Genomic DNA, 55541 nt, shown 5'->3' on the forward strand with positions numbered 1-55541 from the left:
GTCGCGCAGGCGAACGGCTGCGACTATTGCCTGTCGGCGCACACCTATCTCGGGCTCAACCTCGCCAAGATCGACGACACCGAAATCGCGCTCAATCGCAACGGCCATTCGGGCGACGCCAAGGCCGACGCCGCGCTCGTCTTCGCGCGGAAGGTGCTCGATACCCGCGGCCGGGTCAGCGACGCCGATCTCGCCGCGGTGCGCCTCGCCGGGTTCAGCGACGCGCAGGTGATCGAGATCGTCGTGTCGGTCGCGCTCAACGTGCTGACCAACTACGTCAACAATGTCGCCGAAACCGACATCGATTTCCCCGTCGTCCGGGCAGCGCAAGCCGCCTGACGTCCCGCCGTCGGCGGGTTTTCCCCCGCCCGTCGACGGCACCCTGGCAATTGGAGTCGGCACATGGGCAATGCCTTCCTTACCATCGCAACCACACCCTCGGTGCTTGCCGCGCAGGCCGCGAATGGCAGTGCCGGACTGTACGACAATGTGGGCGGCCATCGCCCGGCCAATCGCTTCGGTGCGGCGGAAGCCGAATTCATTGCCCAGCGCGACAGCTTTTACCTCGCCAGCGTGTCCGAAAGCGGCTGGCCCTATGTCCAGCATCGCGGCGGTCCGCCGGGCTTCCTCAAGGTGCTCGACGAGACGACGCTCGCTTTCCCCGATTTCCGCGGCAATCGCCAATATATCACGCTCGGCAACGTTGCCGCGGACGACCGCGTCGCCGTCTTCCTGATGGATTATCCGCGCCGGCGCAGGCTGAAGCTATTTGCGCATATCGAGGCGCGCGACCTCGCCGCCGATCCGGCGCTGGCGGCGGCGCTCGATCTTGCGGGCTATCGCGCCGCTCCCGAGCGCGCCTTTGTACTTCACCTCGAAGCGTTCGACTGGAATTGTCCGCAGCATATAGTGCCGCGCTTCACCGAAGCAGAAATCGCCGCCGCGTCGGCGCCGCTCAAGGCGCGCCTTGCCGAACTCGAACAGGAAAATGCCATGTTGCGCGCTACGCTCAGCCGAAAGGATAGTATCGCATGACCGAACTCGAAATTCCGCGGCCGCCCCTGCCGCCCTTCACGCACGAAACCGCCTTGCTCAAGGTGCGCGCGGCCGAGGATGCCTGGAACAGCCGCGATCCGGAACGTGTGGCGCTCGCCTATACGATCGACAGCGAATGGCGGAATCGCGACGTTTTTCTGCGCGGGCGAGAGGCGGTCATCGAACTGCTCACGCGGAAATGGGCGCGTGAGGAGGAATATCGGCTCGTCAAGGATCTGTGGGCCTTCACCGGCAACCGCATCGCGGTCCGGTTCCAGTATGAATGCCGAACCGAGGGGCAATGGTATCGCTGCTACGGAAACGAGCAATGGGAGTTTGCCGATAACGGCCTGATGCGCCGTCGCGAGGCGTCGGTGAACGACGTGGCGATCGCCGAATCCGAACGCAGGTTCCGCTGGGACGGTCCCGGTCCGCGGCCTCAGGACTATCCGGGCCTGATTGGCGTCGGGGGATGACCTGCGTCGCGTCGGAGCCAACACCGAACGATCGGACTCGGCGCCGAGCGGCCGAGGCGATCGCGGCAAACGTCTATCCCGCGCGTGTCCAGATCATGGTCTGACAGAATATCGCGATACAGCCCTGAACCTTCAGATTGGCGCCGTCGCGGCCGACGACCGCGCGGTACGTCTTGCCGCTCTTGGGGTCGTAGATCTTGCCTTTCCAGCCGTCACCCGACGCGGCCATCTCGGTCAGGATCGGCAGGCCGACCAGCGGGCGGGTCTTGAGCCTGGGATCGGGATTGAGCGCATCGACCCAGGGCTTGCCGGCCGGCGGACCCTTGATCACCTTGACGACGCGGCCGCAGATCGAGCCGCCGCAATCGCCGATCGCGACCACCGCGCCGCCGTCCGCGGTCAGCCAGCGGCCGGCGATCGGCGGCGCCGCAGCCGCCAGGGGAGCGGCCGCCGCCATGACGGCGAATCCAATAAAAAGACGAAGAATCATGGCTATGCCTATCCCAGATCATTGCGCGGCGGGCGCGCCCTCCCTAGCCTAATATGGGGCTGGGGGGCTGTACAAGTGACGCGTAACGCAGATGTCGCCGCACCGGCGGATAGCCAGATAGCGGTCCAGTTCATGCTGCCCGTCCCCGAGCTGCGACGGTTTATTTCCGGCTATCATTTCTACACTCTCTCCTACCCGCCGGGCCACGTCCATTACGACGTCTTTTATCCCGCTTGGGCCAACGTTCGGTTCTATGCGTCGGACATGAATTGGCGCATCGCGATCGGCGACCGCGCGTTCGATCCTGTGCCGCAAGCGGCGCTGTTCGGTCCGACCAGCCGGTCGAGCACCAGCGCGTCTGGCGCCGGAACGATGATCGGCGCGGGCCTGACACCGCTCGGCTGGACGCGATTGATCGGAGTGGACGCGGCGTCGCACGCCGACGGCGTCGTCGCGCTCGCCAACGTGCTCCCGGGTGCGGGCGAGCTGGCGGGCGACGTGATTGGCGCAACCGATGCAGCGTCCGCGGTAAGGGTGATGGATGGCTACTTTCTTGCCCGATTGGGCTCTGCGGGACGCAACGATGCGCGTATCGAAGCGATGCACCGCCTGCTCGTCCAGGCCCCGCCGATCACCGTCAACGAAGCGGCCGCCGCGGTGGGCATGCATCCGCGCGGGTTCCTGCGCCTCGCGCTCGCGTCGTTCGGGTTTCGGCCGAAGCTGCTGCTGCGCCGGGCACGGTTCCTGCGGACACTGACCCGGCTGGAGGAGCAGCCGAACGCCCATTGGGTCGATGTGCTCGATATCGGCTATCACGACCAATCGCATTTCATTCGCGACAGCCACGAATTCCTCGGCATGGCCCCCGGCGATTTCCTGCGCCTGCCGCGGCCGATCAACGCGGCGTCGACACGCCTCCGCCGCGCGATGCTCGGCGCGCCCGCGCAAGCGCTGCATCGTCCCGAGTGATGTCGCGGCGAGATGCTTCTTCTCCCCTCCCGCGAGCGGGAGGGGGATTTCCTCCACGCCGCCCCCGGTTCAATTCCCCCCGATCAAACCTTAAGGGAAGGCGGCGAATCGCACTTACAGGAGACCCTATGAGCGACGGTTGGACGATCGGGATCATCGGCGGATCGGGTCTTTATGCGATTGACGGGCTGGAAGATGCCGGGTGGCGTCGCGTCGATACGCCCTGGGGCTCTCCGTCGGACGAGTTGCTGTTCGGGCGTATCGGTAACGTCAACCTCGTCTTCCTGCCACGCCATGGTCGCGGACACGCCATCCCACCGTCCGAGCTTAATTTCCGCGCCAATATCGACGCGCTCAAGCGGTCGGGCGTGACCGACGTGCTGGCGATCTCGTCGATCGGCTCGCTCGAGGAGGATCTGCCGCCCGGGCATTTCGTCGTGGTCGAGCAGTTCATCGACCGCACCGTCCATCGCGCGTCCAGCTTCTTCGGCACCGGCATGGTCGCGCACGTCAGCATGGCCGATCCGGTGTGCGAACGCCTTTCGGGCTTCGCCGCCGCGGCGGTCGAGGCGGCGGGCGGCAAGGTGGCGACCGGCGCCACCTATCTGGCGATGGAGGGGCCGCAATTCTCGACCCGTGCCGAAAGCCTGCTCTATCGCGACTGGGGCGCCGACGTGATCGGCATGACCGCGATGCCCGAGGCCAAGCTGGCACGCGAAGCCGAGCTGCCTTATGCGCTGATCGGCATGGTCACCGATTACGATTGCTGGCGCGAGAGCGAGGCGCCGGTCGAGGTGGCCGAAGTGATCGCGCAGATGCACAAGAACGGCGAGGTCGCGCGCCGCACGGTCGAGGCCTTCGTCAAGGCACTGCCCAGCGAACGCACGCCGTCGCCGATCGACACATGTCTGGACGTTGCTTTGATCACCGATCCGGCCAAACGCGACCCGGCGTTGCTGGCTAAGCTCGACGCGGTGGCGGGCCGGGCATTGCGGCGCTAGGAACGATCGACGCTCGTGCGGCTTTGAAGGCGCGGACGCGAACGGGGACCGAATGACGCCACCGCCGAACAGCGACGCCATCCACGACGCCGCGCCTTTTGCGCGAGGGCGGCCGTCACTTGCCGAAAGCCATGCCAGCATCGCGGTGCCGGCGACTGGCGCGTGGCGGCGGTTCTTCGCCTTTGTCGGTCCGGGTTATCTCGTCGCGGTCGGTTATATGGACCCGGGCAATTGGGCGACCGACCTCGCCGGTGGATCGGCGTTCGGCTACACGTTGCTCGCCGTCGTCCTGCTGTCGAGCCTGATGGCGATCCTGCTCCAGACCTTGTCGGCGCGGCTCGGCATCGCGGCGAAACTCGATCTCGCCCAGGCGTGCCGCGCGCGATACGGGCGCAAGACCACGATCGGTCTATGGCTGTTGTGCGAGGTGGCGATCATCGCCTGCGACCTGGCCGAAGTGCTCGGCACCGCGGTCGCGCTCAAATTGCTGTTCGGGCTGCCCTTGCTCGCCGGCGTGGTGATCACCGCCTTCGACGTGCTGTTGTTGCTCTCGCTGCAGCGGTTCGGGTTCCGCAAGCTGGAGGCGTTCATCGCAACATTGCTGATCGTGATCGCCGGATGCTTCGCCTACGAATTATGGTTGGCGCGGCCCGATTGGGGGGCTGTGGCAGGGGGGCTGGTGCCGCGGCCGGACATCGTCACCAACCCGGCGATGCTCTATATCGCGATCGGCATCCTGGGTGCGACGGTGATGCCGCACAATCTCTATCTCCATTCGTCGGTGGTGCAGACGCGCAAGGTCGCGGCAAGCGACGAGCGCGGGGCGATCCGGCTGGCGACGATCGACACGATCGTATCGCTCGGCCTGGCGTTCCTGATCAACGCCGCGATCCTGATCCTGGCTGCATCGGTATTCCACATCTCGGGCCGCACCGACGTCGCCGATATCGAACAGGCGCATAGCCTGTTGTCGCCGATGCTGGGCGCGGGCGCGGCGAGCGTAGTATTCGCCTTGGCGTTGCTCGCCTCGGGGCAGAATTCGACCATCACCGGCACGCTGGCGGGCCAGATCGTGATGGAGGGGTTCCTCGATCTGCGCCTGCCGGTCTGGCTGCGCCGCATCGTGACGCGGTTGCTGGCGATCGTGCCGGCTGCGTTGGTGATCGCGATTGCGGGCGAGGGAGCGACTACCAGCTTGCTGGTGCTCAGCCAGGTCGTCCTGAGCCTTCAACTTCCCTTCGCCGTAGTTCCGCTGGTCGGCTTTACCAGCGACCGCCGGATGATGGGCGAGTTCGCCAGTCCCTGGCCGCTGCGGGTGGCGGCGTGGGCGGTCGCTCTTGCGATCATTGTGTTGAATGTGAAGCTGCTGGCGGGGGTAGTCGCCGGCTGATCGGTAGGAAGCCTTGTCCCTGTCTCGCAGCCTATCGAGCTGGTGCCGGCGAGAAGGATGCGGAACGTCTGGAGTCTGCTGGAGGCTTACTTGGCCATCGACTGCAATTGGCCGAGATTGACCGAGGCGACCGCGGATTTCAGCGTGTCGATGCTGGGGGCGGAGCCGCTCGCCTCGACGGCGAAGCGGCTGGCGACGAGCACCGAATAGCTGCCCGATTTCGACTGATTGTCCCACTTCTCCTCGACCCTGTTGCCGTCTTGCATCTCGGACTTTTCGTAGCCGGTGGCGGTCTGTTTGTTGGACGTCGCGTTGATTGCGCCGCCCAAGGTCGCGATGTTGCCGAGGACCCCGGTGTCGGTGACCGAGAGACTGAAGCTCTGGTCGCCCGACTGGAATTCGGCGCGGGCGTTGCTGCCGCCGATGCCTGCGGCAGAGCCGCCCTGATTCTCGACGCTGGTCCGATTCCAGCCCGAGATCGAGGCCGGCAACAGGTTCTGCAGCGCGCCAGGATCGACCGCCTTGACCGCACCGTTCCCACCCTTGACCGACGCTTCCATCGCGCTGGTGGCTGCCTGGAGCTTGGCCGCGCTATCGGTGAGCTTGCCGGTGTCGAGCGTCGTGCCGCCCACGGTGATCGTGCCGCCGCCTGCCGGGCCGAAGGCGTTCGGCGTCATCGCGAACATCGCACCGCCGATCGCGAGCGCGACCATGCCGGCGACGATCATCGCTACCGCGCCGACGATGATCGAAACGATGATGAAGCCGGGCGCCTTGTCCTGCGGCACCTTCATCAGGATGGGGCCGCCAACCCAGAACAGATAGATGCTGTACAGGCCCAGGATGGCGAGGATGCCAAGAAAGGGCAGGATCCCGAAGATGCCGCAGATCCACGCCGCGGTGCCCGAGAAGGCCGCCGCCTTGAGCGCCGAAATCTGGTTCTTGGTGCCGCCGAAGCTCGGGGCAAGTGCGTCGATGACCAGCGCCCAGACATAGGTGGAGGCGATCGCCAGCAACCAGGTCAGGATCGCGGTAACGATCGCGCCGAGCAATGGCGGACGCCACGTGACACCGAACACGCTCATCGGAAATAGCTGGCCCTGGATCAGCCGCGCCGCCGGACCGATGGCGGCGAGCGGCGCCACCCAGCCCATCAGGATGCCCTGCGCGGTCATCGGCTCGGCATCGATTGCGGGCCATTCGTCCTTGGGTTTCAATATCAGCCGCTGAATACGCCCTATCATGCCGCCCCCAACCGGAGGCTGTCCGATATCCTTGGGAAATTCGCTCGCCATGATGCTGAAACCCCTTTCTTTTTCGCGCCGAAGCGCGCCGCTACCATCACCTTCTGCCGCCTTTGGCGGCGCAATTATTGGATCGACCCGACATCGCTTGCCGTAGCGGCAGCGTGTCCTGGCCAAGGTATCACTCTTTGCCCGCTACGGGGAGGGTGATGTTGCGCCCGCGCAACCGATGCCTACATGGCGGGCATGAGTGACAAGATGACGTGGCACGGCACGACAATTCTCTCCGTGCGCAAGAACGGCAAGGTGATCGTCATCGGCGATGGCCAGGTGACCGCCGGCCAGACGGTGATGAAGCCCAATGCCAAGAAGGTACGCCGGTTGGGCGACGGCAGCGTGATCGCCGGGTTCGCCGGCGCGACCGCCGATGCCTTCACCCTGTTCGAGCGGCTCGAGGCGAAGCTCGAACGCGCCAACGGCCAGTTGATGCGCGCCGCGGTCGATCTCGCCAAGGACTGGCGGACCGATAAATATCTGCGCAACCTGGAGGCGATGATGATCGTCGCCGACAAGGATGTGACGCTGATCCTGACCGGAAATGGCGACGTGCTCGAACCGGAAGCTGGGGTCGCCGCGATCGGATCGGGCGGCAATTACGCGCTCGCCGCTGCGCGCGCGCTGGTCGAGTATGAGGACGATGCCGAGACGATCTGCCGCAAGGCGATGAAGATCGCCGCGGAAGTCTGCGTCTACACCAACGACCGCGTGACCGTGGAGAGTTTGGATAGCGCGAGTTAATCTAAGCCCCTCCCCTTCAGGGGAGGGGTTGGGGTGGGGCAGTCACAAGCGACCCACTCTACGAAATATCCCCCACCCCCTACCCCTCCCCTGAAGGGGAGGGGCTGAAGAAGAAGAATATGAACGACACACTGACTCCCAAGGCGATTGTGGCCGCACTCGATGCGCATATCATCGGACAGACTGACGCCAAGAAGGCGGTCGCCGTCGCGCTGCGCAATCGCTGGCGCCGGCAGCGCCTCTCGGCCGATCTGCGCGACGAGGTCACGCCGAAGAACATCCTGATGATCGGGCCGACCGGGTGCGGCAAGACCGAGATCTCGCGCCGCCTGGCCAAGCTGGCCGACGCTCCCTTCGTCAAGGTCGAGGCGACCAAGTTCACCGAGGTCGGCTATGTCGGCCGTGACGTCGAGCAGATCGCACGCGATCTGGTCGAGGAAGCGATCCGGCTGGAGAAGGAGCGCCGCCGCGTCGCCGTTAAGGACAAGGCCGAGGAGGCGGCGATGAACCGCCTGCTCGACGCACTCACCGGGCGCGACAGTTCGACCGCCACGCGCGAGGCGTTTCGCCAGCGCTTCAAGGACGGCCATCTGAACGAGACCGAGATCGAGATCGAGCTGGAGGCCGCGCCCCAGATGCCGTTCGAGATTCCCGGCGGCGGCCAGGTCGGGATGATCAATCTCGGCGAGATGATGGGCAAGGCATTCGGCCAGGGCCAGATGAAGCGCCGCAAGCTGACCGTGCCGTCGGCCTGGGACAAATTGGTCGAGGAAGAAGCCGACAAGCGGCTCGACCAGGAAGACGTCGCGCGGGTCGCGCTGGCCGACGCTGAGTCCAACGGCATCGTGTTCCTCGACGAGATCGACAAGATCGCGGTCAGCGACGTGCGCGGCGGATCGGTCAGCCGCGAGGGCGTCCAGCGCGACCTGCTGCCGCTGATCGAAGGAACCACGGTCGCGACCAAATACGGGCCGATGAAGACCGACCATATCCTGTTCATCGCGTCGGGCGCATTCCACGTCGCCAAGCCGTCGGACCTGCTGCCCGAACTCCAGGGCCGGTTGCCGATCCGGGTCGAGCTGAAGGGCCTGACCGAGGACGATTTCGTGGCGATCCTCAACGACACCAAGGCGTCGTTGCCCGAACAATATAAAGCGCTGATCGCGACCGAAGGCGTGACGATCGACTTTACCGACGACGGCATTCGCGCGGTCGCGAAGGTCGCGGCTGAAGTGAACGCCGCGGTCGAGAATATCGGCGCGCGGCGGCTGCAGACGGTGATGGAAAAGCTGATCGAGGAAGTGAGCTTCGACGCCGAGGATCGCTCGGGCAGCACGCTGACGATCGACGCCGCCTATGTCGACAAGCAACTCGCCTCGATCGCCCGCAACACCGACCTCAGCCGCTTCGTGTTGTGAACGGTGGTGCGGTGCGGGAGGCGAGTTCGCAGCACTGGGATCGACATTCGATGGAATTCGCCATGTCGGGCTCGTTCCGCCATCCACAAGCGACTAGAACACGGTGGAAACGGGTTACCCATCTTTGAACACCCTCACCCTTCCGGCGCTTCGCGCCTCCCTCCCTCTCCCAATGGGAGAGGGAAGGGGCCCGCCGGCGCAGCCGGTGGGAAGGGTGAGGGTGCCCAATATTTCCTGCTCAGGTCTGTGGGCATATTGTCCCGCACTTGCGGCCGGTGGGCCCGGCACGACGCCGGACGAAGGCCAGGAGTGAATCGAACCTTATTTCCCCTTGGCCGGTTTGTCGTAAGGCGTGAACTTGCCCAGCCGGCAGTACGGGCCGGGGATACTCAGACCCGGAGTCAGCGCGCGGAAGCGGTCGTTGCGGCATAATTGCGTGCCGAAGACGTCGACGATCAGCGTGTCCATCGGCTTGAGGCCGGGGCACACGCCGATCAAGTCGTTACGCCAGACACGGCGGCCCGATTCACGATAGATCAGCGTCTTGTCGTCGATGACTTGCGGGCCGTCGAGACGCGAGTGGTCGACGCAATCGACGGGCTTGCCCGCGACGCGCCCGGCAAGTGCGCTCTCGATGGTTTCCTGACGCGGGGCGGCGGGCGCGGCGGCGCCGAGCAGGCCGAGCGCGGCGATGGGGATCAGCACGATGCGCATGGCGCTACTTCGCGCGGTAGGTGACGAACGATCCCAGCGCGCAGCTGCCCGACGGGATGCGCGACCCTGGCATCACGGTCTGCGCGATATCGCCGCGGCACAGCCGCCCGCTGGGCGACTTGGTGACCAGAATGTCGCCGCGTTCGACCGCCTCACAACCACCACCGGTGTCGTTAACGTATTTCAGCTTCCTGCTGACGCTGTAGACTAGGGTCCCGCCATAGGCCTTGAGCGACGAGGACTGGTAATTGTCCATACAGTCCTTGGTCTCGGTCGGCGTCAGCCCGGCGAGTTCCTTGCCCAGCGCGGCCTGGGTCGCGGCCTTGGCATCGGCGGCGCGGGCGGTCTCGGCGGGAGTCATCGTGCACGACGACAGTGCTACTGCCGCGACGGACAGCGACGCGAGCGGAAAGATACGGTTACGCATAGCGGCTCCTTCGCATCCCCTCGGCTCGATCCTACACCGGTTCAGCCGCGGAATACATCCTTAGAGGCGCGCCGTTCGGCAAATTGTTCAATCGATTGCGCGCGCATGAACGGATTGGTGGCGCGTTCGAGCGCGATCGTCGTCGGCACGGTCGCCTCGCCACGCTCGCGCATCTTTTCCACCTCGCGCAGGCGTGCGGCGATCGCCTCGTTGTCCGGTTCGGCGACCCGCGCATAGCGCGCGTTCGACAGCGTATATTCGTGCGCGCAATAGACCGAGGTTTCCGGCGGCAGGGCCGCCAGCCGCTGCATATTGGCATACATTTGCGCCGCAGTGCCTTCGAACAAGCGGCCGCATCCCATTGCGAACAGGGTGTCGCCGGTAAAAGCCACCGCGTCATCGGCGAAATGATAGGTGACATGGCCGGCGGTATGCGCGGGCGTCTCCAGCACGGTCGCGATATGCTTGCCCAGCATGACGGTATCGCCTTCCATGACCAGCCTATCGGCGGTGGGGATCTTTGCCGCCTCGGCGGCAGGCGCGATCACCGGAGCGCCGGTCGCCTGCTTGATCGCCGCATTGCCGCCGGTGTGATCGGGATGCCAATGGGTGTTCCAGATCGCGCTGATCGTCCAGCCGCGCCGCTCCGCCTCGGCCAGCACGGGGTCGGCTTCGGCGGGGTCGACCACCATCGTCTCGCCGCTTTCCGGGTCGTGGACGAGCCAGATGTAATTGTCGCTGAGTGCGGCAATGCGGACGATGTCGAGCTTGCTCATCTGTTTCCTTCCAGCGCCGCGGCACCGAGTCTGGCTGTCAAATCTTCGGCAGGTTCGTCGCCCGACAGGCCGACGCCTTGCCCCGCCCATAACGGCGAATAGTCGCCGCGCCCGTCGGCTTCGGCCTTGGCGCGCAATTGCGCCAGTGCGGCGCTGGCATAGGGAAAGGGCGGGGCGGCATCGCTGACCGGCCCGAGAGCCTCGATCAGGCGGTTGCGCAACCCGCGCGCCAGCCCGCCGGAGAAGAGATTGGTGAAGACGCTATCCTCGGGCCCGGCCTGCGCCAGAAGCCGGCGGTGCACCGCGCTGGTGGTCGCTTCGGGCGTGCGGAGATAGGCGGTGCCGACCTGCACCGCTGCCGCGCCTGCGGCTATCGCTCCCTTGGCCGCGCCGGCGTCGGCGATTGCGCCTGCCGCGATCACCGGCAAGTCGATATTGTTCAGGATCTGGCGGACCAGCGCGAGCATGCCGATCGGGCGATGGCCGATCAGGAAATGGCCGGCATGGCCGCCCGCCTCGAATCCCTGGGCGATGATCGCGTCTACACTTGCATCGGCGAGGAAGCGCGCCTCCGCCAAGGTGGTGGCATTGCCGAAAATGCGTGCCCCGGTCGCCCGGACGCGGTCGAGCAGATCGCGCTCGGGCAGGCCGAAATGGAAACTGACGATCTCCGGCCGCACTGCCTCGATCACCTCGGCCATCGCGGCATCGAACGGCTTGCGTAACGCTGGCGGCTGGGTCGGCGGGGCGACGCCTTCCGCCTGGTAGAAGGGAGCGAGCGCCGCGTGCCAGGCACTTTCGTCGGGCTGCGGTCCGAGTCTATGGCAGAAGAAATTGACGTTGATCGGCCCGGTTGCCGCCGCCCGGATTGCGGCGACTTCGGCCGCGACCTGATCGGGCGACAGCACCGCACAGGCGAGCGATCCGACTGCGCCAGCCTTCAGCGCGGCGATCGCCAGCGCGCTACCGGCGAAATTGGCCATCGGCGCCTGAACCAGCGGCAGGCGCGCGCCGGTCAGCGCCAGGAAGCGATCGGTCGCGGCGCTCACCGGGTCACCATTCCCCCGTATTCGGCATCGACGCCCAGGGCTCGGCAGGTTCGAGTACGCCGTTCTGGAGCAATTCGATCGAGATGTTGTCGGGGGTGCGGACGAACGCCATGTGGCCGTCGCGCGGCGGGCGGTTGATCGTCACGCCGGCGTCCATCAGCCGCTGGCACGTCTCGTAGATATTGTCGACGCGATAGGCGAGGTGGCCGAAATTGCGTCCGCCCGAATATTGTTCGACGCTGCCGTCTTCCGCGGGCCAGTTGTAGGTGAGCTCGACCTCCGCGCGGCGATCGCCGATCTGCTGATCGTCCTCGGTCGCCAGGAAGATCAGCGTGAAGCGACCCTTCTCATTGTCGAAGCGGCGGACCTCCTTGAGGCCGAGCAGCTCGAAGAACCGCACCGTCGCGTCCGGATCGCTGACCCGGATCATGGTGTGGAGATAATTCATTCGTCTTCTCCCTGCTGGTTCAGGCGGGAGATAGGGGCGCGAGGGGAGTCGCGCCAGTGCTAGTACTCCCCTCCCTGCAAGGGAGGGGCCGGGGGTGGGTGCGCGCGTCTGCGCGCCCAAAAAGACCCAAAAAGCGACCCGCCAAAACAGCATCGGACGAGGCATCGAGCCTCGCCCGCTGCCCACCCACCCCTGATCCCCTCCCTTGCAGGAAGGGGGCGAAGCGATGCCCAGCGCTAAGGTTTCTTGGCGGGCGCCGGGCTTGTTACGGGGGAGGTGGTTGGCGCCGCAACAGCCGGCGCATCGAACTGCGCCAGCGCGGCCCGGGCATTGTCCGCGATCGCAGTGCCGGGCGCGAGCTTGGCCGCGGCCTGCCACGCCGTCCGCGCGCCATCGGCATCGCCCGACAGAGCGGCGATATTGCCGGCCTCGAGCTGGACCGAGGCATCGTCCGACGACAATTTCAGCGCCTCGGCAATGTCGGTCTGCGCGCGGGACAGATCGTTCATCCGCCGCGCCAGCGTCGCCGACAACAGCCAGGCGAGCGGATCCTTGGGCGTCGCTTCCTGCCCGGCATCGATGTCGCCCCGCGCCGAGGCAAGGCGGCCGGCGGCGACCTGCGCGCGGGCGCGATCGAGCAAAGCCTCGCCGCGGCCGAAATTGTCGAGCGTGCCGGCGGTGATAGCGGTTGTCAGCGCGGTCTGCGCCTTCACGGCATCGCCCGCCGCCAGCCAGGCATTGCCCGCTTGCGCCCAATAGCGCGCCGCTTCCGGATCATGGGCCGTATCGGCATCGCGCGCCGCCGCCTCGAAAGCCGTCGCGGCGTCGCCCCAGCGCGCTTCCTGCGCATAGGCCATGCCCTGGCATTGGTGCGCCCTGGCGCCGCCGCCGGCGCTGCGGAACTGGTCGGCCTCCGCCTCGGCCGCCTTGGGATCGCTCGTCGCCAGCGCGATGCAGGCGCGATAGCGCTGCTCATTGGGCGACAAAGCCGACGGCGTCGACCCGACCTGGAACATCAGCGGAAGCAGGATCATGGTCGCGTCGACAGTCCTTCGATCGTGCGGATCAGCAGCGCGATATCCTGGTCGCGCGACAGCCGGTGGTCGCCGTCCTTGATCAACGTCACCTGCACGTCGGCTGAACGGAGGATCCGCGCCAGATGGAGCGAGCGTTCGTGCGGCACGTCGCGATCGCCCTGGCCATGGAGGATGCGCACCGGGCAATCGATCGCCAGCATCGACGCGGTCAGCCGCGACGCCTCGCCCGATTGCCAGAAGCGGCTGGTATAGACGGTCGGCTGGTCCGAATAAGGCGACGGCCGTTCGAATTGGCCATCCTGGAGCAGCTTCATCTTCTCATCCATCGAGAAGCCCCAGTCGGTGAAATCGGGCGCCGGCGCGATGCCGACCAACGCCGCGACCAGCTCGGGATGATCGCGCGCGATCATCAGCATCAGCCAGCCGCCCATCGACGAGCCGACCAGGATCGCGGGCTCGGCGAGCATGTCGAGCATCGCCAGCACGTCGTCGCGCCAGCCGGTCAGCGTCTGGTCGGCGAACTCACCCTCGCTCGCGCCGCAACCGGCATAATCGAAGCGCAGATAGGTGCGGCCAACCGCCTTCGCCCATTCCTCCAGCGCGACCGCCTTCGTCCCGGTCATGTCGCTGGCATAGCCGGGCAGGAAGACCACCGGCGGTCCCTTGCCGACAGTGAGGTGATAAGCGAGCGCGGGGCGGGTGGGGGTATCGGTCATGGGGGAGGCTGTAGGGGGAGGGCGAACAAACAAAAAGCCCCTCCCGGTTACGGGAGGGGTCGTTTAGCTCCCCTCCCGCTTGCGGGAGGGGCTGGGGGAGGGCGTGTCGCTTCTGCGCTGATGAACAGGCCCTCCCCTAACCCCGTGCGAGGTGAAGAGCGCCCCGCGCTCTTCAGGCCATGCCGGGGGCATGGCCGACCTCGCACGCGCAAGCGGGAGGGGGAACTAGAGGTCACCCCGCGAACGCGGTCACCGCCTTCAAAAACACTTCCGGCTGATCGAGCATGATGAAATGCGCGCTGTCCGGCACTTCGACCAGGGTCGCATGCGGCGCGTCCTTGTATGCGGCGGTGTAGAGCGGCTCGGCCACCGCCTTGGGCAGCGCTGCCGAGGTCGGGTAGAGCATCGTGATCGGCGTCGCGATCTTGCCCATGTCGCCGCGCAGGTCGGTGATCATGTCCTCGTACATTGCTTCCGCCGACACGCGGGTATCGGTCCGACCCATCCAGCCGGCGACCTTGGCCTGGGCGTCCGGGCGGAGCGCGAACCGCGCCGCCATCGCCTGATTGGCCGCCGCATCGGGCTTGCCATAGCTCGCCGCGAACCGGTCGCGCATCGCCGCGGCCTGCGGCTTGACCGCGTCGACCGTGGCGCCGGGACCGAACAGCATACCGTACCAGGGCAGGGAGTCGACGATCATCAGCTTGCCGACATCGCCGGGCTGCTCCTTGGCCAGCATCAGCCCGACCAGACCGCCCATCGAATGGCCGACCACCGCCGCGCCCTGCAGCTTGTGCTGCGCGATATAGCCGTGGAGGTCGCCGACGATCCCGTCGAGCACGCCCGGCTTCAGATTGGCGCCGGCATCGTCGCCGGCAAAGCCGTTGACCTGGACCAGGATGACGCGGTGCGACTTGGCGAGTTCGGGCACGACGCCGTCCCACACCGCCCGCGGCGAGGACAGGCCGGGGATCAGGATGACCGGCGATCCCTTGCCGGTCTCGGTCACCGAAATGTGGTCCATCCGGACTTCGCCAGTGCTGGTCGCCGCAGCCGGGGCGCAATGGCCGATATTGGGCTGGAGGATAACGAGCGGCGCGAGCACGGCGACGGCGAAGCGAAGAGTGAAGTGGTTCATGGTTCAGGCTTCCTTGCTGGGAGAAACGAAGATGTCTTCGATCGCGAGCCCGAACAGCTCGGCGATCTTGAAGGCGAGGGGGAGCGAGGGGTCGTAGCGGCCGGTCTCGATCGCGTTGACGCTCTGCCGGCTGACCTCGAGCTTGTCGGCGAGGTCGCCCTGGCTCCAGTTGCGTTCGGCGCGCAGCACCTTGAGGCGGTTGTTCATCGACCTCCCCCCATCGTCAGCCGATTGGCGAAATTGCCGAGGCCGAGCCCGCCGAACCACAGGACGGAGACCCAATAGACCTCGACATGGCTGACCAGCTCGAAGCTTTCGAGAAAGCCCCACATGGTCGCGATGCTGAGCGCGAAGCCGGACGCCCAGAGCGTCTGGCGCACCATCAGCATGCGGACATATTCGTCCTGCTCCTCGACCAGATAGAGCCCGATCGCGGCGAAGATGCCGATGATCGGAAGCGCGGGCAGGATCGCCACGATCCAGGCGACCGGGCCACCCACCAAATGATGTTTGAACGCATAGACCGCGCCGATCAGGAACGCGGCGTAGATCAGGCTGAGGACGATGACCCTCTTGTTATAGCGCCAACCGGCGGGGCTCATGATCATGTAAAGGCTCCTTTCGAATCAGTAAAGTGAGCTTTACAGTAAAGCGTGCTTGTCAGTCCAGGGGGCTTTACAGGGTATTGGATGGTCATGGCCCTCGCATATCGCGACGGCATCCTTTGTCGGACCGCCTAGGCGCGTCGCTCGGCCGCCGCCCAGTATGTGCAGCAAGGCGGGCGCACGCTCCCGCCAGAACGGGCAAGAAATTGGTGGTCGAACTGCAATATCCCGATAATACAGAACCAGTTCGCCTCCGGGGGGAGGCGATTCGCTAGTGAGGGGGTTTGCATGAACAGGACGATTCTGACCGCTGCGGCGGTTGCATTGGTGTGCGCGTCCGCGCCGGTCATCGCCAAGGACAAGAATGCCGCGCCAGTCAATGTCGATGCGCCGGCGGGTGCCGCCAAGCCGATCGCGGCCAGCTGGCCGGCCGGCGTCGCGCCGACCACGCCGACGATTGCCGCCGATGCAGTGCTGCCGACCAATACCGAAGTGGTCGTGCGGCTGAATTCGGAACTCAATTCGAAGAAGGCGCGCGAAGGTTCGACGTTCCTCTCGACCGTTGCCTATGACGTGATGCTGGGCAATGTCGTCGTCGTGCCGAAGGGCACGCCGGTCAACGGCGTCGTCACGTGGCGCACGGGCAAGGGCGCGTTCGGCAAGTCGGCGAAGATGGAATATGAGATCCGCAGCTTCGACCTCGGCGGCCAGCGTTACGCGCTGTCGGGCAAGTTCCGCCAGGAAGGCAGGGGCAACACCGGCGCCGCGGTCGGCGCGGTGGTCGCCGTCGGCGTGTTCGGCGCGTTCGTCACCGGCAAGAGCGCGATCGTCGAGCAGGGCCGCGAGCTCAAGGTCTATACAACGACCGTCATCCCGGTGATGGTGCCGCCCGGCGCGTCGGCGGCGCCTGCTCCGGCGGCCATGCCGGCGACGACGGCGGCAGTGCCGCCTCAGGCGACCGCGCAGCCGGCTTCGGCGACCAAATAAGCGATCAAATCGTCAAAGGGTCGTGCGGCATGCGCCGCGCGGCCCTTTTTCTTTGCTCGTGTGCCGGCGTCACAGCCCTGCGATTTTCGCCAGTATATCGCCCGCGAGCACGCTCAGCGTGTCGTCGCGCGCGCCCATCACCACGACGCGGTCGCCGGGTTGAGCGATACCCGCGATCATCTCCGCCGCTTCGGCGCGATCGGCGATGTGGCTCGCGTTGCGGCCGGCCGCCTTAACGTCGGCGACGATGTCGGCGCTGGTCACTTCACGGGTCACGGTGCCGCCATAATAAGCGGGATCGGGGAGGATCAGAACATCGTCCGCCTTCAACCCATGGGCGAAGGCGGCGACGAGTTCGCGGCGCATCGCCTTGAGCGGGCCGTAGCCATGCGGCTGGAACAGCACGATCAGCCGGCCGGGAAAGGCGTGGAGCGTGGTCAACGTCGCGGCGATCTTGTCGGGATTGTGCCCGAAATCGTCGAGCACCGCGATGCCGTTGGTCTCTCCCACCAATTCGAAGCGGCGGCGCAGGCCGGTGAATCCGGCGATCGCGACCGCGGCATCCTCGAACGAGACGCCCGCCGCATGGCAGGCGGCGATCGCCGCGAGCGCGTTGGCGATATTGTGGCGGCCGGGCACCTGGAGCTCGACCGCGACGGGATCGTGCCCGCGCGCGACGAGCTGGAAATGCGCGCCATAGGGTTCCTCGACGATATCGGTCGCGGTGATCTCGGCATCGGCCTTGAATGCGAACCCGACCACGCGATTGGCGGGCAGCGTTCCGGCCAGCCGCGCGCCGTCCTCGTTATCGAGATTTACGACCGCGATTTCCGACTTGGCGATGAAGTCGCCGAACAATTGGTTGAGCTCGTCGAGGCTCTTATGGTCGAGGCTGACATTGTTGAGCACCGCGATGCGCGGCGCGAACAGGGCGATCGAGCCGTCGCTTTCATCGACTTCGCTGACGAACGCATCGCCGCCGCCGACCAGCGCGCTGGCGAACGGCGCGTTGGGCGAGGCGAAATTCTTCATCACCGCGCCGTTCATCACCGTCGGATCGCGACGCAGCGCATGAAGGATCCAGCCGATCATCCCGGTCACGGTCGACTTGCCGCTGGTGCCGGCGACGCCGATCGGCATCGTGCTGGCATTGAACAGATCGGCGAGCATTTCCGCGCGAGTCATGCGCGGGCACTCCAGCCGCTCGGCGGCGATCATGTCCGGCACGGTGGGCTCGATCGCGGCGGAGGCGACGACGATCTGATCGCGCGAGGAGATGCCGCTGCCGTCCTGAGGGAACAATTTGATCCCCAGGTCGCGCAGATAATCGAACTTGGCGGGCAGCCGCGCCTGGTCGAGGCTGCGGTCCGAACCCGCCACGCTGGCGCCGCGCGCCGCCAGGATCATTGCCAGCGGCATCATGCCCGACCCGCCGATCCCGACGAAGAAACAGGGTTTGCTCATATCCATTGCGCCGGGCTATCCCCGCTTTCTGGGACGACGGCAAGAACGGGACGGCAGGGCAGATGAAAATTGCGGTGATGGCGCCTGCCAACCGGGTCGAGGAGCATTCGCTCGACGCGCTGCCGACAATCGCCGCCGATTATGATGTCGAGCTGGTAATCGACCCGCAATGCTATGCCTCGGGCGGCGGCCATACCTGGGCGGGCCCCGATCAACTGCGCGCCGACACGTTCCTCAAATATGCAAACGATCCCAGCGTCCATGCGGTGTGGTTCGCGCGCGGCGGCTATGGCTCCAACCGCCTGTTCCCGCTGATCTTCCCACACCTGGAGGACGCCGCGAAGCGCAAATCCTATGTCGGCTATTCGGACATGGGGTTCATGCTCGGTGCGCTCTACGCGCGCAAGGTCGGCAAGCCGATCCACGGCCCGATGCCGATCGACGTCACGCGTAACGACAATGGCGCGTCGGTCCGGCGCACGCTCGGCTGGCTGGTCCATGGCGACAAAGCGGGACTCGAGCCCGGGATCGTCGGATCGGGGCGGCCGGCGGCGGCGTTCAACCTGTCGATCCTGGACGCGATGATCGGCACGTATTGGTTGCCCGACCTGACCGATCATGACCTGCTGGTCGAGGAGGTCAGCGAGCATCTCTATCGAGTCGACCGGATGATGTTCCATGTCGCCAACGCGACGCAATTGTCGGGCATCGCCAGTCTCCGCTTGGGCTCGATCACCTTGCCGCCCGCCGACGGTCAGGCTGATTTCGGCCACACGCCCGACCAAATCGCGTGGGATTGGAGCAAGATAATGAAGGTTCTCTACGAAGGCCGCGCACTAATTGGGCACGACAGCAACAATCATGTCGTGCCTTTCGGCCAGATCATTGCGCGTACGTAATCATACCCATATTGGGCAGCGTCCGTCGAACTACGTAGTCCCTCAAAGCCTTTGCTAACCAATTCGCACTAGCCATCCGGTGATCGAGAGGTCACCGATGCCGCAGACGCTGGAAGAATATCACGCCAAGATCGAACGGATGATGGCCGAAGGCGATGCCCTGGTCGCGGCGCGTGATCCGGCGTCCGAAGATGCGGCGAAGCGTCGAATGTCCGAATCCGCTCTGGTCATGGCCTCCTATCAATTGTTCGTGCACCGTCAGGTATTCGCGCCGATGCTGGAACATGCTGATGCGGCGACGCGCGCGCGAGTCAACGAGCTCAAGGTCGAGTGCATCGCGCTGACCGAAGATCTGCGCTTCAATGTCCGCGAGTTCGTTGCGCGCGTCGACGACGAGCCGCTCGACTGGGACCAGGCCGCAGCCGGAGTGGCGTGGTTCAACGGCCGGGTCCGCGCGCACATCGCCCAAGTCCGCCAGATGATGGCGCCGGAACTGAGCGATGCCGACCACGCCCGGCTGCGTGCGCATCGCACCGCTGCGATCGGCGTTCACGCGGCCTGAGGCGCGCGCGCCCGTGCGAAATCGATGAACGCGCGTAATGGCGCCGGCATCTGTCGCCGGCTCGGATAGAAAAGGTAAAGACCCGGCCAATAGGGGCACCAGTCGGCCAGCACGCGTTCCAGCCGGCCCGCCGCGATATGATCGGCGACGATCTCCTCGAACAGATAGGCCAGCCCGATCCCGGACAGTGCCGCGTCGAGCATCAGCTCCTGGTCGTTGGTGATGAACGGACCGTCGATCGCGATCTCCAGCTCGACCCCGGCGCGCTCGAATTCCCAGTGATAGAGATCGCCGCGCTCGAAGCGATGGCGGACGCAGGGCAGGCCGATCACGTCGCGGGGATGGGTAGGGCGGGGATGCCGCTCGAAATAGCCCGGCGTGCCGACCACCGCGAAGCGGCGATGCGGCCCGATCGGCACCGCGATCATGTCGGCCTCGACCAGTTCGCCGAAGCGGATGCCGGCGTCATAGCCACCCGCCACGGTGTCGACGAATGCCCCTTGCGCGGTGATCTCCACCGTGACTCCGGGATGCGCGGCGAGGAAGCCGGCGAGCAACGGCATCAACTCCAGTTGCGCCGCGATCTGCGAGGCGTTGATCCGCAACGTACCGATCGGCGTGCCGCGCCAGGTGTTCAGTTCCTCGATCGCGTCGTCGACATCGCGAAAGGCGGGATCGATGCGGTCGAACAGCCGCTGCCCGGCCTCGGTCAGCGCGACGCTGCGCGTGGTGCGGTTGATCAGGCGGAGGTCGAGCCGTTCCTCGAGCGCGCGCAAGGCGTGGCTCAGCGCCGATGGCGTGACGCCCAGGTCGATCGCCGCCCGACGGAAACTGCCGGCGCGCGCGATGGCGAGGAAACTGCCGAGATCGGCGGGCGTCACACGCTGCATTGATGAATCCTGCTCATTAACTCGTGGATGATATCGTCGATTATCTCATTAAGCGCCAGCGTCTATCTGGGCTTCACCGACGGATTGCCGCCGGATCAATTCGAGGAGACAGATCATGCGGACATGGTTCATCACCGGCGCGTCGCGTGGGTTCGGCGCGCTGATCGCCAAGGCGGCACTGGAGGCGGGCGACGCCGTCGTCGCCACCGCGCGCAATCCCGACGACGTGACCAAGACGCTGGGCGGACACGACCATCTGCTCGCGGTACGGCTCGACGTCACCGATCAGGCCCAGGCGAATGACGCGGTTGCCGCGGCGATCAAGCGGTTCGGCCGGATCGACATACTGGTCAACAACGCCGGGTTCGGCGTGGTCGGCGCGGTCGAGGAAGCCAGCGCGGAGGAAATCCAGCGCGTCTATGCGACCAATGTGTTCGGCCTGCTCGGCGTGACGCGCGCGGTGCTGCCGCATATGCGCCGCCAGCGCTCGGGCCGGGTGTTCAACCTGTCGTCGGTCGGCGGCTATGCGTCGCGCGCCGGGTTCGGCATCTATTGCTCGACCAAATTCGCGGTCGAGGCGTTGAGCGAGGCATTGCACGGCGAACTGGAGCCGCTCGGCATCCACGTCACCGTGGTCGAGCCGGGCGCGTTCCGCACCGACTTCCTCGACGGCAGTTCGCTGGCACCACATGCGCAGCGGATCGCCGATTACGACCAGACCTCGGGCCAGACGCGCGAATGGTCGAGCGCCAACAATTATGCGCAGCAAGGCGATCCCGCCAAGCTCGCGACCGCGATCGTCCGCCTGGCGGGCGAGGCCCAGCCGCCGCTCCGCATCCAGTTCGGCAGCGATACCGTGGCCATTGTCGAGGCCAAGAATGCCTTCGTCGCCAGCGAACTCGCGCAATGGCGCGACCTCGCGCTCAGCACCGACTATCCGGCCGAGGAACTGGCTGGGGCCTAGGTGTTCCAACAAGACGGACCGACCGCGCCATTTCAACGGTCGTCACCCCGGGCTTGTCCCGGGGTCCACTCTTCCACTTGCGAAGGCAGGCGTTGTTGCGCGGTGGATGCCGGGACAAGCCCGGCATGACGGTTGTGTCATTGCGATTGGGCGGGTCCGTGTAGATCGGACCCCCCGACCACGCGATGATGCTCGACATGGTCGGGCCGCGTCAGTAGGAAACGGTCGTCCTCCGGATAGTAACGCGCGCGGTCGATATCCTCGCCGGCGAACGCCACGATCGCGTCGATCGATTCCCACCAGCTGAGCGTCGTGACCTCGCTTTCGCCATTGCCGAGCGTGCGGACCAGCATCTGCGCGCCGAGATTGCCCGGCGTCGCGCGGTAATCGTCGAGCCCGGTGCCGGCGATATAGGCAACATAGTCCGCCTCGTCGGCGGTACGGATGCGCGCCGACCAGCGGCGCAGGATAACGATCTTGTCCATCGGGCGATCCTCCTGCTCCATGGTCTAAGGCGCCGGGCGCGCCGGCAAAAATCGAATGTGGCGATAGTCCGATAAGACACGGTTATGATCGGCGACCGCTGCGTGACGGCGCGGCCTTTTCCTTCAGGTCGAACGCGTCCATAGGCCCTCGCGACATCGGCGATGACTCGCGAAGGAGTTCGCCGACCGCATTTGTTGAGGATTGAACCATGGACGATATTGCCGACCTGCAGGCCCAGCTGGTGGCGTTGCGCATGGCGGTCGAAGGCGCCTGGCTGTCGCTGCTCGGCAACGACGGGGATCCCGTCGGAACAGTGGCCAAGCTTAAGGAAGCGAACGTCGCCGCGGTCGATCAACTCGACGCCACGACTCCCAATGCAAAGGCATTACGCGATACGGTGGCGGCGCATACCGCGCATCTGTGGAGCTCGATCGAATGGCAACTCCAGCAGATCGCCGCGAACAAGTAATAGCCGCGGCTGGATTCTTCAGCCGGCCCGCCATATATCCGCCTACATGAACAGCGCGTTCGCCACGACTACCACCACTACCCCGGCTTTCCGGGGGGTGTTCGGCGCGCGCGACTGACGCTCACGCCGATTGCCTCGCCCGGGAATGGGTGAGGTCGGCGTCCGCTCTCCCGTTCCAGTCTTTCCCTCGGACGCTGCCGGGTGCATAGGCGCGCCAACTGACAGGAACGACCATGGAAATGCTTTCGATCACGCTCCCCGACGGCTCGGTTCGCGAGGTCGCGTCCGGTACGACCCCGGCCGACATCGCTGCGGCGATCGGCCCCGGCCTGGCCAAGGCGGCGATCGCCGCGCGCGTCGACGGTGAGTTGCGCGATATCACGCGCCCGCTCGATCACGACGCCCAGCTCGCGCTCGTCACCAGCCGCGACGAGAAGGACGCGCTCGAACTTGCGCGCCACGATTTCGCGCACGTGCTGGCCGAGGCGGTGCAGAATCTGTTTCCGGGTACGCAGATCACGTTCGGCCCGGCGACCGACGATGGCTTCTATTACGATTTCGCGCCGACGCCCGAGCACGGTCCCTTCACCGAGGAAGAACTGCCCGCGATCGAGGCGGAAATGCGTGCGATCATCGCGCGCAACGAACCGCTGATCCGTGAAGTGTGGAGCCGCGCCGATTTGATCGCGCGCTGGAAGACGCAGGGCGAGACGTTCAAGGCCGAATGGGCCGCCGAACTGCCCGAGGGCGAGGAACTGACGGTCTACAAGGCCGGCAATCGCCCGGACGCCTGGCTCGACATGTGCCGCGGCCCGCATCTCGCCTCGACGGGCAAGCTCGATCCCAATGCGTTCAAGCTGACGCGCGTGTCGGGCGCCTATTGGCGCGGCGACCAGAATAACGCGATGCTCTCGCGCATCTACGGCACGGGCTGGCTTAACAAGAAGCAACTCGATCAACACCTGTTCCGGCTGGAAGAGGCGGCCAAGCGCGATCATCGCAAGCTGGGGCAGGAGATGGACCTGTTCCACCTCCAGGCCGAGGCGCACGGATCGGTGTTCTGGCACCCCAAGGGCTATATGATCTGGCGCGAGCTCGAGGCCTATATGCGTCGCGCGATCGACGCCGCGGGCTATCGCGAGGTGAAGACGCCGCAGGTGATGGACGCGCGCCAGTGGGAGCAGTCCGGCCATTGGGGCAAATATCGCGAGAACATGTTCGTCATCCCCGACGAAGTGCCCAACACCGAGGATGAGGGGCCGATCGTCTCCGACCATGCCGAGTGGATGGCGTTGAAGCCGATGAATTGCCCGGCGCACGTCCTGATCTTCCGCCAGGGGATCAAGTCCTATCGCGACCTGCCGTTGCGCCTGTACGAAAATGGCTGCTGCCATCGCAACGAGCCGCACGGCGCATTGCATGGTCTGATGCGCGTGCGTCAATTTACCCAGGACGATGCGCACATCTTCTGCCGCGAGGACCAGATCGTCGAGGAAGTGCAGGCCTTCTGCCGCCTCGCCGACCGCATCTATCGCGACTTCGGCTTCAAATATGCGATCAAACTGGCGCTTCGGCCCGACAACCGCTTCGGCACCGAGGAGATGTGGGACAAGGCGGAGGCCGAACTGCGCGACGCCGTGGTCAGGGCCGGTCTCGCCAACGAGGAATATGGCTGGGAAGAGCTGCCCGGCGAGGGGGCGTTCTACGCGCCCAAGCTCGAATGGCATTTGACCGATGCGATCGGCCGGACGTGGCAGGTCGGCACGATCCAGTCGGACCGCGTGCTGCCCGAACGGCTCGACGCGAGCTATGTCGGGGAGGATGGCGAGCGCCATCGTCCGGTGATGCTCCATCGCGCCATCTTCGGGTCGTACGAGCGTTTCATCGGCATCCTGATCGAGCATTTCGCCGGCAAGCTGCCGGCATGGCTTGCACCGGTTCAGGCGGTGGTGGCGACGATCGTGTCGGACGCCGACGATTATGCGGTGCAGGTCGCGGCCGAGCTGCGCACGGCGGGGCTGCGGGTCGAGACCGATCTTCGCAACGAGAAGATCAACTACAAGGTGCGCGAGCACAGCCTGGCCAAGGTCCCGAATCTGCTGGTCGTAGGCAAGCGCGAGGCCGACGAAGGCACGGTCGCGCTGCGCCAGCTGGGCAGCGAGCGCCAGCAAGTGCTGACCCTGGCCGCGGCGGTCGAACAGCTCCAGCGCGAAGCGCTGGCGCCCGATCTGGCGATCGAAGCAGCGGTCGAGGCTCAGGGCTGAGCGGGGCCGGCGGGCTGCATCGTCCGCCGCCCTGTTTCGCTACGGATGAATCGACGGACTCTTTCCCCCTCCCTGCAAGGGAGGGGGATGGGCACCTCAGAACGCCGCGCTGACGGAGAACAAAGCGGTTGCCCCGGCGATCGACGAGCCATTCTTGGTCGACGAGAAATTGGGCTGCAAATATGCCGACCTTGCCTTGCTGATGTCGGTATCGACATAGGACACGCCGAGCGTCACCGGGCCGATCACATAGTCCAGCCCAAGCGACCAGTCGAAATACTCGCCGGTCGGCGTCACGCTGGTGCCGTTGGGGCCGAGCCCCGGATTGCCGTTGGAATGGCCGAGATGCGCCTTGGCGGTCAGCGGGGTCTTGGGAATGCCGACGCTGGCGTCGCCCCAAAGATAGAGATTGTCCTGCGACTGGCCGCGGCTTTGCGGCGTGTTGGAGAAATTGCCCAGCGCCTTCTGCTTCGGGGCATAAGCGACCCCTGCGAGCAGATTGGCCGGTCCGATCGTGGTGCCGAGTTTGACATAAGGCTCGGCGAAGTCGGTCGTGTCGGCGCCACCGGGATACATGTACCAGGTCAGCCCAATGTCGATTGTGGTGCCGCCGGCGATCGGCTTCTTGATCCCGGCGAACAGATCGAGTTCGAGATTGGCGCCGCCGAACGTCCCCCAGCCGGCAAGGTTCGATGCCCAGGCGCCCGCATAGACGCCGCTTTCGTGCGTGACGGTCACGCCGCCTTGCAGCGCGGCATGCTTGTCGGACTGCGACACGCCGCGGAAACGATAGTCGGACACCAAGGCGACATTGGCCGACACGGTGACCGGCTTGGGCGGTTCTTCCTGCGCCGCGGCGGGCATGGCAGCCAGCAACGACGCCGCCGCGATGGCGGCGAGGCGATAGATCATGGAACATTCCCCTGAACGATGAGGTGAACGTTCCTCCTGCGGCCGCCCGGCAGGGTCTTCTATGGCGAGACCGAGTCCCGGCGGCGGCTCCTGACTATCGTGGCCGCATTGCCGCAATCGTGCGCGATCGTGAGGAAATGTTGCCGCCTGCCGGGGCCGCTTCGACCGCGAGCCGCCATTCGCGTGCATAAATGCCGACTTTTGCTGTCCCCGCTTTTAAATCCCTCGGCAAAATTCTATATCGGTGGCTTCACAACCCAAAGGAGCAGTACCTATCCGTCCTCCCACGATGCGCCGACCAAACCAGGCGCCGCCGATGAACGGCCCCCGATTCAACGAATGGATCCAGTCGCCCAAGGTTCGAGTGATCGACCATGAAGGCGAAAATCTGGGCGTGATGTACACCAGAGAGGCGATGGAACAGGCGCAGAGCCTTGGCCTCGACCTTGTCGAAGTGTCGCCGAACGCCGATCCGCCCGTGGCCAAGTTCCTCGATGTCGGCAAGTTCAAGTACGAGGCGCAGAAAAAGGCCAACCTCGCTCGCAAGAGCCAGAAGACGCAGGAGATCAAGGAGATCAAGATGCGTCCGAACATCGACGATCATGACTATGATACGAAGATGAAGGCCATTCACAAGTTCATCGGCGAGGGCGACAAGGTCAAGGTGACGCTCCGTTTCCGCGGCCGCGAACTGAGCCACGGCCAGCTCGGCATGAATCTGCTCAAGCGCGTGCAGGAAGACACGGCCGAAGACGCGAAGGTCGAAAGCTATCCGCGCATGGAAGGCCGTCAGATGCTGATGGTGCTCTCGCCGAAATAAGGCTCGGTGCAGCGGAATAGCGACGCTATTCCGCGCCCGGCACTGAGCCCGGCCGGCGGCGCGCAAGCGCCGACCGACGGCGCGGATTTACTCCGCGCCGGCTCCGCTACCCAAAAAATACCGGCGTCATCCCGGCCTTGTGCCGGGCCCACTCTGCCGCAAGCGTGGAGCTTGAGCCTCTAATCCTCGCCAACCTGAACGGCGGATGCCGGGTGAGGCTTAGAGGCAGAACGGCGCGTCACACCGCCGTGGCAATTGCATTGTATACTGTATCCAATTCCGCGTCGGATATGCAGTAGGGCGGCATCACATAAACCGTGTTGCCAAGCGGCCGGAGCAGCACGTCCAACTCACGGAAATGCTTGAGCAATCTTGGGCCGATCGTCGCCAGATAGCCGCCGTCGGACACCGGCACGTCCATCGCCGCGATCGTCCCGATCCGCCGCTTTCCTGTCACTCCCTCGATCCCATCAAGCCGCGCCTGTTGCCGCGCGCCGAGATCGGCGATCCGCTCGAGCACCGGTTCGTCGCGCCAGATCTCCAGATTGGCGACCGCGGCCGCGCAGGCGATCGGGTTGGCGGTGTAGCTCGACGAGTGGAAGAACATCTTGGCGCGATCGTCGGACAGATGCGCATCGAAGATCGGCTGCGTCGCCATCGTCACCGCAAGCGGCATGGCGCCGCCCGTCAGCCCTTTCGACAGGCACAGAATGTCGGGCACGACCCCGGCCTGTTCGCAGGCCAGCAACGTCCCGGTGCGGCCCCAGGCGGTCATCACTTCATCGGCGATGAACAGCACGTCGTGCCGCGCGCAGATCGCGCGCATCTCGGCCAATAGCTGCGCCGGATAGGTCAGCATGCCGCCGGCGCCGAGGATCAGCGGCTCGACGATGAACGCCGCGGGCCGCTCGCGGCATGCCGCTTCCAGCGCGTCGAGCGTCGCTTGTTCGTGCGCGGCCGCCGGAAAAGGAATGGTGCCGACATCGAATAGCAACGGCGCGTAGGCCCGATTGAACACGCCGCGCGCGCCGACCGACATCGCTCCGATCGTGTCGCCGTGATAGCTGTGCTCCATCACCAGGATGCGGTGGCGAGACTCGCCGCGATTGGTCCAGAACCCCAAGGCCATCTTGAGCGCGACCTCGACGCTGGTCGACCCGCTGTCCGAATAGAAGACGTGGGTGAGGGCGGGCGGCATGATCGCGGTCAGCCCGCGCGCGAGCGTCTCGGCGGGCTCGTGCGTCCAGCCGGCATAGATGATCTGGTCGAGCTTTTGCGTCTGCGTGGCGATCGCCGCCATGATGCGCGGATGGCAATGGCCGTGCGTGGTCACCCACCAGGACGAGATCGCGTCGATCACGCGCCGGCCATCGGCGGTGTGGAGCACTGCGCCCTCGGCGTGCGTCACCAGCGGGATCGGTTCGCCGAGCCCGTGCTGGGTAAAGGGATGCCAGACCGGGGAAGCGCTCATCGAAAATCGGCCAGATCGAAATTGGCGGCGAAGGCAGCGGCAAGCGTCGCGGGTTCGAGGGGCGACACGATCGGCAGGCGGCCGAGGCGCTTGACCTTGCCCATCGCCGCGATCGTCGCCTCGCTATCCTCCACCGCATCGCCGACAAAGGCGATGCCGCGGATATCGACGCCGCGCGCGCGCAGCGCTTCGATCGCGGCTAGGCTGTGGCTGATCGTGCCGAGCGACGTCGCCGCGACGAGCACGACCGGCAACCCCCAGCGCGCCATTACGTCCGCGAAGGTCGTCTGCCGCGTGAAGGGCACCAGCACGCCGCCGGCGCCTTCGACTACCAGCGATCTGTCGCATTGCGGTGGTTCGAGCGCCTCGACATCGATCGTCACGCCGTCGATCTCCGCTGCGCGGTGCGGCGAGCAGGGGGTGGTCAGGCGATAGGCCTCGGATAGCAGGCGATCGGCGGGCAGCCCCGACAATCGTCCGACCCGCTCCAGGTCGCTGCCGTCGTCGAGCCCGGCCTGGACCGGCTTCCAGTAACAACCGTCGAGCGCGGCGGTCAGCGCGGCGGCGAACACGGTCTTGCCGATATCGGTGCCCGTGGCGGTGATGACGATTGCAGTCACAATTCCTCTTTCAGCGCATCGGCGAGCGCATCGATCGTCGCGGCGTCGATATTGAGCGTGATCGACAGCCGCAGGCGTGCGGTGCCGACGGGAACGGTCGGCGGGCGGATGCCGCGAACGTCGAACCCCTGTGCCTGCAGGCGCGCGGCAATCTCCATCGTCCGTGCGTCATCGCCGATAATCACCGGCATGATCGGCGATCCGCTGGCCAGCGCGCCGAGCGGGACGAGGCGATCATGGGCGTGGCGCACCAGACTATCGAGCCTGGCGATCCGCTCCTGCTCGCGCGCGAGCAAAGCGAGGCTGCCGCGCACCGCCGCTGCCATCAATGGGGAGGGCGCGGTCGAAAAGATGAAACCACGCGCTCGATTGATCAGGATGTCGCACACCGCGCGCGAGGCGCAGACCAGCGCGCCTTCTGCGCCCAGCGCCTTGCCGCAGGTCCGCAAGGTGATGAGGTTGTCCCGACCTTCCCATTCGGCCGCCAACCCGCGCCCGGCCAGCCCGAACACACCGGTTGCATGCGCCTCATCTACGATCAGTACGGCGTCCTCACGATCGGCGATCGCCATCAGATCGGCGAGTGGGGCGCGGTCGCCGTCCATCGAATAGAGGCTCTCGACCGCGATCCACGGCCGGCCCAGGCCGCCCTCGCGGCGCCATCGAGCGATCGCATCGGCGACGGCATCGGCGTCATTGTGCCTGGCCGAGACGCGCGCGGCGCGGCCGAGCCGCATACCGTCATGCGCGCTGGCGTGGATCAACTCGTCATATATGACTAAGTCGTCGGCGCCGGGCAGTGCTGCGAACAACCCGCCATTGGCGGCGAAGCCGGTGCTGAAATACAGCGTCGCCTCGCTGCCGAACCACCGCGCCGCCTCTGCCTCGAGCGCTTCATGCTCGTCATGATTGCCGCGCAAGAGGCGCGATCCGCCCGCGCCGATCGGCACGCCGCGCGCCAGCGCATCGGCGACGATCGCCCGCATTTCGGGCGAGCCGGCAAGCGCGAGATAATCGTTCGAGGCGAAGTCGCGGCCGGTCCGCGCCGCCAGCGCGCGCCGGCGGTGGCGGCCGGTCAGTGCGTAGAGATCGTCTTGGAGCTTTGCCTGGAACGCCGCGCCGGGCGGAACGGGGTCGGATCGACTCAAGCCGGCGCTTCCCACAATTCGATCGGGTTGCCCTCCGGATCGTGGATGCGCGCGAACTGGCCGGTTTCGGGCGAGTTCCATTCGGGCTTGATGATCACGTCGATCCCGCTGGCGTTCAATTGCTCGAGCAGGCCATCGAGGTCGCGCACGCGCAGGTTGAGCATGTACTGGCGGTCGCTCGGCCAATAATCGGTGTCCGCCTTGAACGGCGAGAAGATCAACGGCCCGCCCTGGATCGTCCAGCTCCACTCGTCGCCCGGACCGGTATCTTCGGCCGCGCAGCCGGCACCGATGCCGAGATTCTCGCGATACCATGCGTTGAGCGCGTCGGGATCCTTCGCGCGGAAGAATATTCCGCCAATTCCGAGTACCGGCATTGCATTCTCCTCTGTCAGGCCGCCTGCGCGGCCATTTCACCCATTGCGGCATCGACCAGCCGGCGTTCGAGCGCCTTGACCCGTGCCGGCGCCTCGATCTTGTCGCCGGTCAGGTCAGTCACGTAGAAAGTGTCGACGGCGCGTTCGCCATAGGTCGCGACATGCGCCGAGTGGATCGTCACTTTCGACTGGAACAGCGCCTGGGCAAGCTGATGCAGCAGGGCCGGGCGATCGCGCGCATTGACCTCGATCACCGTGAAGCGGTTCGACGCATGGTTGTCGACGAAGGCCGCGGGATTGATGTCGAATGCCTCTGCGCGCGGCCGCGGCGGCGGTTTCGCCTTGAGCCGGTCGCTCAGCTTGTTGCGATTGGCCAGCGCATCCTCGATCGCGCGCCGCAACCGGGCCAGCTGCGCGGTGTCGTCGAATGGCCGGCCGAGCGGATCCTGGACCAGGAAATTGTCGATCGCCATGCCGTCGCGCGTCGTATGGATCCGCGCGTCGATGATATTGCCGCCCGCCACGCTGATCGCGCCGGCGATGCGATAGAATAGGCCGGGATGGTCGGCGGCATAGATCGTGACCAACGTCGCGCCGCGATCGGTATCGACCTGGCTGGCGATCGACAGCGGCTGGTCGCCTGCCTCGGCCATCAGCTTCAGATTGGCGATCAGCGCGTGGTCTGGTTCAGCCACCCAATAGGATTCGGGCAGGCGCTTGACGATCGACGCGAAGGTCCGGTCATCCCAGCCGAGCGCGGCGGCGACTGCTTGCTGCTTGGCGGCGACACGCTCGCTGCGTCCCTTCTGCTTGTGGCCGAGCCGCAGCACTTCCTCCGCCGCGTCGTAGAGATCGGTGAGAAGCTGGCGTTTCCAGCCATTCCACACGCCGGGGCCGACGGCGCGGATATCGACCACGGTCAAGGTCAAGAGCAAGCGCAGCCGCTCCGGACTTTGCACCACCTCGCAGAAATCGAGGATCGTCTTGAAGTCCGACAGGTCGCGCTTGAACGCAGTCGCGGACATTAGCAGGTGATAGCGGACCAGCCAGGCCACTGTCTCGGTCTCGGCCGCGGTCATCCCGAAGCGCGGGCAGAGCCGCTGCGCGACTTCCGCGCCGAGCACCGAATGGTCGCCGCCACGCCCCTTGGCGATATCGTGCAGCAAGACCGCGACATACAGCACGCGCCGCGAGGCGATCTGTTTCATGATCGCATGGCTGAGCGGATGATCGTCGCTGAGCTCGCCGCGCTCGATCCGGCTCAACAGTCCGATCGCGTGGATGGTGTGCTCGTCGACGGTGTAGTGATGATACATGTCGAACTGCATCTGCGCGACGACGCGGCCGAAATCGGGAACGAAGCGGCCGAACACGCCGGCCTCGTTCATCCAGCGCAGGGTGACTTCGGGGTTGTTGCGACTGGTCAGGACTTCGAGGAACAGAGCGTTGGCCTCGGGATCGCGGCGGATGTCGTCGACCAGCTTCGCGTCTCGCGCGGCGGCGCGCATCGCAAGGGGATGGATCTCCAGACCATGGCGGTCGGCGAGCACGAAGATTTCGATCAGTCGGCTTGGTTTCTGGACGAAGAAATCGTCGCTGGGCAGCGCGAGCCGGCCGCGATCGAGCACGAAGCCGTGGAGTTTGCTCGGCCGGCGCCGCAGCACTGGCAGGCCGAAGCGCCGGCCGCGCGCGGCGAATTTGTCGTCGAGATGCGCCAGGAAGACCCCAGTCAGGTCGCCTACCGCTTTCGCCTGGAGGAAATAGTAATGCATGAAGCGCTCGACCTTGGACTTGCCGGGTCGGTCGGCGAAGCGCATCCGCTCGGCGATCTCGCGCTGCATGTCGAAGGTCAGGCGGTCTTCCGCGCGTCGCGATAGCGAATGGAGGTGGCAGCGCACTGCCCAAAGGAAATTGTCGGCGCGGTGGAACTGCGCATATTCGGCACGGGTGAACAGCCCCACATCGACCAGTTGCGACGCAGTCTGGACGTTATAGGCATATTTGCCGATCCAGAAGAGCGCGTGGAGGTCACGCAGCCCGCCTTTGCCTTCCTTGACATTGGGTTCGACGACATAGCGCGTGTCCCCCATGCGTTTGTGGCGCAAGTCGCGCTCGGCGAGTTTTTCGGTGATGAACACGCGCGCGGTGTCCGACTGGACTTCCGCCTTGAAGCGCCGCGCCGCCTCATCGTAGAGGTCCTGATCACCCCAGACGTAGCGCGCCTCGAGCAAAGCGGTGCGGACCGTGACGTCGCCCTTTGCCTGACGCACCATGTCGTCGAGGCTGCGGGTCGACTGACCGACCTTCAGCCCCAGGTCCCACAAGGCGTAGAGCATCGATTCGACGACCTGTTCGTGCCAGGGCGTTTCCTTCCATGGCGTCAGGAAGCCGATATCGACGTCGGAATGCGGGGCCATCTCGCCGCGGCCATAGCCACCGACCGCGATCAGCGTCAGACGTTCGGCGGCGGTGGGATTGCTCAGCCGATAGAGCCGCTCGACGGTGAAATCGTAGAGGAGGCGCAGGATCTGGTCGATCAAGAACGCTTGGCTCGCGGCGATTTCCAGGCCCCGCGACGGATGTTCGATCAACCGGCGCTCGATCTCGGCGCGGCCCGATTGCAGCGCCTGTTTGAGCAAAGCGGTTGCCGCCTGGCGGAGCTTGGTACGGTCGTCCCCCTCCAAAGCCTTGAGCGCATCGGCCAATAAGCGGCGGTCGATGATCGCGCGGCGGTGGGGCAGGCTGTCGAAGCGTGCGGGCATGACCCGCCGATAGTCGCGAACGCGGGCGGCGTCACGCGCGGTTTAATTGCTCGGAATGCGTTTCAGCGAAGCCGAAACCTCTAGCGGCCGTGCTGGAGTCCCTCGGCTGTCCAGCCAAGATCGAAGCGCGCGCGATTGGCAAAGAATGCGGCAACCTCGCCATGCAGGCAATCGGTGACCCATTGCAGCGGCAAGCCTACCGCGCGGGCGTAATTGCGGGCGAAACCAAGCGCATAGACCGGGGCGGAGAAGCCGTCGAAGCGCGCCTGCTCGATCGCTTCGAGATGCCGAACGGGCATCCTCGTCTCGCTGGCGACTTCGGCCAGCGACAATCCCAATTGCTCGCGCGCCGACCGCAAGGCGCGGCCGACCGCGTCCGCGGCCAACGGCGGCATGTCACGGTCAAGTTCTTCTCCGAACAGATTCATTTTAGGTCCCCCGACTCAACGAAGGATCGCACCATTGTGTCGCCGTCGCAACGATCTTGGCGGTCAGGGACGCCTCGCCGCTTGCCAGATGTCCGAATTTAGGTCGCTCAGATGGTTTGCGGCGCGGTAATCTTATTGTAATGGCTTGGCGGGGCGTCTCTTTTGGCGCGGGGTGGGAATGATGAACGTTGGGCCGCCGGTAACCCCGGAGCGGACACAGTCGCGGCTAGCGTCGCGCCTGCTGGTGGAAACGCAACTGACCAGCCTGGTCAAGGCGATCGCTATCGTGCGCAAGCTTGCCGGCGGGTCGTTCGTGTTCGACCGCGGCATCTTCTTCCTGGCGATATTGCGCGCGAGCGGCGAGGTGCTTGCCGATTGGCCCAACGCGCCACGTAGCCAAACCGATAATGGCGGGATCAGCATCAACGCGCTGTCGCAGTCGTTGCACCGCCCCTTCGAAACGGTTCGCCGCCACGTCAACGCGCTGATCGCCGCCGGATTGTGCGTGCGCACGAACAGCGGCGTGGTGATCCCGATTTCGCTGCGCGACGATCCCGACGTCGCGGCATTGCTGGTCCATCTGCACGATTCGCTGGTCTGGTTGGCCGATGAATTCCACGCCGTCGACTTGCCGCTGCCGCGTGCCGCGACAGCCGAGCACCCTTATCGCGCCGATATTACGCTCGCGGCCTCGATCGATCTGGCGCTGGGGGCGTTCGACAATGTCGGGATGTTCGTGGCGGACTGGCTGGAACTCGCCATCGTCGGGGCGGTGCTGGTCGCGAGCGTGCGGAGGATCACGCTCGATAGCGAACTGGCGCGCCAATATTCGGAAACCGAGACCGTAGTCCCCATCGAGCTGCGCGATCCGGTGTCCGCCGCGGCGATCGCGCGCGCAATGACGATCCCTTATTCGACCGTGCGGCGCCAGATTCTCGCAACGACGGCGGCTGGCAAGCTGATCGAGCGTGGGCGCGGGGTATTGTTATCCGACGATCTGCTGGCCGGACCCGGCGCCGCGATCATGGGAGCGACGGCGACAATGCGGACCGCGGCCCTGTTCGGAAGACTGGTCCCCGGCGGCTTCCCCTTCAATGATCCAAAACAGGCGTATGTCGCGGGGCGGCCGCCGCTGGTCGACTTCAGCTAAGGCACGCAGGAATCAAGTGATCGGCAACGAGGAGATGGCGATCCGCGCCAGCTCGGCGGCGAGAGTCAAAGCGACCCATTTTTCGGGCAGTTTCACGACTCGGGCATAGGCGCGCGCTGCCGCGATCGTCTTGCTGACGCCAGGCATGCGGCCGAAGTCCGAATCCTCTATCGCACTAACGGTCTGCAGGTCAGTGCCGGCCCGGCGCGCCACATCATCCAGCGACAAGCCCATCCTCAACCGGCCGCGCCATAAGGCCTCGCCGATCTGGCTTGGTGCGGGAATGGCCCTTCCCTCCATTTCCGCACGCTCATGATTTGGTGCCGGACCGCGGTCGTCGCGGTCCATCGAATCCCCTCCTGTCCCCGCGGAGGTTTCTGCCACGGTTATAGAGTGGCCGCAACGGTCCTAATTGGTGGAGCGGAAATTATTTGAGCCGATCCAACACTGGGAAGCCGAAAAATGCGTCTAGGCATCACTCGCGAGCCGCTTCAGGCGGTATAGCACGTCGAGCGCCTCGCGCGGGCTCAGCGCGTCGACGTCGAGGCCATCGAGTTCGGCGCGGACGGCGTCGCATTCCTCTTCCTCCGCTTCGATGGCCGCCGCGAACAGCGGCAGGTCGTCGAGCCCGGCGGCTAGCCCTCCGGTCTTGGCCCGGCCCGCCTCAAGCTTGGCCAGAACCGCCTTGGCGCGCGCGATCGTCGCCGGCGGCAACCCGGCGAGGCGTGCGACCGCGAGGCCATAGGAACGGTCGGCAGGCCCCTCGGAGACTTCGTGGAGCAGGACGAGATCGCCTTTCCATTCGCGCGCGCGGACATGATGGAGGCTCAGCGCGTCACAGCGTTCGGCAAGCCGGGTCAGCTCGTGATAATGCGTCGCGAACAGGCAGCGGCAGCGATTGTCCTCATGGATCGCTTCGACCACTGCCCAGGCGATGGCGAGACCGTCATAGGTCGACGTGCCCCGCCCGACTTCGTCGAGGATGACGAAGCTGCGCGGCGTGGCCTGCGCCAGGATCGCCGCGGTCTCGACCATTTCGACCATGAAGGTCGACCGCCCACGCGCGAGATTGTCCGACGCGCCGACGCGGCTGAAGAGCTTGTCGACCAGTCCGAGTTCGGCGCGCGCCGCGGGCACGTAGCTGCCCGCTTGGGCAAGAACGGCGATCAGGGCGTTCTGGCGCAGGAAGGTCGACTTGCCGCCCATATTGGGACCAGTGACGAGCCACAGCCGCGAGGTTTCGGACAGCATGCAATCGTTGGCGACGAAGCGCTCGCCGCTCTTCTGGACGGCGGCCTCGACGACCGGATGGCGCCCGCCTTCGACCTCGAAACAGGCGTGATCGACCAGGCTGGGCCGCGCCCAGCCGTCCTCGGCGGCGCGCTCGGCAAGGCCGGCGGCGACGTCGAGCCGCGCCAGCGCATCGGCGGTCGCGGCGATCGCCTCGCGGCCGGCGAGCGCGGTCTGGGTCAGTTCCTCCAGATGCGCGGCCTCGGCTGCCAGCGCATGGCTGCCGGCCTGGGTGACCTTCATCGCCAGTTCGTGAAGCTCGGGCGCGTTGAAGCGGACGACGCCGGCCAGCGTCTGGCGATGAGTGAATCCGCTGTCGGGCGCCATCAGCGGATCGGCGGCCTTGGCCGGGACCTCGACATGATAGCCGAGCACGCCGTTATGACGGATCTTGAGCGCGCTGGTGCCCGTACGGTTGCGATATTCGGCTTCGAGCGCGGCGATCGCGCGGCGGCCGCCGGCGCCCACATCGCGCAGATCGTCGAGTTCGGCGTCATAGCCTTCGGCGATATAGCCGCCATCGGACGCGTCGATCGGCGGAGCGGGGACGAGCGCGCGCTTGAGCAGGTCGATCAGCGACCCGTGGCCGCGAAGCCGAGGCACGATATCCTGAAGCAATTGCGGCGGCGCATCGAGCGCGTCGATCCGCTCGCCGAGCAACCAGGCGCCATCCAGACCATCACGCAACTGCCCGAGATCGCGGGGGCCGCCGCGGCCGGCGACCAGCCGCCCTAGCGCGCGGCCTATGTCGGGCAGGCTGCGCAACGTCGCGCGCAGGCTTTCGCGTAAGGCGCCGTCGTCGTGCAGCCGCTGGACGAGATCGAGCCGTGCTTCGATCGCCGCCCGATCCATCAGCGGCGCGCCGATATCGGCGGCGAGCAGTCGGGCGCCCGCTCCCGTCACCGTGCGGTCGACCGCATCGAGCAGGCTGCCCTTGCGCTGGCCGGTCTGGGTCTGGGTGAGTTCCAGGCTGTCGCGCGTCGCGGCGTCGATCGCCATCGCTTCGCCGGCGTTGCCGATCCGGGGCGGGCGCAGAAATGGCAGCGAGCCTTTCGCCGTATGGTCGAGATAGGCGACGAGCCCGCCAGCCGCGGCCATGGCGGCGCGGCTCAACTGGCCGAAACCGTCGAGCGTCGCGACGCCATAGACCCGCTTCAGTCTCGCTTCCGCAGCTGTGGAGTCGAACTCGCTACGCGGACGCAGCACGGTGGCAAGATGCTCGAATGCGCTGCCTTCGCCCGCCAGCACTTCGGCTGCGTTCAGACGTGCAAGTTCGGCGGACAGTCCAGCGGCATCGGTCTCGGTCAGTTCGAACCGCCCGGTGGAAACATCGGCGGCAGCGACGGCGACGCCGCCCGCGGCCTCGCCGATCGCGACGCACCAATTGGCACTGCGGGAATCGAGCAAGGCCTCCTCGGTCAGGGTGCCGGCGGTCACCACGCGGATGATCGCCCGCGCGACCAGGGCCTTGGAGCCGCCACGCTTCTTGGCCTCGGCCGGCGTTTCGGTCTGGTCGGCGATGGCGACGCGGTGACCGGCCTTGATCAGCCGCTGCAGATAGCCGACCGCGGCATGCGCCGGTACGCCGCACATCGGGATCTTCTCGCCATCATGCTCGCCGCGCGCAGTCAGCGCGATGTCGAGCACCGCGCTGGCGATCTTCGCGTCCTCGAAGAACAATTCGAAGAAATCGCCCATCCGGTAGAAGAGCAGGCAATCTCCAGCCTCCGCCTTCAGGGCGAGATACTGGGCCATCATCGGGGTCGGTGCGGCGTCAGCCATTGGCGTCGGTTAGCCCAGCGAGCGAATGGCGCAAATCCCGCTTTCGCCCTTTGCTGTGGGTAAAGTGTGCGGATTTCCGCCCGGTCAACGACGCATCCTTGCCGGCAAAAGTACATCAAGGGCCTGCAAGCCGGTTTCCTTCTCCCCAACGCGGACCTAAAGACCGCGCAACAGAGAGGACCAGGATGGCCGACGAAACTTCCGTGCAATTTTCCGATCGCGAAGCATTGCTGTTCCATTCGGAGGGGCGGCCCGGCAAGATCGAAATCATCGCGTCGAAACCGCTGACGACGCAGCGCGACTTGGCGCTGGCCTATTCGCCCGGCGTCGCCATTCCCGTACAAGCGATCGCCGACGATCCGGCCACGGCCTATGATTATACCGCCAAGGGCAATCTGGTCGCGGTCGTCTCGAACGGCACCGCCATCCTGGGCATGGGCAATCTCGGTGCCCTGGCATCCAAGCCGGTGATGGAAGGCAAGGCAGTCCTCTTCAAGCGTTTCGCCGACGTCGATGCGATCGATATCGAACTCAAGACGGAGGAAGTGGACCGCATCATCGACGCGGTCGAGTTGATGGAGCCGAGCTTCGGCGGCATAAACCTCGAAGACATCAAGGCGCCCGAATGTTTCATCATCGAGCAGACGCTGCGCGAGCGGATGAATATCCCGGTCTTCCATGACGACCAGCACGGCACCGCGATCATCACCGCGGCAGGCCTGATCAATGCCTGCCTGCTGACCGGCCGGCACCTTTCGGACATCAAGGTCGCGGTCAACGGCGCGGGCGCGGCGGCGATCGCCTGCACCGAGCTGATCAAGGCGATGGGCGTGCGGTCCGACAACGTCATCATGTGCGACCGCTCGGGCGTGATCTACAAGGGCCGCGACAAGGTCAATCAGTGGCAGTCGGCGCATGCCGTCGACACCGAGAAGCGGACCCTCCAGGATGCGTTGCACGGAGCCGACGTTTTCCTCGGCCTGTCGGCGGCCGGCGCGGTCACGCCCGACATGGTACGCGACATGGCCAAGGCGCCGATCATCTTCGCGATGGCCAATCCCGAGCCAGAAATCCGTCCCGAGCTGGCCAAGGAAGCGCGCCCCGACGCAATCATCGCGACGGGACGATCGGACTATCCCAACCAGGTCAACAACGTGATCGGCTTTCCGTTCATCTTCCGCGGCGCGCTTGACGTACGCGCGACCGGGATCAACGAGGAAATGAAGATCGCCGCCGCGCACGCGATCGCCGAGCTGGCGCGCGAGGCGGTGCCGGAGGAAGTCGCCGTCGCTTACGGCGTGCGCCATACGTTCGGCCCCGAATATATCATTCCCGCGCCGTTCGATCCGCGGCTGATGGAGCTGGTGCCCGCCGCGGTGGCCAAGGCGGCGATGGATTCGGGCGTTGCGACCAAGCCGATCCTCGACATGGCGGCCTATCGCCAGCAGCTGCGCGGCCGGCTCAATCCGACTACCGGCGTGCTCGCCCAAGCCTATGAAGGCGCGCGCGCCCAGCCCAAGCGCGTGTTGTTCGCCGAAGGCGAGGAGGAAGTCGTGCTGCGTGCGGCGGTGGCGTTCCGCGAAGGCGGGTACGGCACACCGGTGCTGGTCGGACGCGACGACGTCCATGACCGGCTGCGCGCGCTCGGCGTCAAGGAGGTCGAGAGCTACGAGGTCCATAACAGCCGCACATCGGCCCTGGTGCCGCGGATGGTCGACTTCCTCTATCAACGGCTGCAGCGCCGCGGCTATCTGCGTCGCGATTGCGAGCGGATGATCAACCAGGACCGCAACATCTTCGGCGCGGTTCTGCTCCAGCTCGGCGAGGCCGATGCGATGATCACCGGGGTCACGCGAACCTATGCCCAGACGATGCGCGAAGTGCGCAAGGTGATCGACGTCGAGGCTGGACGAACAGCGTTCGGCATCCACGTCATGGTCGGCCAGACTCATACCGTGTTCATGGCCGATACCACGATCAATGAACGTCCCACGCCTGATGAACTAGCCGACATCGCCGAACAGACCGCCGCGGTCGCGCGCCGCATGGGCCATGAACCGCGCGTCGCCTTCCTGAGCTATTCGACCTTCGGCAATCCCGAAGGCCGCTGGCTCGAGAATCTGCGTGCCGCGGTGGGCGTGCTCGATCAGCGCCAGGTGAGCTTCGAATATGAAGGCGAAATGGCGCCCGACGTCGCGCTGAACCCGCGCCAATTGGCCAATTATCCATTCGCCCGGCTGTCCGGGCCGGCAAACGTGCTGATCATGCCGGGGCTGCAATCGGCCAATATCTCGGCCAAATTGCTGCGTGAACTCGGTGGCGACGCGGTGATTGGACCGATGCTGGTCGGGCTGGAAAAGCCGGTCCAGATCGCACCGATGACCTCGACCGCGAGCGAGCTGGTGACGCTGGCGGTGCTCGCCGCGGGTGGGGTCGCGCGCTGATCTGATCCCCGGGATCGAGCATCTCTTGCTGCTACGTTTGTAGCATGCTACAAACGTAGCAGGAGGTCGGGATGATCGATTCGCTGCCGCGCCGCGAGCGCGAGATTTTCGAGATAGTGTGCGGCCTGGGGGAGGGCACGGCTTCCGCCATCCGCGGCGCGATGACCGACCCGCCCAGCGATTCGGCGGTGCGCGCGTTGCTTGCGCGGCTGGTGGCGAAAGGGCTGATCGCGCACCGTACCGAGAACCAAGCCTATATCTATGCGCCTGTGCCGCAGACCGATGCAGTCGCGGCCAGCGCATTGCAGCGTCTGGTGCAGACCTTCTTCCACGGCTCCGCCGCGAGTGCAGCGACGGCGTTGCTGGGAATGGAGCCCAAACTCGCGTCCGACGAGATCGATGCGCTTCAGCGCATGATCGACCAAGCCCGGCGGGACGCGAAATGATACTGGGCTTGCTGATCGATCTTGGCTGCAAATCGGCACTGGTCGCCGGCGTGGCCCTGCTCCTCAGCGCCGCGATGCGCAGCCGCCCGGCGGCGGAACGCGCCGCCTTGCTGCAGGCGGCGCTGGTTGCTTCGCTCGCGCTGTTCCTTCTCGCGCCATTACTGCCGCCGCTCGACCTCGCCGTGCTGCCGGCTGCCGAGAGCGTAGCGGACGTGGTCGGGACGAGCGATATGCCGGTGGCTGCGGCCCAAGTATCGCATGTGACTGCAGCAGCGCTCGACGAGGCGGACCTGGTGGCGATGCTGTATGGAGCCGGAGTCGTACTGCTCTTTGCTCGTTTTCTGGCGGGGCTGTGGACGTTGCTGCGCTGGACGCGCGCCGCTCGGCCGGCGATCGATCCGCGGTGGCAGCGTGTGATGGACCAGGAAGCTGTCAGTCTCCCCCGAGCCGTGCGTCTGCTGGTTTCGCCTTATGCCGCGACGCCGCTCAGCTGGGGAATCGCCCCCGCCTGGATCCTGATCGGTCCAGCGACCCATGATCGACCGGAACAGGCGGAGGCCGTCATCGCGCACGAACTGGCGCATATTCGCCGGTTCGATTGGATAGGGCTGGTTATCGCCCGCCTGGCCACCGCCGTGTTCTGGTTCAATCCCTTGGTGTGGCTGCTCGCGCGTCAATGGATGCGCGAGGCCGAGCTGGCCGCGGACGCCGACGCACTGCGCCGGGTCGACCGCTACGATTATGCCGAGGCGTTGCTCGCGGTCGCCGGCGGACGCATGGCGCATGCCGAAGCCAATGGCATGGCGTTCGCCCGAACCGCGTTGGCGCGCCGGATCGGCATGGTGCTCGATGGCGGTGGGCGGCGGCGCATGGGGCCGCTGGTACCGGCGCTGCTGCTTGCGGCGGCATTGGGCACCGCGGTGCCGTTGGCTGCTGCCAGGATCGTGCGCGCCGCCGCTGCACCGAAGACATTATTGCCGCTCGCTCCGCAAGCGCCGACGCCGCCCGTTCCGCCTTCCTTGGCGGCAGCAACGCACTCGCCATGGCCGAACGCGATGCGGAGCGCCGGCGGCGCCGCGGGCCGGATGCTGAAGCGGCTGGGCAGCGGGATCAAGGGCGGGTCGGCGGTGCCGGTGGCATCGCCAGGCGCTGGCGGTCCGGACGACCAACGGACTGCGGCCCGGGATGCGCCGGCAACGATCGACGGATCGACGCAGGACGCATTAGCCGCTGAGGTGAAACGCGAGAAAGAGGAAGGCGCCGCGGCCGCCAAACAGGGCCGGGAGGAACAGCGCCATGGCCTTGGCGAAGGTATGCGCGGCACCGCCGTCGGATTTCGCGCGCGGGCCGAAGAGCTTGAGCGCGTCGCCAATCTGCCTGGGCAATCCAGCGCTGTGCGAGAGAGCAATCTGGCGATCGCAAAGGGGTTCCGCGCCAGCGCTGACGATCTCGACAACAAGGCCGACAAGCTGACCGGCGGCTAACCGCCGCGATCCACCGACTTCATCCGGGCAAGCGCGATTCGCGCCACGGGACCGGCTTGCCCAACTCAGGAGATATTCATGCGGGTCACCATCTGTGCTGTCGCCATCCTGCTGGGAGCGTGCGCCGAGCATTCGGCACTGGCGAGCGAGCCTCGCTTGAGGATCAGGGTCGCGGACATTTCGACCGACACACCATCGGGGCGGGCCGAATTGCGGCGGCGTGTCGTCGATGCGACACGGCGATTTTGCGCCGATTATGGTGCCGAGATCACGCCACATGAGTCGCGGGAGGACCCGCGATATTGCCCCGACATGGCACGATCCTTGGCGATGAGCGGAATGACGCGCGATCTGCGGCGCGCCTATGACTTGGCGCGGCACGAGGCGAAGGTCGTCGGCAGCGCTCCGTGATTTCGGGTCGCCGCGTGGCGATCCGTTGCAGTGCGGCCGGCCTTCACGAAGCTGGACATCACGCTAAGCTGGCATACATCTAACCTATGGCAGGTAGCGTATATGGCTGACGCTTTGGGTGGCTCATTGCCGCTATACCTCCTTATCGGCATGGTGATCGCGCTGATGCTGCTTGCCCGGCGATTTCGGGTGGTTGGGCGGCTATTGTCGACGACGGCGCTGGTCGTCTCGCTGGGTCTGATCGTGATGCTGGTCGGCGAGCGCGGGCGGTTCGACCCGATGTTCGCGCGGGTCGCCAAGATCCTGCATCTCGAGGACGGGCAGCAGGTCGTCGGCAAGGAAATGCGCGTGCCGATGGCGGATGACGGCCATTTCTGGGTGAAGGTGCGGTTCGGCAATGTCGAGCGCAGGATGCTGGTCGACAGCGGCGCGACGGTCACCGCTCTGTCCACGGAAACCGCCGAAGCGGCTGGTCTGCGGCCGAGCCCCAGCCCGTTTCCGATGATCATCCAGACGGCCAACGGATCGGTCCGCGCCGAGACCGCGACCGTGCCCGAATTGCGTATCGGCAACATCGTCGCACGCGATCTGCCGGTCGTCAGCTCGCCGGCGTTCGGCGACATGGACGTGATCGGGATGAATTTCCTGTCGCGGCTGAAGAGCTGGCGGGTCGAGGGCAGGACGTTGATATTGACGCCGAACCATCCGCAGGAAACCAAGGACGACCGCGTCTAACGCCGATGCGCGTCAAGTTTCGTAACATGTGAGGGGTAAGGGCAGTCACTCTTTCTGCCCTCACCCTTCCGCCGCTCTTCGAGCGGCTCCCTCCCTCTCCCAACGGGAGAGGGAAATACGCATCAAGCGTCGATCGACGTGCCCAAGGCCGCGTTGACCAGGCCGCCGTCGACCACCAGCGTATCGCCGACGACATAGTCCGATGCGCGGCTGGCGAGGAAGATCGCGGCGCCGGCCATGTCCTCGTCGGTGCCGATACGGCGCATCGGGATGTTCTTCGCCACCTCGTCGCCGTGGTCGCGCGCGGCGCGGTTCATTTCGCTGGCGAAGGCGCCGGGCGCCAGGCTGGTGACGATGATCGCATCCTTGATCAGCCGCGCGGCCATCCGCTTGGTGAGGTAGATCAGCGCCGCCTTGGAGGCATGATAGCTGTACGTTTCCCACGGATTGAGCCGCAGGCCGTCGATCGAGGTGATGTTGATGACCTTGCTTGGCCGGTCGTAGCTCGCCTGCGCCTTAAGCAGGCCGTGCAGCGCCTGGGTCAGGAAGAAGGGCGACTTCACGTTCAGGTCCATCACCTTGTCCCAGCCGCTTTCCGGAAACTCCTCGAACGGCACGCCCCAGGCGGCGCCGGCATTGTTGACCAGAATGTCGAGATGATCCTCGTGCTCGGCCATTTTCGCCGCGAGCGCCTTGCAGCCCTCTACCGTCGACACGTCCATCGGAATCGGAATGCAATTGGGACCGAGCTCGGCGGCGGTCTCCTCGCACGCCGGCGCTTTGCGCGACGAGATGTACACCTTGGCGCCCTGGGCGATATATCCCGCTGCGATCATCTTGCCGATGCCACGGCTGCCGCCGGTGATCAGCGCGACGCGCCCTTCGAGGCTGAAGAATTTGCTGGTGTCCATATGTTGTCTCCCGTTTCGTCGTCGCCCCGGCGAAGGCCGGGGCCGCTATGTTGTGATGCGGCCAACGACCCCGGCCTCCGCCGGGGCGACGGCTCGCTTCTTTTCGATCACCCCCCGCGCTTCAAGGTCTCGCGCGCGATGATGAGTTGCTGGATCTGGCTGGTGCCTTCGTAGATGCGGAACAGGCGAACGTCGCGATACAGCCGCTCGATACCGTAATCGGCGATATAGCCGGCGCCGCCATAGATCTGGACCGCGCGGTCGGCGACCCGGCCGACCATCTCGCTGGCGAAATATTTCGCCGCGGCCGATTCCATGACGACGTCCTTGCCGGCGTCCTTGGCGGCAGCGGTTTCGAGGACGAGCGCGCGGGCGGCGAGCGCCTCGGTCTTGGAATCGGCGATCATCGCCTGGATCAATTGGTGCTCGGCGATCGGTTTGCCGAATTGCTTGCGCTCGCTCGCATAAGCCACGCAATCGGCGATCAGCCGCTCGGCGACGCCGACGCAAACCGCGGAAATATGCAGCCGCCCGCGATCGAGCACGCGCATTGCGATCTTGAAGCCTTCGCCCTCGGCACCGAGCCGGTTCTCGGCCGGCACGATCACGTCGTCGAAGATCACGTCGGCGACCTTGGCGCCCTTTTGTCCCATCTTCTTCTCGGGTTCGCCGATCGACACGCCGGCCAGATCGCGCGGCACCAGGAAAGCGGAGACGCCGCGTCCGCCGGGCTCGTCGCCCGTCCGTGCCATCACGGTGAACAGATCCGCCTTGTCGGCATTGGTGATGAAGCGCTTGGTGCCCGACAGGCGATAGGCTTGTCCGTCCCACATGGCCTTGGTCTTTACCGCGCCCGAATCGGAGCCGACATCGGGCTCGGTCAGCGCGAAGCTGGTGATAACCTCGCCGCTGGCGATCCTGGGCAGCCATTCGGCTTTCTGCTCGGGACTGCCGGCCATCACCAGCCCCTGGCTGCCGATCCCGACATTGGTGCCGAAGCTCGAGCGGAAGGCAGGCGTGGTGCGGCCGAGCTCGATCGCGACCTTGGCCTCCTCGATCATGGTCAGGCCAAGACCGCCATATTCCTCGGCGATCGACAGGCCGAACAGGCCCATCTCCTTCATCTCAGCAGTCACGGCGTCGGGGATCGCGTCATTGGCTTCGACATCGGCTTCCAACGGACGCAGCCGCTCGGCCACGAAGCGGCGGACGGTGTCGATCAGAGCGTCGAAGGTTTCGGCGTCGAGCGCCATGGCTTTCTCTCCCCTAGTCCAATTCGTCATGCCGGGCTTGTCCCGGCATCCAACGTGCAACAACGGCTGGATTCCGCTGTGGAGGGTTGGACCCCGGCACAGGGCCGGGGTGACGGTTGGTAGATTGGCCAAGCGCCTGCGGCAATATCAAACAAACCCGAAATTCGAAAAGTTGGATTGACCGGCTTCAAGCCCCCTCTATGGTGCGCCAAAAATACATGCAGGAGAATGGAATGCGGTTTCAGGGCAAACGCGCCGTGGTTACTGGCGGCGCCTCCGGTATTGGGCGTGCGACGGCGTTGCGCCTGGTCGAGGAAGGCGCGGATGTGTTGATCGGTGACGTCGATGTCGCGGGCGGCCAGGAACTTGCCGAAACATCGAACGGCCGCATCCGCTTCCAGAAAACCGACGTGACCCAGGCCGCCGATATCGAAGCGCTGATGGCGGCCGCCGATGCCGCGGGCGGCCTGGACGTGGTGTTCAACAATGCCGGCGCGGCCGGGTCGCGCGACAAGATCGACGAGATTTCGCCCGACGATTGGGATCGCACCATGAGCCTGTTGCTGCGATCGGTGGCGATGGGCATCCGCTATGCCGCGCCGCTGATGGCGAAGCGGGGCGGAGGAGCGATCGTCAACACGTCGAGCGTGTCCGCTTTGGGCAGCGGCTACGCGCCGACCGCTTATTCGACCGCCAAGGCAGGCGTGCTGCATTTGACCAAGGTGGCGGCGGCCGACCTCGCCAAGCACAATATCCGCGTCAATGCAGTCGTGCCGGGGTTCATCACCACCAACATCTTCACCTCGGCGCTCGGGCTCGAAGGCGCGGTGCGCGATCAGGTCAATGGCGTGATCGCGCAAACCGCCGCGCACGCCCAGCCGGTGCAGCGCGCCGGACGGCCCGAGGACATTGCGGCGGCAGTCGCGTATCTGGCGAGCGATGACGCCAGCTTCGTCACCGGCACGCACATCCTGGTCGATGGCGGCATGCTGATCGGCACGCGCGCGAGCTGGGACGACAGCGTACCCGGCCTGTTCTCGTCGCTGGAGGCGGCGGCCTCGTGAGCAAATTGGCAGCGCCGGCGCCGCGGCGGCTTTCGACCTGGACCACTGCGAGTTACGGCTTCGGATCGGTCGCCTATGGGGTCAAGGACGCCGGGTTCGGGACGTTCCTGCTGATCTTCTACAATCAGGTGGTCGGGCTTGACGCCTCTACGGTCGGGTTGGTCATCTTCGTCGCGCTGGTCTGCGACGCATTCGTCGATCCGCTGATCGGCGTCTTGTCGGATCGCACGCGCGGGCGCTGGGGCCGGCGCCATCCATGGATGTATTCGGCGGCGCTCCCGATCGCGATCGGATGGCTTTTGTTGTGGAACCCGCCGCACATGAGCAGCGGCGCCACGCTGGCCTGGCTGTTCGCGACCGCTGTGGTCGTGCGCAGCGCGGTCAGTTGCTATGAAGTGCCGTCGCAGGCGCTGACACCCGAGCTGACGTCGGATTACGACGAGCGCACGCGGATTACTTCATATCGCTACCTGTTCGGCTGGGCGGGCGGGCTCGCGATCCTGCTGCTCGCTTACGGCGTGTTTCTGACGCCGAGCGCTGATTATCCGAACGGCCTGCTCAACCGGGTCGGTTATGGTCACCTGGCGATCGCCAGTACCGTGATCATGGTGGTTGCCATCCTGGCATCGGCGCTGGGCACGCATCACGAGATTGCCCGGCTGCCCAAGACGGTGGTGCGCAGCCAGACGCTCGGCGAGCATTTCCGCGAGCTGTGGGAGACGGTCAAGAATCGCGGCTTCCTGATCCTGATGCTGGCGGGCGTCTGCGCTTATACCAACCAGGGGATCAGCTACGCGCTGTCCAACTACACCTACAACTATGTCTGGCAGTTCAAGTCGTGGACGCTGCAGCTGTTGCCGTTCGCGCTGATGCTGGGCGCGGCGCTTGCCTTTGTCATTGCACCCGCCGTCGGCAGACGGACGAGCAAGCCGCGCGCCGCGATGGCATTCGTGCTGGCGGCCACCGTGTTCCACACCATGCCTTATTGGCTGCGCTTCGCCGGTCTCGTTCCTGCTCCGGGATCGAGCGCGCTGGTGTTCATGCTGTTGCCGATCTTCGTCATTGCGACGGCCCTCAGCGTATCGTCGTTCATCCTGGGCGCCTCGATGATGGCCGACGTCGTCGAGGATTCGGAAGCGCGGACCGGCCGGCGGTCGGAAGGCGTGTATTTCGCCGGTTCGTTCTTCGTCCAGAAATGCACCTCGGGCCTGGGCATCATGATCGTCGGCCAGTTGCTCGACCTCGTCTCGTTCCCCAAGGGCGCGAAGCCGGGCATGGTGCCGATCGCGGTGATCGACCATCTGACGCTCGCCTTCATCCTGATCTACGGTTCGCTGGCGATCGTCGCGGCTGTCCTGTTCGCGAAATTCCCATTCGGTCGCACCGAACACGAAGCGCGGTTGGAGCGGATGATCGCGGCAGCGGAAGCCGAAGGGGCGCCGCACGCGCCCTGATCACGGTGGTGACACCGGTAGCGATTCGCGCGGGATTCGGCCACAAAATCTAGGTGTGGGGGGCGGCAATCGGGTCCGCTCAGCACCTCATTTGGGCGTTCACCGGCGACGAAACACCGTTCGTCGTGAAAGGTTCCATTCATCGCCCCGACAGGGTTCCCATGTCGGTTTTGTCCACCTAACCAACCATCAATAGTTCAACGGACCTTTTGGGGGGTCGCATGAAATTTGGTGGTTTGGCAGCGCGATTCGCGCTGGTGGCGCTCTGCGCCCTGGCGACGACGGTGCCGGCTCAGGCTCGGTTCTGGCAGTGCGCTCCCTATGCGCGCGAGATCTCGGGCATCCAGATTTTCGGCAACGCCAACACCTGGTGGTCGCAGGCCGCCGGCAAGTATGAGCGGGGCAATACCCCCAAGGTCGGATCGGTGCTCGCCTTCGCTTCCACCGGCCATATGCGCCTTGGTCACGTCGCGATGGTATCGGCAATCGTCAGCGATCGCGAAGTCCTGTTGACCCATGCCAATTGGTCGCGTCACGGCGGCGTCGAATACAATGTCCGCGCGATCGACGTGTCGGCCAACGGCGACTGGAGCGAGGTCAAGGTCTGGTACGGCCCGAATGGCGATCTCGGCACCTCGATCTACCCGACCAAGGGCTTCATTTACGCCAATAGCGCGCCGAAGATGGACAATGGCGACAGCGACCAGATCGATACGTCGCGCAGCCAGACGATCGCTACGATCGCTCCGGTTGGTGCTCGCGGGATCGTCGGCGTCCGCGACTAAGACGGACCTGTCCCTCAAATTATAGCGAGAGTGCTGCGTTTACGCTTCCCCGGCCTTCGCTGGGGAGGGTCGGTTCATTTTGGCCGAGGCATTTCCTCGGCCGATGTCCTACGCCTTGCCCGGTGTGAAATTCATCGCCGCGCCGTTCATGCAATAGCGCAGGCCGGTCGGTTTGGGCCCATCGTCGAACACATGCCCCAGATGGCCGCCGCAGCGGCGGCAATGGACTTCGGTCCGCGTCATTCCCAATGAGCTGTCGTTGCGCGTCTTCACGGCGTTGGGCAGCGGCGCCCAGAAGCTCGGCCAGCCGGTGCCGCTCTCGAATTTGGTCCTCGACGAATAAAGCGGCAGCGCGCATCCCTTGCACGAGAAGATGCCGGCGCGGTGCTCGTTGTTGAGCGGGCTGGTATAGGGCGTCTCCGTCGCCTCGTGCCGCAGCACCTGGTAGGAGAGCCCCGGCAGCCGCTTGCGCCATTCGGCGTCACTCAACTGGAACTCGAACTTTTCGGGGGGCGCGGCAGGCGCGGCGCGGCAGCCACCGACCAGCATCGTCGCGGCACCTGTGCCGGCCAGGGTCAGGAAATGGCGGCGGTCGAACGTCATCATATGGGCTCCATCGGTCGGACCTATACAGGTACGGACGAGGAGCCCCACGGGTTTCAACCCGCCGCGATTCCCGCGCTCAATATTTGCTGATCTCGACCGGCAGCTTGCGATAGCCGTGGACGAAGCATGCCGCGACGCGTGTCGGCTCGCCGACGACGTTCACCCGCATCCTGCGCTTGGCCATTTCCTCCAGCAACACGCTGATCTGGAGCTCTGCAAGGCGCGCACCGACGCAGCGATGGATGCCGTGGCCGAAGGCGAGGTGGCGGCGCGCATTTGGCCGGTCGACGACGATATTGTCGGCGTCGTCGCCGAACACGGTCTCGTCGCGATTGGCCGAGATGTACCAGAGCGCGAGCTTGTCGCCTTCCCTGATTGTCTGTCCGCCCAGTTCGTAATCCTGCGTCGCGGTGCGGCGCATGTGCGCCAGCGGCGTTTGCCATCGGACGATTTCCTGGACCGCGTTCGGGATCAGTTCCGGATTGGCCTCCAGCTTGGCGCGCTGGTCGGGGAACAGGTCGAGACCATAGGCGGCCGCCGACATCGAGTTGCGCGTCGTGTCGTTGCCGCCGACGATCAGCAGGATCAGATTGCCGAGGAATTCGTACTGATCCATCTCCGCCATCGCGTCGGAATGGATCATCATGCTGATCAGGTCGGGAGTAGGCTCCTTGCCGACCTTCTGGTTCCACAGATTCTGGAAATAGGCGCCGCACTCGAACATGTGCGTCAGTCGCTCGGCGCGCAGCTCCGGCGTCTTGACCAGCTCGATATCGCCGGCCCAGTCGGACCAGAAGGTCAGCTTGCGGCGATCTTCCCATGGAAAGTCGAACAGGATGGCAAGCATCTGGGTGGTCAGTTCGATCGACACCTTGTCGACCCAATCGAATTGTTCGCCCCAGGGCAATGTATCGAGAAGCTCGGACGTGCGGCGGACGATGTCCGTCTTCATCCGCACCATCTCGCTCGGCGTGAAGGCCGGAGCGACGGTACGGCGCTGGCCGGTATGCTTGGGCCGATCCATCGCGATGAACATCGGCATCTTGACGTCGCTCTCGGGCAGGAAATCGGCGAGGGTGATCCCGCCGACTTCGGACGAGAAGATTTCCGGCAGCGATTCCGCCTCGACGATCGGCTTGTAGGTGGAGATCGACCAATAGGGGCCGAAGTCCGAATGCTCGACCTTGTGGACCGGCGATTCGGCACGCAGCTTCTTGAACGGCGCCTGCCAGACGTCGTCGCGATACAGTTCGGCGCGGCTGACATCGAGCGGATCGACCGGGCCGTCATATTTGTAGGTCGGCCCGTTCGCCATCATCTCGGTCAATTCGGCCTGAGTCGCCATGCCCACTCTCCTATATGTGGGGCAAGACAAACCTATACTTACACAGATGTCAATAGTGAAGCGGCTAGTCTGTTCGAAAACGCGCTGAGGGCGCGTTTTGCGGCACCAGCCCGCTCCCCCACCCTACCTCCCAATCAGGGTATTCTATGGGAGGCCGGGTGGGGGAGCGGGCTGGTGCGGCCTCAAAACTCGCTCTTTTGCGGAGTTTTCAAACAGACTCTGAGCTGCTGGAAGGCTGCGGCTGTTTGCGTTTGCGCTTCGGCCCTTCGCCCGATTTCAGCACGCCGCGGCGGAACCAGCGCGCGCCCAGCGAGATCACCAGCGACACCCAGAGCAATTGCCACAGAATCGCGACCGCGTGCGGCCATAGCGCCGACGAATTGGCGGCATGCGCGGCCATGGCCATGGGCGAGCTGAACGGGAAGATTTCCGCGATCCAGGCGATCGTGCTCCCCGGCTTGCCCGCGGCGGCGGTCGACATGCCGACATTGGCCATTTGCACGACGGTCATCGGCAGCGCCATCAGCTGGAGCTCGCGCTGGGTCGAGGCTTGGGCGCCGAGGATCAGATAGACCGCGCCGATCAGCAGGTAAGACATCACGAAATAGGCGAGGAACAACAGAGCGAAGACAGGCTTGCCGACGGCGGGCGCGACACCCGCCAGCGCCGCCGCCGTCCCGGCAGGGAGAATGGCGGTGATCTGGCTCGCGACCGTGCCCCAGAAGCCGACGAACAGCAAAGCGACGCCGAACATGCCGATGAGCTTGCCGAAGAACACCGATTCGAGCGGCACCGCGGCGGCGAGCACTTCGATCACCTTGTTGCTGCGTTCTTCCGCCATCGTCCCCATCGTCAGGCCGGCGAGGAACAGGGTGAGCAGGAAGATGGCCATGACCGCGAACAAGGCCGCCGCATTATGGCCGCTGGTGGTCACGACGGTGCGGACGATCTTCGTCTTGGTCGGCGCGCTGAGCGGCGCGGTCGATCCCAGCTTCTGCGCGCGCAACGCCTGCTCCGCGAGACCCGCGAGATAATCGGCTTCGTTGCTCCCACCGCCGCCATAGACGATCGTCGGGTGCTCGAGCGGCCCGTAAAGCGCCGCGTCGACATCGCCGTCGCGGCTCGACACGCGTGCGCGGGCCTGGGCGGCGGGGTCGTTCGACGGCGTCACGACGTCGAGGGGCGGCGGGATGTCGCCACGTCCGAATACCTGGCGCAACTGCCGGTCGGTCGCGACGATCGCCGCAGCCTGATCGGGCGCGGCGATCACGACGATCCGAGCGCGGTCGGCGGCGCCCTGCGCCATGCTCGATGCGCCGAAGCCGCCGGCTGCGCCGAACAGGATGGTGAACATCGGCGACAACAGGAAAAGCAGGAAGGTCGGGGTGAACACGGTGGCGATGAAATCGCGCCGCGCCACGGTCAGCGCCTGGCGCAGTCCACGACCGATGTTATTGGCCATCACAGCGCCTCCGCTTCGGCTTGGGCCAGCGCTTCGGCGCCGACGATGCGGACGAAGGCATCGTGCAGACCGGGACGCTCGATCGACAGCCCGGCGACGCCAAAGCCCGATTGCGTCAGCTTGAGCAGCAATGCCTCGACCGCGTCATCGGCGACGGGAAAGACCCAGTCGCGCCCATTATGCTGCGCATCGGCAGGCAGGATCGCCGCCACCTCGGGGCCGTCGCGCTCGGGCTGGTAATGCGCGCGCATCGGTAGCAGCCCGCGCGCGTCCGCGACCGTCCCTTCGAACCGCCGCTTGCCCCCGGCGATGATCGCCAGCCGGTCGCACAGCCGCTCGGCATGCGCCATGACATGGGTCGAAAACAGGACGGTGGCGCCGCGCGCCTGTTCGGCGCGGATCAGCCGTTCGAGCCCTTCCTGGTTGACCGGATCGAGTCCCGAAAAGGGTTCGTCGAGCACGAGCAAATCGGGCTGATGGACGACCGAGCCGAGCAACTGGACCAGTTGCGCCATGCCCTTGGACAATTTGCGGATCTTGAAATCGACCGCATAGCCTAGGCCGGCTTGCTCCATCATCTCCACCGCGCGCTTGCGCCCGGTTTTCCACGGCAGGCCGCGCAACGCGCCCATGAAGGCGATCGCTTCGCGCGCCTTCATCTGGGGATAGAGCCCGCGCTCCTCGGGCAGATAGCCGACATGATCGCTCGCCTCGCGCGGGCGCTCGCGGCCGAGCAGGGTGCGCTCGCCTTCATCGGGTTCGATGATCCCGAGCAGCATGCGCAAGGTCGTGGTCTTGCCCGCGCCATTGGGGCCGAGCACACCGTAGATCGTCCCCGTCGGCACGGCGAGATCGACGCCGTCGACCACACGCCGCCCACCGAATTTCTTGACGAGGCCGTGGGCGGTGACGGCCAGAGATTGAGACACGCGACCTCCCTCGACTGGTTCGTCCGTGGTAGCGGGGCGGAGTGACCGAACACAAGTCATTCGAAAACCGCTTGCGCGCCGAAGCCTTAAGGCTCGGTTTCGCTGCCGTCGGTATCGCGCGCGCCGACGCCGCGCCGCGCTCCGGCGAGCGGCTAAGGCAGTGGCTGGCCGAGGGCCGCCATGGCGAGATGATCTGGATGGAAGAGCGTGCGCATCACCGTGCCGCGCCGGCCGGATTGTGGCCCGAGGTCAGGAGCGTGATCGCGCTCGGCATGAGTTATGCGCCCGGACGCGATCCGCTCGCGCTGGCCGGGGAGGGGGATCGCGGGCGGATCTCGGTCTATGCGCAGGGCAGCGACTATCACGATCTCGTCAAGCGGACGCTGAAGGCACTGGCGCGATGGATCGTGGCGGAAGCGCCGGGAAGCGACCTCAAGGTGTTCGTCGATACCGCGCCGGTGATGGAAAAGCCGTTGGCCGAAGCGGCCGGGCTTGGCTGGCAGGGCAAGCATACCAACCTGGTCAGCCGCGATCACGGCAGCTGGCTGTTCCTGGGGGCGATCTACACCACGCTCGACCTCGCGCCCGATGAGGCGGGACGCGATCGCTGCGGTTCGTGCGACGCGTGCCAGCGCTCGTGCCCGACCGATGCCTTTCCGGCGCCCTATCGGCTCGATGCGCGCCGGTGCATCTCGTATCTGACGATCGAGCATAAAGGGCCGGTGCCGGAGGAATTTCGCGCGGCATTGGGCAATCGCATCTATGGCTGCGACGATTGCCTGGCGGTGTGCCCGTGGAACAAGTTCGCCTCGGCGGCAGCGGCCAATCGAGCCTTTTTTCCTCGAGCCGAACTAGCGGCACCGTCGCTCGCCGATTTGCTCGCACTCGACGATGCGGGATTCCGCGAGGTGTTCTCGGGTTCGCCGATCAAGCGGATCGGGCGGGATCGCATGGTGCGTAATGCGGCCTATGCGGCGGGGAATAGCGGGGATACGGCACTGGTGCCGGTGCTGGAGGGGCTACAAGAGGACCAGTCCGACGTTGTGCGCGACGCAGCCGAATGGGCGTTAGACAGACTGAAAGCCCCTCCCCTTTAGGGGAGGGGTGGGGGTGGGGCAGTGCCCCAAGCCGTATCGCCTATGGATAGGCCCCACCCCAACCCCTCCCGCGAGCGGGAGGGGCTAAACTTACTTACCCCCACCTCTCCGCGCCAGCGCCGCGACGCAGCTTGCGCGGTCTATCGGACTGCCATCGGGCTGGCGGGCATCGACATAGGTCACGGTCGGCTCGCCGCCGTTCTTGCCCGGATAGAGATAGGTATCGAGCACGCAGAACGAGCCCTGGAATTGCAGTTTGCGTGCCGTGCCTTCGCGGACATCGGCGTTGGCGCTACCGAACAATTGGGTGAGGCCGGCGGCATTCTGCCCGATCACACGCTCCAGGCCGCTGGTCGGCTGGGGTGGCCTGACGACCATTGTCGGCGTGGCGGGGCGCGCCAACGTCGTCTCGCCGCAGCCCGCAAGGAGCAGGCCGAGCCCCGCAACAACCAATACAGCTTTCATCCTCGTCTCCCGTGAAACAGGTGCGCCGCCATTGCCGCGCCCAGGATCGGGGCGAACAGATTGACGACCGGCAATGTCAGCAATGCCGACACGATGACCCCCAATTCCCAGCGCACCCAGCGGGTCGACGCGCGCCACGCCTTCATCTCCGATGGCGCGATATGGCGCGCCGCGACCATCTCGCCCAGATCGACTCCCAACAGCCAGCCATTGGCGGCGAAGAACAGCAACGGCGTGCCGAATCCGGTCAGCAGGAGCAGGATATAGGCTGGGGCGAGCACCAGATTGACCGCCAGCGCGCGCCCGGCCGAGCGCAATCCCATGTGCAGCGAGCGCGCGAACGGCACGTCGTGCGCGCTCGCCAGCGCGTCGGGATAATGTTTGCGCTCGACCGCAATCACGATCTCGTCGCCGAACAGGTCGATCACCGCGATCGCGATGGCGCGGAACAGGACCCAGCCGAACAGGAGCGTCGCGACGAACTCGCCGATCATCGCCAGGCCGGCGGCGTCCTCGCCCCAGCCGAGCTGGTCGACGAACAGCCATTGCGTTCCGAACCAAAGTCCTGCGCCGAGCAACAGGAAGACCAGCAGGGTCAGCCCGATCGACTTGAGAAAGACGCGCAGGATCGCGGAATCGGTAAGCTGGCCGAGCGACAGGAGGAAAGCGCGGATCATCGTTGCTTCTGTCTAGCGGCGGCGATACGGCGCGGCCAACCATTTCCCGGAGATATCTGACTTGACCAACCCCGCTTATGACGTGGTCGCGATCGGCAATGCCATCGTCGACATCCTTTCGCAGTCGACCGACGAGTTCATCGCCGCCGAGGGCATGACCAAGGGATCGATGGCGCTGATCTTCGATCCTGACGCGGCCGACGATCTCTATTCGCGGATGGGCCCGGGGCAGGAAGTATCGGGGGGATCGGCGGCGAACACGATTGCGGGCCTCGCGGCCTTGGGCCAGCCGACCGGCTTTATCGGCCAGATCGCCGACGACCAGCTCGGCCAGGTGTTCGCGCATGACATCAAGTCGCTCGGCGTGCATTTCGCCACGCCGCCTGCAACCGGCGGCGATCCCACCGCGCGTTGCCTGATCCTGATCACGCCCGACGGCCAGCGCACGATGAACACGTTCCTGGGCGCGGCGCAGTTCCTGCCCGAGAGCGCGGTCG

The 55541-nt window shown here is 65.6% G+C and carries 58 protein-coding genes (2 of these 58 cut by a window edge); 26 read left to right on the plus strand and 32 right to left on the minus strand.

What is annotated here, in order from left to right; genetic code table 11:
• From Q0L25_RS16195 to Q0L25_RS16205, 3 genes are all read left to right on the plus strand, one after another.
• Positions 1-339, plus strand: the 3' portion of a protein-coding gene (locus Q0L25_RS16195; protein ID WP_066587628.1) for a carboxymuconolactone decarboxylase family protein. 207 nt of this gene lie to the left of the window's left edge; the window shows 339 of its 546 coding nt (coding positions 208-546); its start codon lies beyond the left edge, outside the window; its stop codon occupies positions 337-339.
• A 63-nt stretch (positions 340-402) separates the two neighbouring features.
• Positions 403-1035 carry a pyridoxamine 5'-phosphate oxidase family protein gene (locus Q0L25_RS16200; RefSeq protein WP_296616076.1) on the plus strand — a complete coding sequence of 211 codons (633 nt, stop codon included), beginning with the start codon at positions 403-405 and terminating at the stop codon, positions 1033-1035.
• Positions 1032-1511 carry a nuclear transport factor 2 family protein gene (locus Q0L25_RS16205; protein ID WP_296616078.1) on the plus strand — a complete coding sequence of 160 codons (480 nt, stop codon included), beginning with the start codon at positions 1032-1034 and terminating at the stop codon, positions 1509-1511. Before Q0L25_RS16200 ends, Q0L25_RS16205 begins: the two co-directional genes overlap by 4 nt.
• Before the next feature lie 73 nt (positions 1512-1584).
• On the opposite strand, the gene Q0L25_RS16210 is transcribed toward Q0L25_RS16205, so the two are convergent.
• Positions 1585-1968 (minus strand): DUF2147 domain-containing protein, encoded by a 384-nt coding sequence (locus Q0L25_RS16210; RefSeq protein ID WP_296616080.1) that lies wholly within the window; start codon positions 1966-1968, stop codon positions 1585-1587.
• A 108-nt stretch (positions 1969-2076) separates the two neighbouring features.
• Here Q0L25_RS16210 and Q0L25_RS16215 point away from each other — a divergent pair, with 108 nt between their 5' ends.
• The 3 genes from Q0L25_RS16215 to Q0L25_RS16225 all read left to right on the plus strand — a co-directional run bounded on the left by Q0L25_RS16215 (position 2077) and on the right by Q0L25_RS16225 (position 5361).
• On the plus strand, positions 2077-2970 hold the full coding sequence (locus tag Q0L25_RS16215; protein ID WP_296616081.1) for a helix-turn-helix domain-containing protein: 894 nt from the start codon (positions 2077-2079) through the stop codon (positions 2968-2970).
• A 128-nt stretch (positions 2971-3098) separates the two neighbouring features.
• Entirely contained in the window at positions 3099-3971 is an 873-nt protein-coding gene (gene mtnP / locus Q0L25_RS16220; protein WP_296616083.1) for an S-methyl-5'-thioadenosine phosphorylase, read from the plus strand.
• A gap of 52 nt (positions 3972-4023) precedes the next feature.
• A complete protein-coding gene (locus Q0L25_RS16225) occupies positions 4024-5361 on the plus strand; it encodes an Nramp family divalent metal transporter (RefSeq protein ID WP_296616085.1) in 1338 nt (445 codons plus the stop codon).
• Between the two features lie 86 nt (positions 5362-5447).
• Here the strand turns inward: Q0L25_RS16225 and Q0L25_RS16230 are convergent, their stop codons facing one another.
• The gene (locus Q0L25_RS16230; RefSeq protein ID WP_296616087.1) at positions 5448-6656 is read right to left on the minus strand and encodes a Yip1 family protein; all 1209 of its coding nucleotides are present in this window, start codon (positions 6654-6656) and stop codon (positions 5448-5450) included.
• Positions 6657-6851: 195 nt separating this feature from the next.
• On the opposite strand from Q0L25_RS16230, the gene hslV reads away from it, so the two are divergent.
• Both hslV and hslU read left to right on the plus strand, forming a co-directional pair.
• Positions 6852-7403: an ATP-dependent protease subunit HslV gene (gene hslV, locus Q0L25_RS16235; protein ID WP_296616089.1), complete on the plus strand. Its 552-nt coding sequence runs from the start codon at positions 6852-6854 to the stop codon at positions 7401-7403.
• Between the two features lie 119 nt (positions 7404-7522).
• On the plus strand, positions 7523-8821 hold the full coding sequence (hslU, locus tag Q0L25_RS16240; RefSeq protein WP_296616090.1) for an ATP-dependent protease ATPase subunit HslU: 1299 nt from the start codon (positions 7523-7525) through the stop codon (positions 8819-8821).
• Positions 8822-9142: 321 nt separating this feature from the next.
• On the opposite strand, the gene Q0L25_RS16245 is transcribed toward hslU, so the two are convergent.
• From Q0L25_RS16245 to Q0L25_RS16290, 10 genes are all read right to left on the minus strand, one after another.
• Positions 9143-9535, minus strand: a complete 393-nt coding sequence (locus tag Q0L25_RS16245; RefSeq protein WP_296616093.1) for a DUF6491 family protein — start codon at positions 9533-9535, stop codon at positions 9143-9145.
• Positions 9536-9539: 4 nt separating this feature from the next.
• A complete protein-coding gene (locus Q0L25_RS16250; protein ID WP_296616094.1) occupies positions 9540-9962 on the minus strand; it encodes a hypothetical protein in 423 nt (140 codons plus the stop codon).
• A 41-nt stretch (positions 9963-10003) separates the two neighbouring features.
• The gene (gloB, locus tag Q0L25_RS16255; RefSeq protein WP_296616096.1) at positions 10004-10738 is read right to left on the minus strand and encodes a hydroxyacylglutathione hydrolase; all 735 of its coding nucleotides are present in this window, start codon (positions 10736-10738) and stop codon (positions 10004-10006) included.
• The gene (locus Q0L25_RS16260) at positions 10735-11787 is read right to left on the minus strand and encodes a nitronate monooxygenase (RefSeq protein WP_296616098.1); all 1053 of its coding nucleotides are present in this window, start codon (positions 11785-11787) and stop codon (positions 10735-10737) included. Before Q0L25_RS16260 ends, gloB begins: the two co-directional genes overlap by 4 nt.
• Positions 11788-11791: 4 nt before the next feature.
• A complete protein-coding gene (locus Q0L25_RS16265) occupies positions 11792-12235 on the minus strand; it encodes a VOC family protein (RefSeq protein WP_296616099.1) in 444 nt (147 codons plus the stop codon).
• Between the two features lie 236 nt (positions 12236-12471).
• On the minus strand, positions 12472-13269 hold the full coding sequence (locus Q0L25_RS16270; RefSeq protein WP_296616101.1) for a hypothetical protein: 798 nt from the start codon (positions 13267-13269) through the stop codon (positions 12472-12474).
• On the minus strand, positions 13266-13988 hold the full coding sequence (locus Q0L25_RS16275; RefSeq protein ID WP_296616103.1) for an alpha/beta hydrolase: 723 nt from the start codon (positions 13986-13988) through the stop codon (positions 13266-13268). The genes Q0L25_RS16270 and Q0L25_RS16275 overlap by 4 nt, the downstream gene beginning before the upstream one ends.
• Before the next feature lie 232 nt (positions 13989-14220).
• Positions 14221-15126 carry an alpha/beta hydrolase gene (locus Q0L25_RS16280; RefSeq protein ID WP_296616104.1) on the minus strand — a complete coding sequence of 302 codons (906 nt, stop codon included), beginning with the start codon at positions 15124-15126 and terminating at the stop codon, positions 14221-14223.
• Between the two features lie 3 nt (positions 15127-15129).
• Positions 15130-15333, minus strand: a complete 204-nt coding sequence (locus Q0L25_RS16285; RefSeq protein WP_296616106.1) for a helix-turn-helix transcriptional regulator — start codon at positions 15331-15333, stop codon at positions 15130-15132.
• On the minus strand, positions 15330-15734 hold the full coding sequence (locus Q0L25_RS16290; protein WP_296616107.1) for a hypothetical protein: 405 nt from the start codon (positions 15732-15734) through the stop codon (positions 15330-15332). Before Q0L25_RS16290 ends, Q0L25_RS16285 begins: the two co-directional genes overlap by 4 nt.
• A 285-nt stretch (positions 15735-16019) precedes the next feature.
• On the opposite strand from Q0L25_RS16290, the gene Q0L25_RS16295 reads away from it, so the two are divergent.
• Positions 16020-16718, plus strand: coding sequence for a hypothetical protein (locus Q0L25_RS16295; RefSeq protein ID WP_296616109.1), 699 nt, complete (start codon positions 16020-16022; stop codon positions 16716-16718).
• A gap of 69 nt (positions 16719-16787) precedes the next feature.
• On the opposite strand, the gene murC is transcribed toward Q0L25_RS16295, so the two are convergent.
• Positions 16788-18188, minus strand: a complete 1401-nt coding sequence (gene murC, locus Q0L25_RS16300) for a Mur ligase family protein (protein WP_296616111.1) — start codon at positions 18186-18188, stop codon at positions 16788-16790.
• On the opposite strand from murC, the gene Q0L25_RS16305 reads away from it, so the two are divergent.
• Together Q0L25_RS16305 and Q0L25_RS16310 are read left to right on the plus strand one after the other, a co-directional pair.
• On the plus strand, positions 18188-19081 hold the full coding sequence (locus tag Q0L25_RS16305) for an LD-carboxypeptidase (RefSeq protein WP_367184163.1): 894 nt from the start codon (positions 18188-18190) through the stop codon (positions 19079-19081). The two genes, murC and Q0L25_RS16305, sit on opposite strands and share 1 nt — an antisense overlap.
• A gap of 97 nt (positions 19082-19178) precedes the next feature.
• Positions 19179-19643, plus strand: a complete 465-nt coding sequence (locus Q0L25_RS16310; protein WP_296616113.1) for a hypothetical protein — start codon at positions 19179-19181, stop codon at positions 19641-19643.
• On the opposite strand, the gene Q0L25_RS16315 is transcribed toward Q0L25_RS16310, so the two are convergent.
• Positions 19631-20533 carry a LysR family transcriptional regulator gene (locus Q0L25_RS16315; RefSeq protein ID WP_296616115.1) on the minus strand — a complete coding sequence of 301 codons (903 nt, stop codon included), beginning with the start codon at positions 20531-20533 and terminating at the stop codon, positions 19631-19633. The genes Q0L25_RS16310 and Q0L25_RS16315 overlap by 13 nt on opposite strands.
• 115 nt (positions 20534-20648) lie before the next feature.
• On the opposite strand from Q0L25_RS16315, the gene Q0L25_RS16320 reads away from it, so the two are divergent.
• Positions 20649-21497, plus strand: a complete 849-nt coding sequence (locus Q0L25_RS16320; protein ID WP_296616117.1) for an oxidoreductase — start codon at positions 20649-20651, stop codon at positions 21495-21497.
• 137 nt (positions 21498-21634) lie between these two features.
• Here the strand turns inward: Q0L25_RS16320 and Q0L25_RS16325 are convergent, their stop codons facing one another.
• Positions 21635-21982 (minus strand): hypothetical protein, encoded by a 348-nt coding sequence (locus tag Q0L25_RS16325; protein WP_296616119.1) that lies wholly within the window; start codon positions 21980-21982, stop codon positions 21635-21637.
• 209 nt (positions 21983-22191) lie between these two features.
• Between Q0L25_RS16325 and Q0L25_RS16330 the strand changes: the two genes are divergently transcribed.
• Both Q0L25_RS16330 and thrS read left to right on the plus strand, forming a co-directional pair.
• A complete protein-coding gene (locus Q0L25_RS16330) occupies positions 22192-22452 on the plus strand; it encodes a hypothetical protein (protein ID WP_296616121.1) in 261 nt (86 codons plus the stop codon).
• 239 nt (positions 22453-22691) lie between these two features.
• Positions 22692-24716, plus strand: a complete 2025-nt coding sequence (gene thrS / locus Q0L25_RS16335; protein ID WP_296617778.1) for a threonine--tRNA ligase — start codon at positions 22692-22694, stop codon at positions 24714-24716.
• 96 nt (positions 24717-24812) lie between these two features.
• Here the strand turns inward: thrS and Q0L25_RS16340 are convergent, their stop codons facing one another.
• A complete protein-coding gene (locus tag Q0L25_RS16340; RefSeq protein WP_296616123.1) occupies positions 24813-25628 on the minus strand; it encodes a TorF family putative porin in 816 nt (271 codons plus the stop codon).
• 289 nt (positions 25629-25917) lie between these two features.
• Between Q0L25_RS16340 and infC the strand changes: the two genes are divergently transcribed.
• Entirely contained in the window at positions 25918-26448 is a 531-nt protein-coding gene (infC, locus tag Q0L25_RS16345) for a translation initiation factor IF-3 (protein WP_296616125.1), read from the plus strand.
• Positions 26449-26686: 238 nt separating this feature from the next.
• Here the strand turns inward: infC and Q0L25_RS16350 are convergent, their stop codons facing one another.
• The 6 genes from Q0L25_RS16350 to Q0L25_RS16375 all read right to left on the minus strand — a co-directional run bounded on the left by Q0L25_RS16350 (position 26687) and on the right by Q0L25_RS16375 (position 33254).
• Entirely contained in the window at positions 26687-27919 is a 1233-nt protein-coding gene (locus Q0L25_RS16350) for an adenosylmethionine--8-amino-7-oxononanoate transaminase (protein ID WP_296616126.1), read from the minus strand.
• Positions 27916-28539, minus strand: coding sequence for a dethiobiotin synthase (gene bioD, locus Q0L25_RS16355; protein ID WP_296616128.1), 624 nt, complete (start codon positions 28537-28539; stop codon positions 27916-27918). Before bioD ends, Q0L25_RS16350 begins: the two co-directional genes overlap by 4 nt.
• Complete coding sequence (locus tag Q0L25_RS16360) at positions 28536-29687, minus strand: 8-amino-7-oxononanoate synthase (RefSeq protein ID WP_296616130.1); 1152 nt, start codon at positions 29685-29687, stop codon at positions 28536-28538. Before Q0L25_RS16360 ends, bioD begins: the two co-directional genes overlap by 4 nt.
• Positions 29684-30064, minus strand: a complete 381-nt coding sequence (locus Q0L25_RS16365; RefSeq protein ID WP_296616132.1) for a VOC family protein — start codon at positions 30062-30064, stop codon at positions 29684-29686. The genes Q0L25_RS16360 and Q0L25_RS16365 overlap by 4 nt, the downstream gene beginning before the upstream one ends.
• Before the next feature lie 14 nt (positions 30065-30078).
• Positions 30079-32826, minus strand: a complete 2748-nt coding sequence (locus tag Q0L25_RS16370) for a [protein-PII] uridylyltransferase (protein WP_296616133.1) — start codon at positions 32824-32826, stop codon at positions 30079-30081.
• Positions 32827-32906: 80 nt separating this feature from the next.
• A complete protein-coding gene (locus Q0L25_RS16375; protein ID WP_296616135.1) occupies positions 32907-33254 on the minus strand; it encodes a helix-turn-helix transcriptional regulator in 348 nt (115 codons plus the stop codon).
• Between the two features lie 181 nt (positions 33255-33435).
• On the opposite strand from Q0L25_RS16375, the gene Q0L25_RS16380 reads away from it, so the two are divergent.
• Positions 33436-34404, plus strand: a complete 969-nt coding sequence (locus Q0L25_RS16380) for a hypothetical protein (protein WP_296616137.1) — start codon at positions 33436-33438, stop codon at positions 34402-34404.
• 12 nt (positions 34405-34416) lie between these two features.
• Here Q0L25_RS16380 and Q0L25_RS16385 read toward each other — a convergent pair whose 3' ends face one another.
• Complete coding sequence (locus tag Q0L25_RS16385) at positions 34417-34752, minus strand: helix-turn-helix domain-containing protein (RefSeq protein ID WP_296616139.1); 336 nt, start codon at positions 34750-34752, stop codon at positions 34417-34419.
• A 120-nt stretch (positions 34753-34872) separates the two neighbouring features.
• Positions 34873-37452, minus strand: a complete 2580-nt coding sequence (gene mutS / locus Q0L25_RS16390) for a DNA mismatch repair protein MutS (protein WP_296617780.1) — start codon at positions 37450-37452, stop codon at positions 34873-34875.
• Between the two features lie 209 nt (positions 37453-37661).
• On the opposite strand from mutS, the gene Q0L25_RS16395 reads away from it, so the two are divergent.
• The 5 genes from Q0L25_RS16395 to Q0L25_RS16415 all read left to right on the plus strand — a co-directional run bounded on the left by Q0L25_RS16395 (position 37662) and on the right by Q0L25_RS16415 (position 42996).
• On the plus strand, positions 37662-39920 hold the full coding sequence (locus Q0L25_RS16395) for an NADP-dependent malic enzyme (RefSeq protein ID WP_296616141.1): 2259 nt from the start codon (positions 37662-37664) through the stop codon (positions 39918-39920).
• A gap of 71 nt (positions 39921-39991) precedes the next feature.
• Positions 39992-40366 carry a BlaI/MecI/CopY family transcriptional regulator gene (locus Q0L25_RS16400; RefSeq protein WP_296616143.1) on the plus strand — a complete coding sequence of 125 codons (375 nt, stop codon included), beginning with the start codon at positions 39992-39994 and terminating at the stop codon, positions 40364-40366.
• Complete coding sequence (locus Q0L25_RS16405; protein ID WP_296616145.1) at positions 40363-41850, plus strand: M56 family metallopeptidase; 1488 nt, start codon at positions 40363-40365, stop codon at positions 41848-41850. Before Q0L25_RS16400 ends, Q0L25_RS16405 begins: the two co-directional genes overlap by 4 nt.
• Before the next feature lie 78 nt (positions 41851-41928).
• Entirely contained in the window at positions 41929-42261 is a 333-nt protein-coding gene (locus tag Q0L25_RS16410; RefSeq protein ID WP_296616146.1) for a UrcA family protein, read from the plus strand.
• Between the two features lie 102 nt (positions 42262-42363).
• Entirely contained in the window at positions 42364-42996 is a 633-nt protein-coding gene (locus Q0L25_RS16415) for a TIGR02281 family clan AA aspartic protease (RefSeq protein WP_296616149.1), read from the plus strand.
• A 122-nt stretch (positions 42997-43118) separates the two neighbouring features.
• Here the strand turns inward: Q0L25_RS16415 and Q0L25_RS16420 are convergent, their stop codons facing one another.
• Both Q0L25_RS16420 and Q0L25_RS16425 read right to left on the minus strand, forming a co-directional pair.
• Positions 43119-43907, minus strand: a complete 789-nt coding sequence (locus tag Q0L25_RS16420) for an SDR family oxidoreductase (RefSeq protein WP_296616150.1) — start codon at positions 43905-43907, stop codon at positions 43119-43121.
• 107 nt (positions 43908-44014) lie between these two features.
• Entirely contained in the window at positions 44015-45160 is a 1146-nt protein-coding gene (locus Q0L25_RS16425) for an acyl-CoA dehydrogenase family protein (RefSeq protein ID WP_296617782.1), read from the minus strand.
• Between the two features lie 233 nt (positions 45161-45393).
• On the opposite strand from Q0L25_RS16425, the gene Q0L25_RS16430 reads away from it, so the two are divergent.
• From Q0L25_RS16430 to Q0L25_RS16440, 3 genes are all read left to right on the plus strand, one after another.
• Positions 45394-46224: an SDR family NAD(P)-dependent oxidoreductase gene (locus Q0L25_RS16430; RefSeq protein WP_296616152.1), complete on the plus strand. Its 831-nt coding sequence runs from the start codon at positions 45394-45396 to the stop codon at positions 46222-46224.
• Complete coding sequence (locus Q0L25_RS16435; protein WP_296616154.1) at positions 46221-47678, plus strand: MFS transporter; 1458 nt, start codon at positions 46221-46223, stop codon at positions 47676-47678. Before Q0L25_RS16430 ends, Q0L25_RS16435 begins: the two co-directional genes overlap by 4 nt.
• A gap of 221 nt (positions 47679-47899) precedes the next feature.
• Complete coding sequence (locus Q0L25_RS16440; RefSeq protein WP_296616155.1) at positions 47900-48463, plus strand: CHAP domain-containing protein; 564 nt, start codon at positions 47900-47902, stop codon at positions 48461-48463.
• Positions 48464-48571: 108 nt separating this feature from the next.
• On the opposite strand, the gene msrB is transcribed toward Q0L25_RS16440, so the two are convergent.
• From msrB to Q0L25_RS16460, 4 genes are all read right to left on the minus strand, one after another.
• Complete coding sequence (gene msrB / locus Q0L25_RS16445; protein ID WP_296617783.1) at positions 48572-49066, minus strand: peptide-methionine (R)-S-oxide reductase MsrB; 495 nt, start codon at positions 49064-49066, stop codon at positions 48572-48574.
• Positions 49067-49145: 79 nt separating this feature from the next.
• A complete protein-coding gene (locus Q0L25_RS16450) occupies positions 49146-50384 on the minus strand; it encodes a cytochrome P450 (RefSeq protein ID WP_296617785.1) in 1239 nt (412 codons plus the stop codon).
• A gap of 238 nt (positions 50385-50622) precedes the next feature.
• Complete coding sequence (locus tag Q0L25_RS16455) at positions 50623-51876, minus strand: ABC transporter permease (RefSeq protein ID WP_296616157.1); 1254 nt, start codon at positions 51874-51876, stop codon at positions 50623-50625.
• Entirely contained in the window at positions 51876-52805 is a 930-nt protein-coding gene (locus Q0L25_RS16460; protein ID WP_296616158.1) for an ABC transporter ATP-binding protein, read from the minus strand. Before Q0L25_RS16460 ends, Q0L25_RS16455 begins: the two co-directional genes overlap by 1 nt.
• Before the next feature lie 41 nt (positions 52806-52846).
• On the opposite strand from Q0L25_RS16460, the gene queG reads away from it, so the two are divergent.
• The gene (gene queG / locus Q0L25_RS16465; RefSeq protein ID WP_296616160.1) at positions 52847-53902 is read left to right on the plus strand and encodes a tRNA epoxyqueuosine(34) reductase QueG; all 1056 of its coding nucleotides are present in this window, start codon (positions 52847-52849) and stop codon (positions 53900-53902) included.
• A gap of 90 nt (positions 53903-53992) precedes the next feature.
• Here the strand turns inward: queG and Q0L25_RS16470 are convergent, their stop codons facing one another.
• The gene (locus Q0L25_RS16470) at positions 53993-54367 is read right to left on the minus strand and encodes a hypothetical protein (RefSeq protein WP_296616161.1); all 375 of its coding nucleotides are present in this window, start codon (positions 54365-54367) and stop codon (positions 53993-53995) included.
• A complete protein-coding gene (locus Q0L25_RS16475; protein WP_296616163.1) occupies positions 54364-55044 on the minus strand; it encodes an EI24 domain-containing protein in 681 nt (226 codons plus the stop codon). Before Q0L25_RS16475 ends, Q0L25_RS16470 begins: the two co-directional genes overlap by 4 nt.
• Before the next feature lie 61 nt (positions 55045-55105).
• Between Q0L25_RS16475 and Q0L25_RS16480 the strand changes: the two genes are divergently transcribed.
• A protein-coding gene (locus Q0L25_RS16480; protein ID WP_296616164.1) for an adenosine kinase crosses the window boundary here: on the plus strand, positions 55106-55541 show its 5' portion. It continues 563 nt past the right edge of the window; the window shows 436 of its 999 coding nt (coding positions 1-436); it begins with the start codon at positions 55106-55108; the stop codon falls past the right edge of the window.

Source organism: Sphingomonas sp. (assembly GCF_024508665.1).
In the GTDB taxonomy this organism is placed as follows: Bacteria; Pseudomonadota; Alphaproteobacteria; order Sphingomonadales; family Sphingomonadaceae; genus Sphingomonas.

Coding starts and splice junctions, on each gene's coding strand:
- Q0L25_RS16200 (WP_296616076.1), top strand. CDS start 403: ATGGGCAATGCCTTCCTTACCATCGCAACCACACCCTCGGTGCTTGCC.
- Q0L25_RS16205 (WP_296616078.1), top strand. CDS start 1,032: ATGACCGAACTCGAAATTCCGCGGCCGCCCCTGCCGCCCTTCACGCAC.
- Q0L25_RS16210 (WP_296616080.1), bottom strand. CDS start 1,968: ATGGCGGCGGCCGCTCCCCTGGCGGCTGCGGCGCCGCCGATCGCCGGC.
- mtnP (WP_296616083.1), top strand. CDS start 3,099: ATGAGCGACGGTTGGACGATCGGGATCATCGGCGGATCGGGTCTTTAT.
- Q0L25_RS16225 (WP_296616085.1), top strand. CDS start 4,024: ATGACGCCACCGCCGAACAGCGACGCCATCCACGACGCCGCGCCTTTT.
- Q0L25_RS16230 (WP_296616087.1), bottom strand. CDS start 6,656: ATGGCGAGCGAATTTCCCAAGGATATCGGACAGCCTCCGGTTGGGGGC.
- hslV (WP_296616089.1), top strand. CDS start 6,852: ATGAGTGACAAGATGACGTGGCACGGCACGACAATTCTCTCCGTGCGC.
- hslU (WP_296616090.1), top strand. CDS start 7,523: ATGAACGACACACTGACTCCCAAGGCGATTGTGGCCGCACTCGATGCG.
- Q0L25_RS16245 (WP_296616093.1), bottom strand. CDS start 9,535: ATGCGCATCGTGCTGATCCCCATCGCCGCGCTCGGCCTGCTCGGCGCC.
- Q0L25_RS16250 (WP_296616094.1), bottom strand. CDS start 9,962: ATGCGTAACCGTATCTTTCCGCTCGCGTCGCTGTCCGTCGCGGCAGTA.
- gloB (WP_296616096.1), bottom strand. CDS start 10,738: ATGAGCAAGCTCGACATCGTCCGCATTGCCGCACTCAGCGACAATTAC.
- Q0L25_RS16265 (WP_296616099.1), bottom strand. CDS start 12,235: ATGAATTATCTCCACACCATGATCCGGGTCAGCGATCCGGACGCGACG.
- Q0L25_RS16270 (WP_296616101.1), bottom strand. CDS start 13,269: ATGATCCTGCTTCCGCTGATGTTCCAGGTCGGGTCGACGCCGTCGGCT.
- Q0L25_RS16275 (WP_296616103.1), bottom strand. CDS start 13,988: ATGACCGATACCCCCACCCGCCCCGCGCTCGCTTATCACCTCACTGTC.
- Q0L25_RS16280 (WP_296616104.1), bottom strand. CDS start 15,126: ATGAACCACTTCACTCTTCGCTTCGCCGTCGCCGTGCTCGCGCCGCTC.
- Q0L25_RS16285 (WP_296616106.1), bottom strand. CDS start 15,333: ATGAACAACCGCCTCAAGGTGCTGCGCGCCGAACGCAACTGGAGCCAG.
- Q0L25_RS16290 (WP_296616107.1), bottom strand. CDS start 15,734: ATGATCATGAGCCCCGCCGGTTGGCGCTATAACAAGAGGGTCATCGTC.
- Q0L25_RS16295 (WP_296616109.1), top strand. CDS start 16,020: ATGAACAGGACGATTCTGACCGCTGCGGCGGTTGCATTGGTGTGCGCG.
- murC (WP_296616111.1), bottom strand. CDS start 18,188: ATGGATATGAGCAAACCCTGTTTCTTCGTCGGGATCGGCGGGTCGGGC.
- Q0L25_RS16310 (WP_296616113.1), top strand. CDS start 19,179: ATGCCGCAGACGCTGGAAGAATATCACGCCAAGATCGAACGGATGATG.
- Q0L25_RS16315 (WP_296616115.1), bottom strand. CDS start 20,533: ATGCAGCGTGTGACGCCCGCCGATCTCGGCAGTTTCCTCGCCATCGCG.
- Q0L25_RS16320 (WP_296616117.1), top strand. CDS start 20,649: ATGCGGACATGGTTCATCACCGGCGCGTCGCGTGGGTTCGGCGCGCTG.
- Q0L25_RS16325 (WP_296616119.1), bottom strand. CDS start 21,982: ATGGACAAGATCGTTATCCTGCGCCGCTGGTCGGCGCGCATCCGTACC.
- Q0L25_RS16330 (WP_296616121.1), top strand. CDS start 22,192: ATGGACGATATTGCCGACCTGCAGGCCCAGCTGGTGGCGTTGCGCATG.
- thrS (WP_296617778.1), top strand. CDS start 22,692: ATGCTTTCGATCACGCTCCCCGACGGCTCGGTTCGCGAGGTCGCGTCC.
- Q0L25_RS16340 (WP_296616123.1), bottom strand. CDS start 25,628: ATGATCTATCGCCTCGCCGCCATCGCGGCGGCGTCGTTGCTGGCTGCC.
- infC (WP_296616125.1), top strand. CDS start 25,918: ATGCGCCGACCAAACCAGGCGCCGCCGATGAACGGCCCCCGATTCAAC.
- Q0L25_RS16350 (WP_296616126.1), bottom strand. CDS start 27,919: ATGAGCGCTTCCCCGGTCTGGCATCCCTTTACCCAGCACGGGCTCGGC.
- Q0L25_RS16365 (WP_296616132.1), bottom strand. CDS start 30,064: ATGCCGGTACTCGGAATTGGCGGAATATTCTTCCGCGCGAAGGATCCC.
- Q0L25_RS16370 (WP_296616133.1), bottom strand. CDS start 32,826: ATGCCCGCACGCTTCGACAGCCTGCCCCACCGCCGCGCGATCATCGAC.
- Q0L25_RS16375 (WP_296616135.1), bottom strand. CDS start 33,254: ATGAATCTGTTCGGAGAAGAACTTGACCGTGACATGCCGCCGTTGGCC.
- Q0L25_RS16380 (WP_296616137.1), top strand. CDS start 33,436: ATGAACGTTGGGCCGCCGGTAACCCCGGAGCGGACACAGTCGCGGCTA.
- Q0L25_RS16385 (WP_296616139.1), bottom strand. CDS start 34,752: ATGGACCGCGACGACCGCGGTCCGGCACCAAATCATGAGCGTGCGGAA.
- mutS (WP_296617780.1), bottom strand. CDS start 37,452: ATGATGGCCCAGTATCTCGCCCTGAAGGCGGAGGCTGGAGATTGCCTG.
- Q0L25_RS16395 (WP_296616141.1), top strand. CDS start 37,662: ATGGCCGACGAAACTTCCGTGCAATTTTCCGATCGCGAAGCATTGCTG.
- Q0L25_RS16400 (WP_296616143.1), top strand. CDS start 39,992: ATGATCGATTCGCTGCCGCGCCGCGAGCGCGAGATTTTCGAGATAGTG.
- Q0L25_RS16405 (WP_296616145.1), top strand. CDS start 40,363: ATGATACTGGGCTTGCTGATCGATCTTGGCTGCAAATCGGCACTGGTC.
- Q0L25_RS16410 (WP_296616146.1), top strand. CDS start 41,929: ATGCGGGTCACCATCTGTGCTGTCGCCATCCTGCTGGGAGCGTGCGCC.
- Q0L25_RS16415 (WP_296616149.1), top strand. CDS start 42,364: ATGGCTGACGCTTTGGGTGGCTCATTGCCGCTATACCTCCTTATCGGC.
- Q0L25_RS16420 (WP_296616150.1), bottom strand. CDS start 43,907: ATGGACACCAGCAAATTCTTCAGCCTCGAAGGGCGCGTCGCGCTGATC.
- Q0L25_RS16425 (WP_296617782.1), bottom strand. CDS start 45,160: ATGGCGCTCGACGCCGAAACCTTCGACGCTCTGATCGACACCGTCCGC.
- Q0L25_RS16430 (WP_296616152.1), top strand. CDS start 45,394: ATGCGGTTTCAGGGCAAACGCGCCGTGGTTACTGGCGGCGCCTCCGGT.
- Q0L25_RS16440 (WP_296616155.1), top strand. CDS start 47,900: ATGAAATTTGGTGGTTTGGCAGCGCGATTCGCGCTGGTGGCGCTCTGC.
- msrB (WP_296617783.1), bottom strand. CDS start 49,066: ATGACGTTCGACCGCCGCCATTTCCTGACCCTGGCCGGCACAGGTGCC.
- Q0L25_RS16450 (WP_296617785.1), bottom strand. CDS start 50,384: ATGGCGAACGGGCCGACCTACAAATATGACGGCCCGGTCGATCCGCTC.
- Q0L25_RS16455 (WP_296616157.1), bottom strand. CDS start 51,876: ATGGCCAATAACATCGGTCGTGGACTGCGCCAGGCGCTGACCGTGGCG.
- Q0L25_RS16470 (WP_296616161.1), bottom strand. CDS start 54,367: ATGAAAGCTGTATTGGTTGTTGCGGGGCTCGGCCTGCTCCTTGCGGGC.
- Q0L25_RS16475 (WP_296616163.1), bottom strand. CDS start 55,044: ATGATCCGCGCTTTCCTCCTGTCGCTCGGCCAGCTTACCGATTCCGCG.